Genomic DNA, 56,272 nt, shown 5'->3' with positions numbered 1-56,272 from the left:
GGCCTCGATGTACTTGAGGCCGAGGAAGTAGTTGATCGCCCCGGTGCCGCCGGCGCCGATCGCCTCGGAAACCGCATTGGTGGCGCGGGCTTCGGCTTCCGCCGCGCGTTCGCGCGCCTCGGCGTCGCGGAAGGCGGCTTCGCGGCGGCCCTCGGCCTCCAGGATGGCCGCGGCCTTTTCGCCCTCGGCGCGCTTGATGCTGGCTTCGCGGACACCCTCGGCCTCGAGGATGGTGGCGCGCTTCTCGCGTTCCGCCTTCATCTGCCGGGCCATGGATTGCACCATGTCCTCGGGCGGGGCGATATCCTTCAGTTCGATGCGGGTGACCTTCACGCCCCAGGGCTGGGTCGCCTGGTCGATGATGGCGAGCAGCTTGTCGTTGATCTCGCTCCGCCGCGACAGGACGTCGTCCAGCGCCATGGAGCCCATCACCGAACGGATATTGGTCAGCACCAGGTTGATGATCGCCGCCGTCAGGTTCTGCACCTCATAGGCGGCCTGGGCCGGGTTGATCACCTGATAGAAGGCGACCGCGTCGCAGGTGACGATCGCATTGTCGAGGGTGATGATCTTCTGCGACGGCACGTCGAGCACCACTTCCTGGGTCGTCAACTTGGCACCGATCTGGTCGATCACCGGAAAGATGAAGTTGAGGCCCGGGTTCAGCGTGCGGGTATAGCGGCCGAATCGCTCGAGCGTAAAGGCGTGGCCCTGCGGCACCGTCTTCACCCCCATGAAGACCAGGACCAGCACAAGGACCAAGAGCACCAGGACAAAAACGCCGAAACCTTCCATTTCCCCCTCCATTCCACTACTTCCTGGATGGGCTGGATCGTACCACGGCACGGGGCCGATGGGGGTGAACGGAATCACAAATGCGGATTCTTTGCGTACAGAACGACATGCGCACCCCGCCGGGGCTGGTCGGACAGGCCCTGATCGAGGCGGGCGCCCGGCTGGACGTCATCGCCCCCCACGACGGCTGGTCCAGCCTCGCCCCGGCCGGGGGCACGCCCCTGCCCGGCGGCCCCGGCGCCCATGACGCCCTCCTGGTGCTGGGCGGGCCGATGCATGCCAACAACGACCGGGATTATCCGGCCCTGCCCGCCATTCTCGACCTGATCCGGGCCTTTCACCGCGCGGACCGGCCGGTGCTGGGCCTCTGTCTCGGGGCGCAGCTGATTTCGCGCGCCTTCGGCGCCCGGGTCTACCCCCGCGGCCTGACCGAGATCGGCTTCCTGCCCCTGGACCTGACCGCGGCCGGGCTTGCCGATCCGCTGCTGGCCGGCCTCGCGCCGCGCCAGCACATCATGCAGTGGCACGAGGATACTTTCGACCTCGCCCCCGGCGCCGACCTGCTGATCACCGGCGCCGACGTCCGCCACCAGGCGTTCCGGCTCGGCCGCGCCACCTATGGCTTCCAATGCCATTTCGAAGTCACGGCCGATATCGCCCGCGACTGGCTCTATCGCAATGCCCGCTGGGTGGCCGCGCACCGGCCGGACGTGCTGGCCGGTTTCGAGGACGGGCTGCACCGCCACCTGCCTGCTGCCGCCGCCTTCGCCGCCACGGTCAGCCGGCGGTTCCTTTCTCTTGCGCGCGGATCCCTTGCGCGCGAAGGGTTGGTGGCGGCGCCCGATTGAGGCAGGATGCGTCAGTGACGATGCCTTTTCCCCCAAAGACGCCGCATCGGCGCCGCGTTCTGACAGCGGCCCTCGGCCTTGCCGCCGCCGGCTTCGCGCCCGGCCTGACGCTGGCCGCCCCGGCGCCGCTGCGCCTGCTCGCCCCCGCGGCCTATGGCGATGCGGCCTTGCTGAAAATGCTCGGCGCCGCCGCGAAGACCACGGTCGAAGCCCGGACCCTCCGCGACGACGACGAGGCGCTGGCCCCCCTCCGCCCCCTCGGGCCGGGCGCGACGGCGGCGGAAAAGGCGGCCCGGCCCGGGCTGGTGGTGGCCGCCCACCCCTGGCTGCGCGGCATTCTGTGGCCCGAGGGGGTGGTCGATCCCCTGGCCAAGCAGCCCCCGCCCGCCACGATCGAACTGGCGCCGGGACTGGCGCCGTCCCTGGCGGCGCTGGAAACCGGGATCGAGGGCCGCTACCACCTGGGCCGGGCGGCGCGCTTCGATATCGTTTCGCTGGGCATCGACCGGCGCCGGGTCTCGGCCGATGCGGTGGCCGACCTCGGCCTTGCGATCATCGACGACCCGGCCCTGACCGGGCGCATCGGCCTCGTCGCCGAACCGTCCCTGCTGCTGCCGCTTGCCATGCTTTACGCCGGGCTGAACCCCTTCCGCCTGCAACGGCCGAGCGAATGGCGCCGCTTCGAGGCCGGGCTGCCGCAATTGCTGGACCGGGCCGGCCTCGTCTGCCGTACCCAGGCCGAGGCGGCGGCGGCCCTCGCCGAGGGCAGGATCGACCTCGCCCTGCCGCTCGGCATCGGCGCCTTGGCGCCGGCACGCCTCGGCGGCAATGGCAATCTGACGATCGCGGTCGCCGGCCATGGCCCCCTGGGCGGCAAGGCCGCCTTCTACCGGGTCGAGATGATGGCCGCGACCGCGCCCGCCAAGGCCCTGCCGGCCGCCCGCGCGGTCATCGAGGCCCTGGCGCAGCCCGCGGTGATCGCCGCTCTTGCCCGGGCCGGCGGCCTCGGCCCCGCCGCCGGGCTGACCCTGCCCGCCGCCCGCGATCTCCTGACCCCCGCCGAGCGCGCGGCGCTGGCCTTCGACGACTGGCCGGCCCTGCTGGGGCGCTGCGCCCCCATGGGGCTGGTGCCGGAACGCAGCCGCGCCGATCCCCTGCTGGAAAAGGCCCTGGCCGGCCGGGTCTAGCGCATCGTCAGGCGAAGTGGAAACCGGTTCGCCGTCCGAAGATGCGTAAAATCAAAGCGATAGAGCATGTTCGGAATGACGGTCATTCCGAACATGCTCTAGCTCAATCGAGGCCGCTCACCGTCAACCGCCCATCGGCGATGGCGCAGGTCGTTGGCACCGCGGTCGGCGCCGGGGCGAGCAAGGGGGTCAGGCGCTCGACCGGCGCGGTCGAGGTCAGGCGCAGCTGGCGCCCCTTCTCCGCCTCGGAATAGACGATCACGAGCCCACCGGCGAGGGCGTCCTCGGCGGCGAAGCGCAGGCGCAGGCGGGTGACGTCGCGGTTCTTCTCGTCGATCCCGCGGGAGACCGCGACCACCGGCACCGCCGCCTTGCCGACCCCGGCATGGACCTGTCCGTCCAGGGTGATGCCCAGCTGCGCGAAGGGTTTCGGGCTGTCCTCCGCCCCCTTCAGGTAGAGTTCGACATGGGGCTGGCCGACCCAGGATTTCGCCCCCTGGCCGCCGCTGCCCGCCAGCGGATCGCGCACGTCGATCAGCAGGCTCCGCCCGTCCAGGGCGACGGCGCGCAGTTCCGCGCCCCGGCCCGGGGCGGCGGCGATCCCGTGGATCACGGTGCCGGCGCTGCCGTCGGCGCTGATCGCCACGCCGCAGGTGCCGATGCCCGCATCCGCCGGCACCGGGCCGGCAATGGCCGGCACCGGCACCGCCAGCGCCTTCAGGAAACGCATCTTTTCGGCGATCGGCAGGGCATCGCTTTCGGTCGGGCAGCCGATACCGGCTTCGTTATCGCCGTCGCCGCCGGCGCGATAGCCGAGCACGGTCACCCCGGCGGTGGCGGTATCGATGCTGAGCCGGGTGCCGGTCCAGGCTTCTATATTGCTGTAATTGCAGGAATCGATGCCGGTCACCAGGGCGGGCGACAATTGGTAGTTATGGGTTTCGACCCAGCGCCAGGCGGAACCGCCGCTGCGGATATGGGTCAGGTGGTTGTCCGAGACCATGATCTCGTCGTCCCCGACCCCCGAGGCGCCGTAACCGTCGTTGCAGAAGGCGAGCAGGCGGCGTTCCGGCTTGCCGTCCGCCAGCAGGTGCCATTCGCTGCCGCCGTCGCGATTGCCGTCGGCATCGAGGCAGCCTTCGGCAGGCATGTCGTCGGGCAGCACCGGTTCGCTGAGCCCCAGGCGAAGCTCGATCACCGTCAGCCGGCGGCCCGCCGCGTCCCGCCGCGTCCCGGCCCGCCTCGTAGCGGACCTTGGGCACGCAGGTCAGACGGCCGGCGCAGGGCGCCTCCGCCATCGGCCCCGGGTCCTCGGGCGTGGACAGGGCGCCGGGCATGCCGCCCATGCCGTAGATTTCCTGGCCGAGGGCGGCAACCGGCGCGACAACCGTGGCCAGCGCCAGGACGACAGCGATGCGCATGAAATCACTCCGGCCGGGTGGATTGGCGGATCAGGGCATCCAGGGCGCGCAACTCCTCGTCGAGTGCGGCCTGTTCGGCGGAACGGTCGGGGGCCGCCGGGGCGCGGTCGATCCGCTCCTGGCGGCGGCGGGCATCGGCCAGGCGGGCGCGGGCGGCGTCGAGGTCGGCGGCGCGGGCATTGCGGTTCTGCTCCGCCTGGCGGAGCGAGGCTTCGAGCCGGCGCAATTCCTCGCGCTGGCGGCGGTTGCGGGCTTCGACGGCGGCGACATCGGCGCCGGTCGCCCTGGCATCGGCCGAGGCGGCGGCGGCCCGGGCCTGCATGTCGCGGGCGATCTGTTCCGAACTGCGCGCCTCGGCCTCGCGCTGTTCGATGCGGCGGTCGTAGGTGCCGTCCATCAGGTTGCCCATGCCCGAGAAATAGCCGGCCGAGGCCGGGTCCTGATCGCGGGCGCAGGCCGTCACGGACAGCAGCAGCCCGAGGGCGGTGAAAACGGCCTTCATCGGGTTCCCCTTACGCATCGGGTACCGTGGCCAGGGCACGGGCCAGTTCGTCGCGGCTGCGGGCGATCTCTTCCGCCGAGCGGGCGATATCGGCATTGGACTGGCCCAGGCTGGCGCGGCCCTGGGGCCCGGCATAACCCGAATCGTCGTAGATCTTCTGGCGTACCTCGCCGGCATTGCTCAAGGCTTCGTCCATCAGGCGCAGGTCCTCGTGCATGGCGGCGGTGCGGGCCTTGTAGTCGCGGGCGGAAATCTGGCCGTTGCGATACTGCTGTTCAAGCTGGGCCAGCTTCCGCCGGTTCTCCGCCGCCACCTTGGACGAGGAGGCCGCGATCTGGCGATAGGATGCGGCTTCGTTGCGTGCCGCCTGGATCCGCGCCTCCAGCGCCTGTTCCCGGCTGGCATATTGCTCGTTCTCGCTGGCGATGTAGTAGCCGGAAGCGCCGCCAAGGACGCCGCCCGCGGCCGCGCCGATCGCAGCGCCGCGCCCGGGATTCCTGGAATCGGCCAAAGCGCCGACCAGCGCGCCGAGCAGGGCGCCGGCGACGGCGCCGGTCGCGACGGTTTCATTGAAGCGGTCGGTCTGTTCGCGCAGCGCCGCCTGGGCCGGGGTCAGCGGCTCGTAATAATCGCCGCCGCCGAAGGAATAGGAATTGGAGACGCAGCCGCCAAGGCCGAGCGCGGCGACAAGGACCAGGGTGCCCCCCAGCCTGAGTGCCGTCTTGCGCTGCCGTCGAACCATGGCGACCTCCATCACAACACCCCTTTCCCGAACGCCCCTGGCGATAGAACGGCCGCGGCCCGGCGGGGGTTCCCCGCCTATTCTAGCACCCGGCGGGTTTCCCGCCTATTCCAGCACCAGGCGGGTTTCCCGCCTATTCCAGCAACTGCCGGTACCAACGCCCATCATCCTGCGCCGGTTGTGCCGCATAGGCAGTGACCTGGGCCACAAAAAGCCTGGCGAAACGGGTGAAGCTGGGCAGGTCCCGGGCATCGAATTCCCCGCTCAGCACCGCCAGCGCCGCCTTGAGGCGGGCCGCATCCAGGTCGTCGGCGGTCTGGACCAGGACGTCGCGATAGGCACGTTTCGCAATATCCAGCGCCTGGGCGGTGGCATCGTAGAGGACCTTCCATTCGTCCGCCTCGGCCGGATTGGCGCGCCTGGCCTTTTCCGCCAGTTCCCAGCGCGCCTTCACCGGTTGCAGGCGGCGGTCGAGATCGCGGATGGAGCGGATCATGGTCGCGGCGGCATAGATGGTCGATTTCGCCGAGCGCGCCTCCGCCTCGTCGCGGGCCGTGCGTTCGGCGGCCAGGGCCTGGGTGATGGCCTCGACCGCGCGGCGCATGTCGGGGTCGGTGGCTTCCTCGGCCAGGCGGCGCAGCAGGGCGATCGGGTCGGTCTCCCCGCCCCGGCCGCGCTCGATGGCGATAAAGGCGGCGCGAAGCGCATCGATCCGCGACAGCGAGGCGGAAACCGGCGCCGTCATCACCAGGCGAAAGCCGGTGGTGGGCAGCGCCGTCGCCTTGCCGCTGGCGGCATCGAAGGGCGGAATCTCGACCCGCAGCGAGGCGCGCAGCCGCGCCTCGGCGGTGCGGAAATTGCCGCCCTTGGCGATCTGGCCGCCGGCCTGCCCGTGCAGCCGGGCGACCCGCACCAGCCGATAGGGCTCCAGCACCCATTCGTCGGCATTGCCCAGCATGTCGTGCAGGCCAAGGGGATTGGGCTTCAGCAGGCCGATGGGCCGCAACTGCCCGTCGGCGGAGGCCGGCCCGTCGATCCAGGCATAGGCCGTCACCCCTTCCGGCATCGGGAACAGGCGGGCGCGGAACTCCGCCTCGGAGACGGCGGCGCCGCCGCGCGCGGCATATTCCCATTCGGTCTCGGTCGGCAGGCGCAGGAAGGCCGTGGTCTCGCCCTGGCGGGGCAGGCTGCCCGGCGCCTGGGCCAGCAGCCATTCGGTATAACGCGCGGCAAAGGCGATGCCGTCGAACCACGAGACGTCGACCCGCGGCCGCCGCCCCAGGGGCCCCGGCACCGGGCAGGTCCCGGCCATCACCGCGGCATATTGATCGGCCGTAACCTCGTATTTCCCGATCAGGAAGCGGCGCTTGCCGTCGCGGGCGACGAGGCCGCCGGCCAGATAGTCGCGCCGGCTGTGCTCGGCATAATCGGTCTCGGGATCGGTGGTGCCGACGATCACCTGGCGGTCGTCCAAAGGCCCGGCGGCGGCATCCCCGGTCGGCGTTTCCACCGTGCGGAAGACCATGGCGCCGCCGCAGGGCATGGGCAGCACCTGATCGCCCTCGGCCGGGGCCGGATTGAACGCCTTGGCATCCCACGACGGTTCGGCCGCCGAAGCCGGCGCCGCCAGCAAGGCCAGGGCGGAAACCCCGGCAACCAGCCACCGTTCAGCCATGGCGCACCCCTTCCCCCGGCTCGACCCGGGCCGCCCGGACCCCGGCGAGCGAGGATGCGGCGACCGCGACCGCAAGCGCAAGCCCCGCGACGGCGGCGACCTGCGGGGGATACAGCCGGCACAGCGCCCCGCCCCCCGGCAGACCTTCGGAAAACCGGGCATTGATGACCTCGGCCGCACCGAGGAAGACTACGACCGCAAGCCCGGTCCCAAGGATGGCGATAGCGACACCCTGGAACAGGGGGAAACCCGCCATTCCGCCGGTCGAAAGTCCCATGAAGCGCAGCAGCGACAATTCCCCCCGCTTCCGCGCCACATGGCCGATCAGGCTGGCGCCGAGGCTGAGCGCGAAGCCGGTGCCGCCGATCACCGCGACGATGAGGAAGATCGCCGAAAGATTGCGGTCGAGGCGCAGCACCGTCTCGATCTCGTCCGCCCGGGTCGAGACCGTATAGCCGAGCGCTTCCAGCCGGGCGGCGGCCGGGGCGACCGCCTCGATCCCACCGGCGACCGCGCGGAAGCCGGCGAAGGCGCGCAGCACCAGCGTGTTCGGCCCGTCCCAGCCAAGGCGCGGCACCGGCCGGCCGTCGCGGTAATCCTCAAGTGCTGCAAGCAGATCGACCGAGACGAAGGCCCCCTCCCGCCCGAAGGCGGCGGCGGGGGCGATCCCGGTGACCGTCAGGGTCAGGGCCTTGCCCTCCACCTGCTCGCCCAACCGGCGCTGGACGGCCAGGCGGAATTTGTCGCCGGGGCCGAGCGCCATGCGCCGGGCGGCCGCCGCGCTGAGCACGGCCTCGCCATCGGCCAGCGGGGCCGCCAGGGGCGCGATCAGGGGATCGCCCGGGCCGGTCGCGATCAGTTCGGCGGTCACCGCCTGGCTGCCGTCCGCCCGCGCCAGGGTCGCGGTCGCGGCCAGCTGCCGGGTGCGGCCGACGACGAAGACGAGGCCCGGGACCTGGCGCAGGGCCTCGATCTCGGGCTCGCCCAGGGTGCGGTTGCCGAGGGAGGATATTTCCCGCATGCGGGGGTCTTCCAGCAATTGGGCGCGCATGGTGTCGACGATCCCGGTCTTCAGCCCCAAAAGGACCAGCAGCGGCGCCATGATCGCCGCCAGCGCCACGATGAAGCAGGCGGCCAGGCCGCGCTCGTGCCAGAGGTCGGCCAGGGCGAGGCGCAGGCTCAGCATGGGTGGAACACCGCCCTCGTGCCCTCGGCATCGGCGACCACGGTCGGGACCAGCCGCCCCCCGATACGGCCGTCGAGCCGGTCGAGATCATGGCTGGCGACGACCAGCGCCGCCCCCGCCGCCGCCGCACTTTCGATCAGCAGGTCGAGAATGGCGGCGGCGCGCACCGGATCGACCGAGGCGGTGGGCTCGTCCGCCAGCAGCAGCAGCGGCCGATGCGCGAGCGCCCGGGCAATGGCGACGCGCTGGCGCTGCCCGACCGACAGGGTGGCCGGCTTCCGCGCCAGGAGATCGCCGATGTCGAGGCGCCGGGCCAGTTCCCGGACCAGGGCGCGGTCGGGCCGGCCGCTCAGGCGCTGGGTCAGGGCGATATTGCCCTCGACGTCGAGATAGGGCAGCAGGCCGCCCGCCTGGGGCACATAGCCGACGATGCGGGCGCGCAGGGCCGCCAGCGCCGCCCGCCCGCGCCCGCCCCGGCGCCACAGCGCGGCCAGATCGATCGCCTCCCCCCCGATGCGCAGCACGAAGCGCTCCGCCGCGTCGGGCGCCAGGGCCAGGGCGAGCAGGTCGATCAGCGTGCTCTTGCCGACGCCGGACGGGCCGGTCAGGGCGATGCAGTCGCCGGGCGCCACCGTCAGGCGCTCGACCGCGACCGTATAGTCCCGCCCCTCCGCCCGCCAGCGGCGGGCAAGGCCCGCGACCTCGACGAGGCCCATCAGGGCAGCGCCTCCAGGGGCACCGGGAAATACGTCTCGCCCGCCGCCTGCCCCTCGCCGAAGGCGATCCAGAGGTTGCTGGTCGCGTCGAATTCGCCGTAGAGGCGGAGCTTGGCCTCGATCGTGTCCAGCACCTCGCGCTGGGCGGCGGGGCCCATGGCCAGCCATTCCCGCTCGTCGAGGCCGAGGATCTGGCTGCGGTACGGCAGGTCCTGGAGATATTCGCCAAGCAGGTCGCCGAGATTGCCGACCTGGCGGACCAGGGACGGGTCGCGCGCCGTGGCGGCGGCGGCCGATTGCAATTGCGCGAAGAAATCCTGCGGCGACAGGCGGTTCTTCTCGCCCTGGTCCAGGATCAGGCGCAGCGCCGCGGCAAGGTCGGACAATTGGTTCTTGGTCAGCAGGACGCGGACGTCCAGCGCCGGCAGGGTCGGCTTCGTGGTGTCGCGGTCCGCCGTCCAGGCGCGGAAGACATCGGGTGCCCGCGTGCCCTGCTCGCGCCCGAGGTAAGCCATGCGCATGGCATAGCCGACGATGGCGCCCTGGTCGGCCATGGAACCGGCGGCGGGGGGAGCCGGCGGCGGCGCGGCCGGCGTGGCGGCGGCGACCGTCGCCCGGGCCTGGGCGACCAGCGTATCGACCAATTGGTCGGCCATGCGGCCGAAGGCATCGGGACTGCCGCCGGGCACGGGGTAGTAGAGGCTGCCGGCGCCCGGGAACCGGGTCAGCGGGCGGTATTGCGCCTCGGCCCGGGCATGATCGTTGACGCCGGCCGGGGTCAGCAGGTGCAGGGCGAAGACGGCGATGCCCTTCTGCTGGGCAAGCTGGCTCAATTGCTCTGGGCCGAGGTGGGTGTCGCTGGACGGGTCGTTGGCGGCGCGGCTGCCGGCATCGGTGATCAGGATGATGTAGCGCCCGCCGAAGGGCCCCCAGTCCATCTCGTCCAGGGCCAGCTTGATGCCGGCGAAACTGTCCTCGTAGAAATTGGGGCTGGAAACCCGTGTCGCCTTCATGGTGTCGAGCGCGGCCAGGGTTTCCAGCGGGCGCCGATCCGGGGACAGGGGCGAGAACACTTTGGCGACATATTCGAGTGACGGCGTCACCTTGGTGCTGTCGCGGAAGCCGACGACGCCGAAGCGGATATTGTCGGCGAAGGGCGTGTCCTTCAATTGCTCGTGGATCCGCCGCACCACGTCGCGCGTGCGCTCGATATGGGGCTGCATCGAGACCGAATTGTCGATGACCACCGTGATCCCGACCTTGAAACGGCGCAGCATTTCATCCGGGTCCGGGGGCGGCGGGGCGGCGACCGTGACCGGCGGCTTGTTGGCCGGGACCGACGCGACTTCCAGCAGGCGGACCGGGAAGCCGTCGTCGGTCAGCGCCTGTTCGGCATTGAGGATGGGCAGCAGGTAGAATTGCCGGGCCAGATCGACGAAGGTCGGCGGCTCGATCGCCAGCACCGGGCTGTCCGGCGGCAGGCGGTCGCCGATGGCGGCATCGCGCATCGCCGCCGCCTCCGCCGCCCGCGCGGGGGAGGACATCAGCCGGCCGAGCGCCTCGCGGTCCTTCAGGAACAGCACCCGTTCCCGCGCCGCCGGATTGGCGAAGGCGACCGTCAGGCTCTGCTTCCAGTCGATCACCCGATCGGCGGCGATGAAACCGGCGACATCGCCCCTGGTCGAGGTTCCGACCTCGACGAAATCGCGCCCGCCGACGGATTGGCGGCCATAGACATAGAAGACCGTGAAGGGCGGCACCGGCTTGCCCAGGGCCGCCATGGGATCGCTGACGACCTCCGCCCCCGGCCGGGCCAGGACCCGCTGGTAGAGGGTCTTCTTGCCCTCGATCAGCAAGGGCGCGCGGGCCTCGGCCGGCAGGGCGCCGAGCCCGACGCAGAGACCGGCGAGAACCAGGGCGAGAAGGCGGAACAGGCGCATCGGCGATCTTCCTTGCATCGGCATTTCCCCCCTCACCCCGGCCCTCTCCCCGAAGGGGCGAGGGAGTCGATGCCATTTCCTCCCTCGCCCCTTCGGGGAGAGGGCGGGGGTGAGGGGGAGCGCGCCGCCATCCTCACGGCCAATAGGCGGCAAGCGCCGCCCGCGCCTCGGCATCGCCACCCGCCGCCTTCTGGTCGAGCAGGGTTTTCAGGGCGGCCAGGGCAGTGGCGGCCTCGGGCACGCCCGCCGCCTCGGCCTTGCGGTAGAATTTCGCCGCCTGAGCCGGATTGGCGCGCGAAAACGGCTGGCCGGCGATGAAGGTCGCCGGATCATAGAGCCGGCCGATTTCCAGCATCGCCTCGCCGTGGCCGCGCTCGGCCGCATTTTCCAACAGCAGCAGCATGCCCTGGTAATCGCCGCGGGCGCGGAATTTCAGGGCTTCGTCGTAGATCTGCTGCGGGCTGGTCGCGGACCGGACGATGTCCTGCACGCTGCGCGCCGCCGGCGGCTGCGGATCCGGCAGGGTCGGGTTCTGGGGCGGCGTTTCGGCGACCGGCGGCGTTTGCGGCGGCGTTTCTGGCAGCGTTTCTGGCGGCAGGTCGGTCACCGGCGGCAGGTCGATCGAAGGGGGATTGTCCGGCAGGGCGGGCGGCGTCTCCGCCGGCGCGGTCGCGACCGCCTCCCCCTGGGGGCGGAAATGCCAGGCGGCAGCGCCGATGCCGAGGGCGGCAAGGCACCAGACCACGGGCAGGACCACGGCCAGCACGCGCCCGCCCGCCGGCTTTTCCGGCTGGGATCCCTTGCGTCTCGCCACCTCGTCCGGGTCGGGGCCCAATGGCGGCGGCGGCGGCATGGGGGTGGGCCGCACGGTTTCCGATTCCGGCGGCAGTTGCGGCTGCGGCGCCCGCGCGTGCAGGGGCACCATGATCACCGTCGGCTCCTCGTCCGGCGCCGGGGCGGACGCGGGCGCGGGCGGTTCCACCGGGGCCGGGCGCGGCCGTGCGGAAAAGCGCCGGAATTCGGTCTTGCCCTCGTAGAAGGGCGTGATCATCGGCCAGGCCAGCACCGCCTGGCCGGGGATGCCGTTGACATCGATGGCGACGTGGTCGTCCGAGGTCAGGTGGCGCGTCACCTCCGGCCCCAGGTAGAACTGGATCGCGCCGTCGCGGATCTCATAGCGGTCGGCGGTCACCCTTGCGTCCGCCACCCGCCAGCCCTCGGCCGCGAGATGCGCCGCCTCGTAACCGAGACGGCGGATGCCCAGGGTACCGTCGCCGAGATATTGGCCCTTGCCCTCGACGATGACGATGGCATGCCCGCCCTCGACCTGGGCGACATCCTCGACGATCCGCATGCGTGGGCCCGACATCGCCTGTTCCCGCCTCAGTTCAGGGCCTGGATGATGCCACCCAGCCGCGCGTTGGCCTCGACGTCCACCGCCTCGCCATCCTTGAAGGAGACGTTTTCCTCGGCAAACGCCAGGAATCCGGTGATCCAGTCGACATAGAAAGCCTGGTCATAGGCTGCCGGTTCCTCCGCCAGCTTCGGGTAATTCCCGGCGGGCGGGGTCGGCTGGAAGATCGGCCGCGCCGTCGCCCGGTTCACCGGCCGCGCCGTCACCGGCCGCCGGTCGAAGCCGAGGCGGTTGACATAGGTATTGATCGCGGTTTCCGCCGCCGTCACCGGCTTTGCCACCGCCTCGCCCAGCTTGGCGCGATAGGCGGAAAGGCGCCGCACCTGATCGGCGATCGCGGCGGCAATATCGAGGCGGCGGGCGCCGATCCCCAATTCCTCGACCAATGTCGAGGCGGATTGGGCGTCGAGACCGATGGCATCGCGCAAGGGGCCGTTGCCGGCCAGCGCATGGATCTGTTCCGCCCAATATTCGAGGGCGGCATCGGCGAAGCGTTCCGCCTGGTCGCGCGCCCTGACCGGCAGCGGCTCGTCCGCGGCGGCGGCGGGCGCCGGCCCGTCGCCGAAAAGGGCATCCATCATCGACTGGGCATCGGGCCGGCGGCCGAGGGCGGGGCCGCCGTCCGCCGCCTTGCCCGGCGCCGGCTCCGCCGGCTCGTGGCCCTCGACCCGGTAATAGAGGTCGATCAGGGCATCGGGCTGGACATGCAGGGCCCGCAGCAGGTCGCCGAATTTCTGGTCGCCGGCACAGGCGACCAGCCGGCGCCCGGCATTGCGCGCCGCCGCCCGGCGCCGCTCCAATTCGACCGACAGGTCGCCCGAGACGTAGTAGCGCGCCAGCCGTTCCGCCATGGCCCGGCGCAGCGAGCGCAATTGTTCCTCGATCTGGCGGCGCTTGATCGCCGGGTTGCACACCGGCGCCAGCGAGGCGGCAAGATAGGAGATACCGCCGTCGTTCAGGCGGAAGGCTTCGTCCCAGGCCTTTTCCGGGTCGCGGAAATGGCGCTGCGCCGCCTCGTTCGAGAGGAAATCGGCCTTGGCCTTGGCGATGCGCCCGGCTTCGGAGGCGCGGATGCCCGCCTCCTTGCCCGCCTCGTCGTAATCGAGGATGTGCTTCGCGACGAAATTCGGGTTGCGCAGCCAGAAACTATTGTCGAAGGCGCGCGAGGGCGTCCAGGCGCGCGGCCAGTCATGGGCCTTGCCGAAGAAATCGAGCAGCGAGGCATTCAGCCGCGCCGTCCACCGCCCCTCGGTGGTCGCGGCCTGGCCGGCCTTTTCCTCGAATTCCATGTCGAACTTGGTCAGCACCAGGAAGAGCGCGTTTTCCTGCCGCTCCCGCTCCTCCGGGGTTTCGCCGTGGGTGGCGTCGATCCAGTCCTTCACCATGGCCGGCAGGGTGCGCACCTCCTGGTTCGAGGGACCGATGCACAGCAGCATGGAGGTAAGCTCGCGCTCGGCGCAGTAACGCTCGAAGAGATAGGCGACCTTGCCGCGCAGATAGACCGAGCCGAGCGAGCCCGCCTGGTCGAGAAAGCGGCGCGGATCGGGGAAATTCTCGCGGCTGCGGGCGCCCGGAAAATCCAGCAGGTCGGTGTGATCGAAGAAGGACCAGGGCTGGTCGCGCATGACGATGGTCAGTTCCGCGATCAGGGCCGTGACCTCCGCCCGGGCCAGTTGCGCCTGTCGGCCGTCCCTGGTGACCAGGGTCAGGGGATCGGCGGCGATGCCGTCCTGGCCCAATTGGCCAAGGGCGCGGACATCGATGATCGACTTGTCGCGCGGCAGCAGCGCCTCGATCCCGGCCCAGGCCTCGCCGGCAAAGCCGAGCTTTTCCAGCCCTTGCGCAAGACGCAGATAAAGCGCCGTCAGCTTGGGGATGAAATTCCAGATGGCGCCGAACAGGGCGGCGCGTTCGGCCAGCGGCAGGCGCGGCGCCAGATCGGCCGCCCGCGCCCAATAGGTCGCGGACAGGGCCCGGATGCCCGCCTGCGGCTTGAAGTATTTCTCGAAATATTCCTGGAGATCGTAGACGTCGTCCGCCGTCAGCGTATCCAGCGGCTGCGACGCGGCACGCCCCTCGAGGCCGGCGAAGACTTCGCCCAGCTTCTGCGGGGTCGGCGGCTCCTCCTCCTCCAGGTTGAAGTCGGAGTAGTAGGTGTTGCCGATGATCTTGACCAGATCGGTCTGGGACAGCAGGCGCAGCGCCACCGGCTTGCCCGCCGGCGTCGGCCGCCCCTTCATGGTGAAGCGGGTAACGACGCCGGTGGCTTCCTGGCTGCCCTCGGGGTTGATCTCGGCGACGAAATCGACCACGCGGCCGTCGAACACCGCCATCAGCGGCTCCGTCTCCTTCCGGGCCAGGACCGAGATCAGATAGGATTTGCCGGCCTGGCTCGGCCCGAAGACCGAGGCGCACATCGGCCGCGTCGCCGCCGTCTCCAGCTTCCGCGAGGCGGTGACGAAACGCCTGAAGTCACGGCGGAGCGCCGCCTCGTCCTGGCGCAGCTTGTCGGGATTGCCCTGGAACCAGTCGAGGGCGGCGCTCGCCGCCTCGGTGGTGCGGGCGGCAAGCTGGCGCAGCTTTTCGTTTTCGGCCTGATGATCGATGCTCATGGTTCCGCTCACATCACGCTGAGAACGCCGGTGTCACGCCAATAGCCCTGCGCCGCCTTCAGGGTCTGCAGGCGGAGCGAGACGAGGCTGCGGCGGCTGTTACCCTCCGCGTCCTCGACCTCGGTGATCTTGAATTCCTCCCAGCGTTCCAGGTGCTCGGCATCGACCTCGGCCCGTTCCAGGGTCACCCTGAGGGGCAGGGCGAGGCCGGCGGCGGCGGACGGATTGGTGAATTCGAGGTAATAGAGCGGCGTCGCCGGCCAGCGTTCGAGATCGAGCTGGCGGAAACCGATGAAGATCGGGGCGTAGAAGTTGAGGACGAAACTCTCGCCCCCGCCCTCCCCCGTCTTCGCGTCCAGCGTCGGATCGGCCAGGAAGACGTTGCGGCGCCGGATCTGGCCGGAGATTTCCATCTCGCCGAAGAAACGCGCCGTCGATTTCATGCTCAGCTTCGAGGTGCGCATGAGGAAGGCTTCGAGATGCCCCTCGGCCAGGCCGCACAGCATGGCGCCGACGGCGGCCGCCGTCTTCGGGTCCTCGATCCGGGCGTTCACGTCGCGGAAGGGATACCAGGTGCCGACCGCATATTGGTGCATGGGCACCACCCGGTCCGGCATCACCGGCAGCTTGGCCAGCATCACCTTCATGATCGCCGGCAGGCGCGACGGCCGGCCGGAAAGCAGCAGGATGTCGCAGTCATAGGCATGGATGACCTCGGCAAGATCGGCCAGGGTCTGGCCGATGACGCCCAGCACGGTCGCCTCGATCCCGGCGAGATCGACGGTGACCGCCACCGCCGCCGTCTCGAAACCCCGGGCGCCATGGTCCTCCGCCTCCTTGGCGAAGAAGCGCAGCACCCGCGCCGAGGGCGGCAGGCCCTTGTCCCACAGCTGGTCCAGGCGGCGGATCTCCGCCCCGGCCTGGGGCCCGGCGCCGCCCTGCTCGTATTGGTGCAGCAGGGACAGGCCCGCCGGCTCCAGCACCTGGGTGACGAACTGGCGGCGCAGGTGGCGTTCCAACTCGGTCTCGGAACCGCGATTGCCGGAGAAGAGTTTCTTCAGCATGGCCGCCGGATCGCCGACGCCGGCCCCCGACAGCGCACCGGCGATCGCGGGCAGGATATGGCGCTCGATCACCGCCGCCAGGATGTCGTCGCCGGCGAGCTTGAAGCCCTCGCGGAAATTCTGGGTCGGATTGATCGCCCGCTGGCCCTCGATCGTATAGGTGGTGACGATGAGATCGGTGGTGCCGCCGCCGATATCGATCGAGGCGATGCGCAGCGCCGGATCGGCGCCGTAACCTTCCCGATCCCGCACCCGGCCCTTCAATTCGAAGAAGGCGCCATAATCGCCCCGGAATTTCTGGGTGATCTCGGTATAGAGATAGACCAATTGGGTGCCCGACGCCTCGTCGAGGTTGAGGACGATCACCGGCTCGGGCGGCAGGCGGCCGTCGGCGGCACCCATGGCCATCAGGTCCCAGACCAGTTTCACCGCCCCTTCGGCCCGTCGGCGCATCAGGCGCTGTTCGGCGACCGGCATGGCCGGCGGCATGGTCAGGACGATGCGGCGCAACCGGCGCGGCACGTCGCCGTGGCGCCGGGCCATGCGGATTTCCGGCGCGTTGATCATGGAAATCGCCTGGCAGAGAATTTCCGCCAGCAAAAGACTATAGACCGACGAGCGCGAGAAGCGCGCCCGCACCGCCGGATTGCCGCGCCCCGGCGGCAATTGGCGCAGCACCTCGCCCTCCTCGGTCAGAAGGCCCATGATCGGGCCGGCGACCGGCGGCTCGGTGGTGACGCCGTCCGGCCCGACGCCGTTGAAGCGCCAGCCCTGGGCCAGCGGCCGCGTATCCCACAGATAGCGCTTGGGGCTGGACAGGCCGGTGGTGCCCTCGTTGCCCAGCGCATCGCCGGCCAGGCGCATGGCTTCGGGGCCGATGCGCACCGGGCTCGGCCACCAGAAGGCATTGGCCCGACCCGAGCGGCGCGAGGCCGCGTCCTTGCCGAAGCCCGCCCGGGCGAATTCGACCCGGCTTTCGAACGGCTTGCCGTAGCTCTGCTCCGGATGGGCGAGATCGCGCAGTTCGAGGACATAGGAATCGTTCAGGTCCATGCGCTCGTCCGCATGGTTTTCCATCAGGATGCCGCAGGTCCGGGAATTGCCGATGTCGAGCACGAGATCGACCTCGACCGGGACATGGCGCCCGGCTTCCGACAGCGTGTCGATCAGGCGCACGCGGGGCAGGATCTCGGCGGCATCGACCAGGGCGAGGAAAGTCAGGTAGCGCGCCCAATGCTCGCAGGCATGGGGGAAATCCTCGTCGCGCAGGGGCCGGTTCGGGCGCTGGGCCTGCTTGAACTCGCGGAAGGCTTCGTCCAGCCACTGGTCGACCCAGGCTTCCTCCATGAACCAGGCATTCTTGTCGTCGTCGGCGACCAGGGCGAATTCCTGCTGTTCCACCGCGTCCGACGGGCTGGGCATGACATAGGGCCGCCCGGGCAGGCGGTTGCCGAGCGCGGTATCGAAGGCGAGCGTCACCCGGTGGCTGATGCCGTCGCGGTCCCGCTCCGGCAGTTCGACCACGCGCAGCCGGGCCCAATTGCCCGGGCCCTGGTCGTAGATATCGCGGCCGTCGCCGTCCTTCGCCTTCACCTTCAGGTAGGGCAGCGGCACCCAGCGGCCGAGGAAGGCCTCCAGCCCCTTCCGCCCGTTCAACTCGTAGATTTCTTCAGGGGGAGCGGCGGCGCCGGTCTTCGGGTCGATCATGCGGCCCGTCGCCTCGTCAGCGAGGACGAGGCTGCGCAGCACCACCTGCTGGTCGCCCTGGGGCGAGACCGCGGCGCCCGCCACCGGCTCCTCCCAGAAGGCGCGGGTGACCTTGGGCAGGGCATCGACGTCGAAGCCGAAATCGAGGAACTGCAGGCCGCTGGACGGAACTAGGCTTACCAGCCGGCGGAAGGTGGTCAGGCGTTTCAACATCGTCTCAAAACCATTGGGGGGCCGGGCACGGGCCACCGGGGGCAGTGTAGCCGCAAGGCCCGGCCAAGACACGCTTAAGAGATCGTTTGGAAATCCGGCGGCTGAGAGCCGGCGAGAGATTTTCGTGTCCCGCAAGGAAGCGATCGCGGCCGATATCGTGTGATACGGCCACGATCGCTGACGCCGCGGGGCGCGGAAAGATCCGCCGGATCGACCCGGCCGGGGTTTCCAAATGGTCTCTAAGCATCAGGGCACGGTGAACGTATAGACATGCTTGCGCCGGTTGCCCTGGCCGACCACGCCCTCGAACACCATGTCCGGCTTGCCCTCGCGCCGCAGCGTAACCCGATAGGGCGACTGGCGCGACTGCCGCGCGGTCGGCAGATGGACTTCGATCCGGTACTGGCCCGGCGGCGGATTGTCCAGCCAGACCACATTCTCGACCGGATCCATGATCGCATCCGCCCGTTCGACATTGTGGTCGATGTCCAACTCGCCGCCGCAGGCGCGGGGGAATTTGTAGAAGATCCACTGGCCGTTCGGGCATTGGACATAGATGTCGACGTCGTTGAGATCGTCCCAGGCCAGGATGACCTGCATCTTGCCCTCACGGCCGCCGTCGCGCTCCACCCGCTCCGCATCGCGGTTCGGCTGCTCCGGCGGTGGCGGAGGCGGTGGGGGTGGCGGCGGAGGCGGCGGCGGAGGGGGCGGTGGAGGTGGAGGTGGAGGTGGAGGTGGAGGTGGAGGTGGAGGTGGAGGTGGAGGCGGTGGCGGAGGGGGCGGAGGCGGAGGCGGCTGGCAGGCCAGGCGCTTTTCCGCGATCCGGCGCTCGATATCGGCCAGTTCCCGGCGCAGCACGCCTTCGCGCGCGGCTTCGGCGTCACGCTCGTCGATCAGGGCGATCTCGTCGGGATCGATGCCGCAGACCGGGTCCGGCAGGGTGAAAATGCCGATGATCCGGGGCCAGAACCACCACAGCAAGGTCGCCAGGACCAGCAGCAGGGCGAACAGCGCCGCCAGCCACCAGGGGAACCGCCGGGGCGGCGGGGCGGCGGCGACAACGGCCGGCCCGGCCACCGGCGGCGGCGGGGGCGGCGGTGCGACGCCGCGGCGGAAGCGGGTGAGGACGCCGCGCGCCGCGCTGTCGTCGTCGAGGGCATGGCCCCAGGCGGTCAGCACCGGCTTGCCGTCCAGCACCAGGACATGGTCGATCGAGGGGATTTCCAGGGCCGAGAGCAACATCTGCCCCATCAGCCGGTCCCCGGTCTCGCGCGCGGCCGACAAATGCTCCGCCTTGCGGCGGATGTCGTCGGACAGGGTCGAGAGCCGGTCCTCGATCGCCTGCCGGTCCGCCGGCGGCAATTCGGACAGGCGCCGGGGCGCGCCATCGCCCGAGGCATACCAGTCGATCTGGCCGCGGGCGGGGTCGTAGTTCGGTTCCGCCAGCAGGGCGGCATGGTCCGCGGTCAGGTTGCGCCGCAGGTATTGGACGATCTGGTCGTAGGCGAGGGTGACCGGCTGTCCGCCCGCGCCGAGCGCGTGGACCTCCGTCGAACGGGTGGTCGCGACAAGCTGGCTGGTCATGATCGCGGCCTAGCGGGCGGGCGCGGGCGCGGCCGGCGCCGCGGGCGCAGGCGTCGTTGCAGGGGCTGGCGTTGTGGGTGCAGGCGTCGCGGGGGCGGCGCCCCCCTGCCCGGCCTGGCCGGGCGCGGTCGCCGGCGGGTTGGCCGGCACGCAGAGCCCGGTCAGTTCGGTGAAGCCGACATTCTGGCTTTTCAGGAATTCGATCAGCTTCGAGGTGGCGAGCGCATAATTCACCCGCACCGCCTGGGACGCCTCGACCCGGAGGAAGGTGTTCACCCCGACCACGCGGCCGCAGCGATCGACCAGCGGCCCGCCCGAATTGCCCGGCGAAATGCCGGCGGTATGAACGACGACGGGAACCCCGCCGTCCAATTGCTGGGTGACCGAAACCTCGCCGCTGGTGACGGCCATTTCCGGCACGGCCGAGGCATCGCCCTGTTCCATCAGGCGGCGGAAGGCCTGGTCGCCCTCGATCACGATGCCGGGGAAGCCGGCGGCGACGACATGGTCCAGCTTGGCGATGGTCGTGGTCAGGGACAGGGGCTGGATGTCGGCGGGGGCGCCATCGACGCGCAGCACGGCGAAATCGACCTGCCCCGGCGTCGTCGCATTGGTCGAGGCGATGATGGTCGCGGTCTTGGCCCCGCCCAGTTTCTTCGAGGTGACGAAGACCTGCCCCGTCACCCCGGCGACGACATGGGCATTGGTGACGACGAGGCCGGGCGCCACGAAGAAGCCGGTGCCCATCTCCACCCCCTCGGCGCTGGGGCCGAGGACGAGCACGGTCCCCTGCTCGATCAGGTCCATCAGCGTGCCCTGGAAATTCTGCCCGCCCGGCGGGGTCGGGGTCGCCTCCGGCGGGGGAGCGACGCTTTCGGGCAGGGTCGGCAGCGCACCGAAGGGATTCTCCATGGTGCAGACATTGCCTTCCAGGGTGCGCTGCGCCTCGGCGATCCGCTGTTCGAGGGCGCGGTTGGCCTCGCGCTGCAATTCGATTTCCTGGCGGGCGCGGCCCTCGTCGATCAGGCTGGCCCGGCCTTCCAGTCCGTCCAGCTTTTCGGCGAGGATCGCCCAGCCGAGCCAGAACCCGAGCGCGAGAAAGGCCAGCGCCACGGCAAGCCCGGCCGGGATCAGCCACCAGGGCTTGCCCCGGCGCGGCGGTTCGGCGGGCGACTCGGTCGATGTGGGCGTGGACATGACGGACGTTCCCGAACTGGCTTTGCGGACTGGCGTTCTCGGCGGGGCCGGCGCCGCTCGCGGACGAGGGCGGACCGCGATCAGGCTGAACGCTAACAAACCGGTCCCGCGCTGCCAATGTCGTGGATCACACCTCTGTGCTGTCCGCCTCGTCGCGCATGACGACGAAGATGCCGAGGCGCAGCGTCCGCTCCAGGAATTCGACGATCAGCCGCTCGATCGCCTGGACCGCGGCGACGATGTCGGGCCGCAGGAACAGGCCGGGCTTGAAGATATAGCGGCTGTCCTCGGTTTCCGACAGGAAGCCGGTCTCGACCATGCGCTTCAGCTTGCGGCGCACGGTTTCCCGCGGCAGGCCGGTCTGCTCGGCCACCCAGCGGGCCGAGACGCCCTTCTGGTTCTCGCCCAGGATGACCGCCATGCTGCCCAGCCGGTCGCGGTATTCGGGCGAATGGTACAATTGCTCGACGGCGAAAAGGCCGACCGCATCGCTGATCAGGGCCTGTTCGATATCCCGTTCGTAAACCCGGCTGCGGACGAGATAGATTTCGATGAACAGCCAGGAAAACGACAGCCGGAGCAATTCCCGGCCGTCCGGCCGGCCCCCCTCGGCGATCTGCCGGGGCCGTTCCGGGTCGAGGGGCAGCTTGTCCCGCGTCCCGCCCGGGCCCGCCCGCTCGAGGCCGATATACCCCTCGCGCAGGCAACGGTTCAGGAAACCGGCGGCAAGCGCGCCGATCCCCGCCCCGGCGTCGAGAAAGCGAGGACCGGCCAAGGTGCCGGGGCGCAGGCGGAAGCGGCCCCCCGCCTCCTTGAGCGCGATGCCCCGCTCGACCAGGCGGCAGAGCTTGCGCCGCGCGGTTTCCCACGGCAGGCCCAGGTCGTGGGCGAGCGTGCCCGCGCCGGCCGCCGCCGCTGCCGCCTGCGCGTCCTCCGCCGGGCCCGCGCCGAGAAAGGCCAGGGGGCCGGCCCGCAGGGTCAGCGCTTCCGCCAGACAGACCGTCTCGATGTCGCCATCGAACAGCGGCGTCAGAAACCGGTAGAAATCGCGATGGAATTCGACGAAGGCGCGCATCATCCAGCGATGGCGCTCGACCGCCGGCGCGCAGGCATGGAACCTGCCCTCGGATACCCGTTGATTCGGCAAAATCTCGCTCGTCCCCCCTCGTCGCCGCCGCCGATATCGGGCATTTCCCGCGTTTCCGGCCGCACCGGCCGCCGCCCTTCCCTCGCCCGGATGTTCTCTCTATATTCTCGTCATGCTTACGAACGCCCCCCTCGACTGCGGTCACGCCTTCGTCCTGCCCGACTGGGTGGACTACAACGGCCATATGAACGTCGGCTATTACAACGTCGTCTTCGACCAGGCGCTGGATCGCGCCTTCGATCGCTTCGATTGCGGCAAGGGGTACGTCGAACGCACGAATCACTCGTTCTTCGTCCTTGAAACTCATGTCCATTATTTGCAGGAAGTGAAGCAGGGAGATCGGCTCCATTTCACGTTTCAATTGCTTGCGCATGATGTGAAGCGACTTCATTACTATTGCGAGATGCGCCATGCCGCGGACGGCTACCTGTCCGCGACGTCGGAACAGGTCGCGCTGCATGTCGACCTCGGCCGGCGCGCCGCCGCCGCCATGCCGGATCATCTCCAGGACCTGTTCGGCCGCATGGCGGCGGACCACGGCCGCCTGCCCCGGCCGGCGGCGCTGGGCCGGGTCATGGGGCTGCGCCCGAAGCCCGCGGCCCAGGGCTGAGACGATGAGCGCCGATCCCTTCGACCCCGCCGGCTGGGACGATGCCCCGGCGGCCACCCCCGCCACTGCCGTCCCCGCGGCCCCGCCGCCCTATCTCGACGGGCTGAACCCCGAACAGCGCCAGGCGGTCGAGGCGACGGACGGCCCGGTGCTGGTGCTCGCCGGCGCCGGCACCGGCAAGACCAGGGTGCTGACGACGCGGATCGCCCATCTGCTGCACCTGGGCAAGGCCTGGCCCGGGCAGATCCTGGCGGTCACCTTCACCAACAAGGCGGCGCGCGAGATGCAGCAGCGGGTCGCCGGCATCATCGGCGGCGTCGCCGAAGGGATGAGCTGGCTCGGCACCTTCCATTCGATCGCCGCCCGCATCCTGCGCCGCCACGCCGAACTCGTCGGCCTGCAACCGAATTTCACCATCCTCGACACCGACGATCAGGTCCGCCTGCTGAAGCAGATCCTGGCGGCCGAGGGCATGGACGAGAAGCGGTTCCCCGCGCGCAACCTGGCCGGCCTGATCGACCGCTGGAAGAACCGGGCGCTGACCCCGGAAAAGCTGGGCGCCGACGATGCCCAGAGTTTCGGCGACGGCAAGGGCCGCACGCTCTACGCCGCCTACCAGGAGCGGCTGAAGACCCTGAACGCCGCCGATTTCGGCGACCTGCTGCTGCATGTCATCACCATCTTTCAAAAGCACCCGGACGTGCTGGCGGACTGGCAGCGCCGCTTCAAATACATCCTGGTCGACGAATATCAGGATACCAATGTCGCCCAATACCTGTGGCTACGGCTGCTGGCGCAGCGCTGGCGCAACCTTTGCTGCGTCGGCGACGACGACCAGTCGATCTACGGCTGGCGCGGGGCCGAGGTCGGCAACATCCTGAAATTCGAAAGCGATTTCCCCGGCGCCCTGGTCATCCGGCTGGAACGCAACTACCGCTCCACCGGCCATATTCTCGCCGCCGCCTCGGGCCTGATTGCGGCCAACGAGGGCCGCCTCGGCAAGACCCTGTGGACCGAGGACGACATGGGCGAGAAAGTCCGCGTCATCGGCTATTGGGACGGCGAGGAAGAGGCCCGCGCCAGCGCCGACCTGATCGAGGGCATGCGCGGCCACGGCCGGCGCCTGTCGGAAATGGCGATCCTGGTGCGCGCGGGCCACCAGACCCGCGCCTTCGAGGAACGTTTCGTCACCGTCGGCCTGCCTTACCGCGTGATCGGCGGCCCCCGCTTCTACGAACGCCAGGAAATCCGCGATGCGCTGGCCTATTTCCGGGTCCTGGTCTCGCCCGACGACGATCTCGCCTTCGAGCGGATCGTCAATGTCCCGAAGCGCGGCCTGGGCGATGCCACGGTGCAGCAGCTCCATCTCCTGGCGCGGGAGCGCAACATCTCCCTGCACCATGCCGCCACCCTGATCACCGAGACCGACGAGTTGAAGCCGAAGGCGCGCTCGAGCCTGCGCGACCTGATCGACGGTTTCGGCCGCTGGCGCGCCGCCGGCCGCGACCTGCCGCATCCCGAACTGGCCGAAATGGTGCTGGACGAAAGCGGCTATACCGCCATGTGGCAGGCCGACAAATCGGCCGAGGCGCCGGGCCGCCTGGACAACCTGAAGGAATTGGTCGATGCCCTGGCCGGCTTCGAATCGCTTGCCGCCTTCCTCGACCATGTCGCCCTGGTGATGGAGATCGAGCGCGGCGACGGCAACCAGGACATGGTCACCCTGATGACGCTGCACGGCGCCAAGGGCCTGGAATTCCCCGTCGTCTTCCTGCCCGGCTGGGAGGAGGGCCTGTTCCCCAGCCAGCGCAGCCTGGACGAGAACGGCCTGGCCGGCCTCGAAGAGGAACGCCGCCTCGCCTATGTCGGGATCACCCGGGCGCGGGAGACGGCGATCATCAGCCATGCCGCCAACCGCCGGGTCTATAACCAGTGGCAGAGCGCGATCCCGTCGCGCTTCATCGACGAATTGCCGCGCAACCATGTCGAGGCCGAGGCGCGCCCCGGGCTCTGGGGCGGGACCATGGGCGACCGCGGTTTCGGCAGCCAGCTGCGCGAGGCCGATCTGTTCGGCGACCGCGGCCTCTCCCCCGGCTTCCAGCGCGCGGCGACGGCAAAGCCGGTGCGCCACCTGGACGCCAGCTTCGAGCGCGTGACCGCCAACGAGAATACGGGCGACGATTTCGCCCGCGGCCAGCGGGTGTTCCACCAGAAATTCGGCTATGGCCGGATCACCAATATCGACGGCAACAAGCTGGACATCGCCTTCGACAAGGCAGGTGCCAAAAAGGTCATCGCCAGTTTCGTCTCCAAGGCGTAAACAGGCCCCCCGTCCCCTCCCCCCTCTCCGAGGCTTGACCCATGAATCCCGGCGCCGGCCTGATCGAAGCGCATCTGACCCTGCCGCCCGAGGCGGTGCCGACCTTCGAACTGATGCTGTCGGACCTCGTCGTCGCCCTCACCTCCATGACTTACGACGACGGCGCGACCTGGACCCTGGAGGCACTGCTCGGCCCCGATGGCGACCGGGAGGCGCTGGCGGATGCCCTGGTCCAGGCGGCGGAGATCGCCGGCATCGACCTGCCGCCCATCGAATGGCGCGTGCTGCCCGATGTCGACTGGGTGTCGGAAACCCAGAAGATCCTGTCGCCGCTGTCGATCGGGCGGTTCTGGATCCACGGGCCCGAGGCGCCGGAAACCCCGCCGACCGCCGCCCTGACCCTGGAGATCGAGGCCGGCCTCGCCTTCGGCACCGGCCGCCACGCGACCACGGCCGGCTGCGTGCTGGCGCTCGAACGGCTGGCGAAACGCCGCCGGTTCCGGCGGGTGATCGACGTCGGCGCCGGCTCGGGCATCCTGGCCATGGCGGCGCGGCTTCTGTGGGTGCCGCCGGTGCTGTTCTCGACCGATGTCGATCCGGTCGCGGTGCTCACCGCGCGGGAGAACATGCGGCGGAACGGGCTGTGGAACGCCGCCCGCCACCGCGTCGCCGACGGCGTGATCGAGCGGGAAGTGCAGGCCGCCGCCCCCTTCGACCTGATCATCGCCAATATCCTGGCCGTGCCCCTGACCAAGCTGGCCCGCCAGATCTGCGACGTGCTGGCGCCGGGCGGCGTGATCATCCTCTCCGGCCTTCTGGTCTCGCAGGAGCAATTGGTGCTGGCGGCCTATCGCGCCCGCGGCCTCCATCTCGCCGACCGCATCCGCCGGGACGGCTGGGCGACCCTGGTCCTTGCCCGCTGAAACGGAACCGGCCGCCGATCCTGGGGAGCGGCGGCCGGCTTTCGCGTCTCGTCACAATGTTTCGGCACGCCGTCGGGCGTCCCTGATGCCTCAAGCGGCTTGGGCGTTGCCGGCGGCGTTTTCATTCGCCACCGCGACCACCGTCGCCTGCGCCGGGACCGGCGTTTTGGCATCCCGCCGAACCTTGCCGGCGACGACACCATCGATCAGGCCGCGCTCGATGCCGATATCGGCCAGGAGGCGGTCGTCAAGAGCAGACAATTCGGCACGCAGGCGCTGGCGCGCCACGAAACCCTGCAGCATGCGGGCAACCATCTTCGGAGCCTTGGCGACAAGCATAAGAACCTCCCAGACGAAGATGCCCAGTTCCGCCACCGGCAGGACCCGTGCCGTCACAGCGGCGGGACCGGCGAAGAAACCATCGATGCTGCCGGGCCCGTGACCGACAGGCGAACGGGGCCCAACATGCGAGCGGGACGCCGTTCCGTACACGTAAGCCATGATTGCTTCTCCGTGGGTTGGCGTTACCGTCGTCGTCTATATACGCAGCGCAGCAGTCCCGAGGCAGAGGGGGCGCGGCAGGCGAGATATGCATCGAACGCAAGGGAACAAAATTAACGTCCCACTATATGCATAGCTTCCAGGCAGCCCCCACGAAACCTTCATCCAGAGGCGAAAAAATGAGCACAGCAGAACCGGCGACCGCGCCTCTCTTCGACGGCGATGCCCTGGCCGAACTGGCCGCTTCGCTGCCGCCGCAAGCCGCGGAACGCCTGGGCTTCCGGCTGGCCGCCGCCGCCGCGGGCACGGCGGAGCGGCCGACGGACCTGCTGGCCGTGATCGCCCCCGGGGCGCCGCCGGCGGCCGCCGCCCCGGTCACCGGCCTGGTGCTGGCAGCGCGGCAGAAACTGCTGGCGCCGATCGCCGCCGGGCGGCAGGCCAGCGCGGCGCGACTGGCTGACCTGCGCGCCGCGCTGGCCGCCCGCAACCTGACCGGTTTCCTGGTGCCCCTGGCCGACGAGCACCAGGGGGAATATATCCCGCCCGCGGCCCAGCGCCTGGCCTGGCTGACCGGCTTCGGCGGTTCCGCCGGGCTGGCGGTGGTGCTGGCGGAGCGGGCAGCGATCTTCGTCGACGGCCGCTACACGCTCCAGGTCCGGGATCAGGTCGACACCGCCCTGTTCGAGCCCCATCACCTGATCGATGCGCCGCCGTCGCGCTGGCTCGCCGCCGCGCTGAAGCCGGGGGACCGGCTGGGCTTCGACCCCTGGCTGCATACACAAGGCGGGCTGGCCGCGATCGAGCGCGCCGTCCAGGCGGCGGGCGCGGCCCTGGTCGCCGTCGCCGGGAACCCGATCGACGCGGTCTGGCGCGACCGTCCGCCGGCGCCGCTGTCGCCGATGCAGCCGCACCCGGTCGCGCAGGCGGGCGAACCCCATGAGGCGAAGATCGCCCGCCTTGCCGCCGGCCTTGCCGCCGAGGGGCTGGATGCGGCGGTGATCAGCGCGCCGGACGGCCTGGCCTGGCTGCTGAACGTGCGCGGCCTCGACGTGCCGAACAATCCCCTCAGCCTCGGCTTCGCCATTCTGGAGGCGGGCGGCGAAGGCCGCGTCCGCCTGTTCACCGATCCCGCCAAGGTCACCGTTGCGGCCCACCGCCACCTGGGCAACCGGGTCTCGGTCGAGGCCCCGGCCGACCTCGGCCCCGCACTCGATGCGCTGGGCGCGGCGGGGGCGCGGGTGCGCCTGGATCAGGCGACCGCCGCCCTCTGGCTGCATCACCGGATCGAGGCGGCGGGGGGTACGGCGCTCGCCGGCCTCGACCCCTGCGCCCTGCCCCGGGCGGTGAAGAACCCGGTCGAGATCGCGGGCAGCCGCGCCGCCCATGTCCGCGACGGGGCGGCGATCGTCCGCTTCCTCCAGGCGCTCGACGCCGATCTCGCGGCCGGCGCCGTGCTCGACGAGATCGATGTCGTCGCCCGGCTCCAGGCCGCGCGCGCGCAACATGCCTGGTTCCGCGGCCCCAGCTTCGACACCATCGCCGGCGCCGGGCCGAACGGCGCCATCGTCCATTACCGGGCCACGCCGGAAACCAGCCGCGTGCTCGCGGCCGGCACCCTGCTGCTGCTGGATTCCGGGGCGCAATATCCGGACGGCACCACCGACGTTACCCGGACGCTGGCCCTCGGCACGCCGAGCCCGGAGCATCGCGATCGCTATACCCTGGTCCTCAAGGGCCATCTGGCGCTGGGCGCGGCGCGCTTTCCCGCCGGCACCTCGGGCAGCCAGCTCGACGTGCTGGCCCGCGCGCCCCTGTGGCAGGCCGGGCTCGACTACGACCACGGCACGGGCCATGGGGTCGGCTCGTTCCTGTGTGTGCACGAGGGGCCGCAGCGGATTTCCAAGATGCCGAACACGGTGGCCCTGCAACCGGGCATGATCGTCTCGAACGAGCCCGGTTACTACAAGACCGGCGCCTATGGCATCCGCATCGAGAATCTGATCGCGGTCACCGCCCTGCCCGCCCCCGCGGGCGCCGAGCGGGACATGCTGGGCTTCGAGACCCTGACCCTCGTCCCCTACGACCGCCGCCTGATCGACACCCATCGGCTGTCGGCGGCGGAGATCGCCCTGGTGAACGCCTATCACGCCCGGGTCCTCGGCGCCTTGTCGCCGCTACTGGACGGGGCGGCGCTCGACTGGCTGAAAGCGGCGACCGCCCCAATTTCGCCATAGACCCGCCCGACCCCCGCCCGATCGCGCCGCCATGGTGCCGCCGCGATCAGCAGGGGGGCAGAGATGCGCATGATGTTCCACGACCGCCGCCACGGTTTCGACGACATGCTGGCGGCCCGTGCCCCCGGGGCGGCGCTGTCCGCCTTCCGCCGCCTGCCCCCGCCCAGCCTGTTCCCGGTCGCGGACGGGCTCTATGTCCATGTCTCCTTCGCGAACGAGAGCGGCGAGGCCCTGGCCTCCAACGGCCTCGTCGTGGTCGGGCGCCAGGGCGCGCTGCTGGTCGATACCGCCGCGACCCACGAGGATACGGCCCGGCTGATCGACGCCGTCGACCGCCTGACCAGCGGCGCCCCGCTTCAGGTCTATGTCACCGAAGCCCGGGCCGACCGGCTGGGCGGCCTTGCCGCCGTGCACGAGCGCGGCCTGCGCAGCCTCGGCCATGAAACCACGGTCGCCGCCGCCATGTCCGCCGGCCTGCCCCTGCCCCGGGCCGACTGGCAGGGCGAAGCCATGGCCTTCGAGGTGGGCGAGCGCCTGATCGAAGTCTTCCACCCCGGCGCCGCCCAGACCCGGGCCAATACGCTCGTCTATGTCGAGGATGCGGACTGCCTCTACGGCGGCAGCCTGATCCGGCCCTCCGCCGACCTGCGGTGCCCGGCACAGCCGATCGCGCCCCAACCGCTGCAATCGACGATCGATCGTTTCGGCAGTCCCGGGATCGTGGTCCCCGGCCGGGGCGAACCGTCGGACGGCAGCCTGCTCGCGCTCAACCTCGCCGCCCTGTCGGCATAGGCCGCGCGCCGCCGGTTGCCCGGCCCGCCCGCTTCTGGCACAGTGGCGAATGGGAATGGGGTCTCCCTTGTAACCGCGATGATGCTGATGACTCCTGCAACGGCGCGCCGTCCGGCGCGGGCAGGATATTCATGGGCAATACCGTTTTCGCCGGTTACGTCGTCGTCTTCATCGGCTCGGGAATCGGGGGCATGCTCCGGCATTGCATGGGCAGGCTCTCGCTTCAGGTCCTCGGCCCCGGCTTTCCTTATGGCACATTGCTGATCAATATCGCCGGCTCGGCGGCGATGGGGCTGGTCGTCGGCATGTTCGCCCGCTCGCCCCCGCCCGGCCAGTCCCTGCAATTGTTCCTGACCACCGGCATCATCGGCGGCTTCACCACCTTCTCGGCCTTCTCGCTCGACAGCGTGAACCTGTGGGCGCGCGGCCAGGCCGCCGCCGCCATCGCCTATGCCCTGGCGAGCGTGATCGTTTCCTGCGGCGCCCTGTTCGGCATGCTGCTGCTTACCCGCGCCTGGAGTGACTGATATGGCCCCGTCTTCCCAAACCGAATCCGATCCCGCCCTGCGCCGGGCGGTCGCCGCGGTCGCCCTGCTCAATCTCGCCTATTTCGGCGTCGAATTCGCCGTCGCGCTGGCGATCGGATCGGTTTCCCTCTTCGCCGATTCGGTCGACTTCCTGGAAGACACCCTGGTCAACCTGCTGATCCTCGCCGCCCTGGGCTGGAGCGCCGCGAACCGGGCGCGGGCCGGGATGGCCCTGTCGGCCATTCTGCTCGCCCCGGCGGTGGCGACGCTGTGGACGGCCTGGGACAAGTTCAATGCCCCACTCGCCCCCGATCCGCTGCCCCTGTCGCTGGCCGGCGCGGGGGCGCTGGCGGTCAACCTCTTCTGCGCCGCCCTGCTGACACGCTTCCGGCGCCGGGCGGGCAGCCTGACCCGCGCCGCCTTTCTCTCCGCCCGCAACGATGCCCTGGCCAATCTCGCCATCATCGCTGCCGGGCTGGTCACCGCCTTCCTGTGGCCCTCGGCGTGGCCGGACCTGATCGTGGGCCTTGCCATCGCGGCGATGAACGCGGATGCCGCCCATGAAGTCTGGCAGACCGCCCGGGCGGAACATGCGGCCGCGAAACCGTGACCGGGCTCAGCCGGTCCGCCAGCCGGACGACGGCCATCCGGGTCGGAGAGCGAAAGCCGGCGACCGCGACCCCGGGACCGTCCGCAATCCAGATGCCGGGGCCGAAAGCCGTCAGCAAGGCCGCCCTAACGGGCCCGCGCCGGCCGGGGCGGCAGGCCGAAGGGGACGCCCGGGGCGTGCTTGCCGTTCCGGATGGTGAAGCTGGTCTTCACGCTGGCGACATTGGGCGCCGGGGTCAGTTCGCGGGTCAGGAAGCCCTGGAATTCGGCAAGGTCGCGGGCGACGATCTTCAGGATGAAATCGATTTCGCCGTTCAGCATCCAGCATTCGCGGACCAGCGGCATGTTCCGCACCCGTTCCTCGAAGGCGACGAGGTCCGATTCGGCCTGGCTGGCAAGGCCGACCATGGCGAAGACCGTCACTTCGAAGCCCAGCGCCTCGGCATCGACCTCGGCGTGGTAGCCCTTGATATAGCCCGATTCCTCGAGGGCGCGGACACGACGAAGACAGGGCGGCGCCGAAATCCCGACCTTCCGGGCCAGATCGACATTGGTCATGCGGCCATCGGACTGAAGGTGATCGAGAATCTGCACGTCGATATCGTCGAGCTTAACCTTGGTCATGCGCTCCCCCTGTGGCGGCGCATTATCAGGCCCGGCACGGCGTTGAGAAAGAAAATTTCGCCAATCATGGTGCAAATTCGCGGAAACATCGGCGCAGCGCGGGATTACACGCCATAAACGGTCGCCGTCAAGTTCCGGCGCGAAAGCGCTGCGCCGCCTCTTGGCGCGCCATGCCCGCAACGCATAACATGTCGGGGAAGAGAAACCCCATATGGGCGATTCTCTCAACCCATCGTCTTCGCCCGCCGCGACCGCATGGCGCATCCGGGGGGCGGCGCGATCGAGAACCGCGGAGTATATTGGGAATGTCGGAGCGTCGCCACGCCAAGGTGCTGATCATCGGCTCGGGCCCGGCCGGCTGCACGGCGGCGATCTATGCCGCCCGCGCCTGCCTCGACCCGGTCATGGTGCGCGGCCTGACCCCGGGCGGCCAATTGACCATCACCACCGAGGTCGAGAATTACCCGGGCTTCGCCGAAGCAATCCAGGGCCCCTGGCTGATGGAGCAGATGGAGGCCCAGGCCCGCCACGTCGGCACCACCATCATCGACGACATCATCGCCGAGGTCGATTTCGGCCAGCGCCCCTTCACCCTGACCGGCGATTCGGGCACGGTCTATACCGCCGACACGGTGATCATCGCGACCGGCGCCAGCGCCAAATGGCTGGGCCTGGCGTCGGAACAGAAATTCCAGGGCTTCGGCGTTTCCGCCTGCGCCACCTGCGACGGCTTCTTCTATCGCGGCAAGACGGTGGTCGTCGTCGGCGGCGGCAATACCGCGGTCGAGGAAGCGCTCTACCTGACCAATCACGCCGCCAAGGTGACGCTGGTGCACCGGCGCGGCGAGCTGCGCGCGGACAAGACCAACCAGCGCCGCCTGCTCGCCCATCCCAAGGTCTCGGTGGTGTGGAACAGCGCCGTCGAGGAGATCCTGGGCGGCGAGGATCCGCCGGGCGTGACCGGCGTGCGCCTGCGCAACATCCTGACCGGCGAGGTCACGGAACTGCCGACCGACGGTTTCTTCGTCGCCATCGGCCATTCGCCGGCGACCGAGCTTTTCAAGGGCAAGCTGCCGATGGACGACCAGGGCTATCTGCTGACGGCCCCGGACTCGACCGCGACCAGCATCCCCGGCGTCTTCGCCGCGGGCGACGTCAAGGATCACGTCTATCGCCAGGCGGTGACCGCCGCCGGCATGGGCTGCATGGCTGCCCTGGAGGCGGAACGCTTCCTCGGCCAACACGAAGACGAGCGAGCGGCAGCCGCCGAGTGACGGCGGCAGGGCGTGCGCAGCAGGGGGGCGCGCGATGATGGACTGGGACAAGCTGAGGATTTTCCATGCCGTCGCCGAGGCGGGCAGCTTCACCCATGCGGGCGAAGTGCTGAACCTGTCGCAATCGGCGGTCAGCCGGCAGATCAGCGCCCTTGAGGAAAGCCTGAAGGTATCGCTGTTCCACCGCCATGCGCGCGGCCTGATCCTGACCGAACAGGGCGAACTGCTGTTCAGGACCGCCCATGACGTCTTCGCCAAGCTGGCGATGGCGGAAGCCATGCTGGCGGATTCGAAGGACAAGCCGCGGGGCGAATTGCGCGTCACCACCACGGTCAGCTTCGGCATGCTGTGGCTCACCCCCCGGATCAAGGAATTCGTCGACCTCTATCCCGATATCCGGGTCCACCTGATCCTCGACGACGACGAACTCGACCTCGGCATGCGCGAGGCGGATATCGCCATCCGCTTCCGCGCCCCGGTCCAGGCCGATCTGGTGCAGCGCCGGCTGGTGCAGGTGACCAACCACCTCTATGCCGCGCCCAGCTACCTGAAGCGCTTCGGCGCGCCGAAGAATATCGACGATCTCGACAATCACGCCGTGCTCGCCTATGGCGCGGCCGTGCCCCAGCCGCTGGCCGACGTGAACTGGCTGCTGGCGAAATCGCCCGATCCCCAGAAACCGCGGAAGCCCATCTTCACCGTCAACAATATCTATGCCCTGATGCTGGCGGTTGAATCCGGGCTCGGCATCGCCGCCCTGCCCGACTATGTGGCGCGCGGCAATACCAAGCTGACCCAGGTCCTGCCCGACAGCGCGGGCCCGACCTTCGACACTTATTTCGTCTATCCGGAAGAATTGCGCGATACCAAGCGTATCGCCGTGTTCCGCGACTTCATGCTGCGGAAAGTGGCGGAATGGGGGTTCTGACCCCGGAACCATCGCAGTGCAGCATAATGACAATTTTGTCATATTGTTGATTTGGAACCGGATTTTACCGCCAATCCGGTTCCATGCAAAAAATGCAACAGCCGCCGCTCGCATTAGCAATGGTGACTGAGCGGGTGCAGGACTAAATATTCATCTGACGCCGCTGCCTGGCAGCGGCCTTGGATGCAGGACCACTCCCTCCCCCGGTCCTGTATCCGGTCAGGCGGTTTGCCCCCCATTCCCCTGACCACCTTCACGGTCTTTTGACGTGAAGCCTCCCTGTATGACTTGCCGGGCCTTTGGCCCGGCATTTTTTTGCCTTGCGCGGCCGGATCCGGAGGGCCGGCAGTTATTCCCATTTAATGTTTTAGTCCAAAATGGGAATAAACATTGACCCAATTTAGCGGGATTCTTCAGCGTTTCCGCCACCTGCGCTGCCCCGCGGGAATCCCCACATCCGTTAATTACCCATTTTGGATATTAATACCGTCGATTTTGGTCGGTTGCCGGGTCCACTCTCATCACCACACAACAACACCGCGTTGCCGGCTTTTCCGCAGGAGGCGAGACCATCGATGCAGCCCGACTTCAGTGCCGCAATCTCCCTGACGGTGCAGCAGATCGAGCTGATGCGCCGCGAAATCCAGGCCAGCGTGCTGGACACCATGATGACGGTGAACCAGCGCTTTCTCGATCGTCAGTTGAAGCAGGACGATTTCGCCCTGGCCCATGAGATCGCGCGCGTCCTGAAGGATGGTCTCAGCCTGGCCGAGAATGTGGTTTTCCAGTTACGACAGAACGCGGATGCGCCCGCCCCGGCCCGCGCCGCGAAAGAGGAGTGAAGGCGATGCGCCCCACCTATGTCTACGGCGATTCCCATCCCGCCCTGCTGCCCCAGGCGCAGGACCGGCAGATCGGCGAATTGCTGATGGTGCTGCAGCGCCTGTCGGAAACGGCGGATTTCGGCCTCGTCGACCGCGAGGCCAGCCGCCTGGAACTGGGCGTCAGCAGCCTCGAATTCGAAGCCCTGGTGCGGCGCACGCGCCAGCGCGGCTATATCGATACCCAACTCGCCTATGGCCGCCTGAGCCTGACCCTGCGCGGCCGGGAAAAGCTCTCCGCCCTCTATCGCTGAGGGCGGCGCCTACATATAGAGCGCCTCGCCCTCCAGGCCCCGGTACAGGCCGGCGACCTGTTCGCCATAGCCGTTGAACAGCAGGGTCGGGCGGCGTTCCTCGGTGCCGAGCACGCGCTCATGGGCCTGGGACCAGCGGGGATGCGGCACCGCCGGATTGACATTGGCCCAGAAGCCGTATTCGTCCGGCCCCAGTTCCTGCCAGAAGCTGACCGGGCGCTGGTCGGTCAGGGTGATGCGGACGATCGACTTGATCGACTTGAAACCGTATTTCCACGGCAGGGCCAGGCGCAGCGGCGCGCCGAACTGAGGGGCCGCAGGCTTGCCGTAGACCCCGGTGACCAGGAAGGCGAGGTCGTTCGCCGCCTCCTCGATCGTCAGCCCCTCGACATAGGGCCAGGGGTAGAAAGGCTGGCGCTGGGTGCTGGCCACCGCCGGGTCGTTGAAGGTCTCGAAGCGGACATAGCGCGCTGCCGATTGCGGCTCGACCTTGGCCAGCAGCGCCGCCAGGGGAAAGCCGGTCCAGGGCACGGCCATGGACCAGGCTTCGACGCAGCGGTGGCGGTACAGCCGTTCCTCCAGGCTGACCCTGGCCAGAAGCTCGTCGATGGCGAAAGTCGCCGGCTTCGCCACCAGCCCGTCCACCACCACGGCCCAGGGCCGGGTCTGCAACTTGTCGGCATGGGCCCAGACCTGCTTGTGGGTGCCGAATTCATAGAAATTATTATAGGTCGAGGCCCATTGCTCCTCGGTCAGCGGCCGGTCCAGGGTGAAGGCGGGATTCCGCTTCGCCGGATAGAGAGAGGCCGAGGGATCGGGCGCCGCCCCGGTCGAACCGCTGGCCGCACCTTCGGCGCGGGCCGGGCCGTCCGCCGCATCGCAGGCACCAACCGCGAACAGGGTGCCGGCCGCCGCCAGGGTCATCAGCCGGCGCCGGTCGAGAAAGACCGCTTCGGGCGTCGCCTCGCTGTCCCGAAGCTGGTCCCAGGCCTTGCGGATACGGATCAACATGGCGAACTCCCGCGGTCAAACACCTGCCCGGGGATATTCGCCGGGGCCGGCGGCGATGTTACGGCGCCGGCCCCGAAATGACATCAGCCGAGCAACGAGCGCAGCATCCAGGCATGCTTTTCCGACGCCGCGACCCGGGCCACCATCAGGTCGGCGGAGGCGATGTCGTCCAGCTCGCCGAGGTCGGCCTCGGCCTTGCGCAGGTTGCGCACCAGCTGCTCGTTGGCGGCCAGCAGATCGCGGACCATTTCGTCGGCGGTCAGTTCGGTCGCGGTCTCGGCGATCGAGGACGCCTGGGCGAAACCGGCCAGCGATGCCGGCACCTTCACGCCCAGGGCGCGGATCCGTTCGGCGATCTCGTCGATCGAGCCGTGCAATTCCTCGTATTGGCCTTCGAACAGGATGTGAAGCTGCTGGAAGTCCGGGCCGGTGACGTTCCAATGGGCGTTGTGAGTCTTCAGGTAGACGGTGAACGTGTCGGCAAGCGCCGCACTCAGGATCGCCGCCGCCGTCTTGCGGCTGGCCTCGGCAAGGCCGATGTCGATACCGCGTTCGTTGCTGCCCGTCGCCGCCTTGGGCGCGGCAGACTTGGTCGTCTTTGCCATGATCGATGTCTCCTATCGCCTATCCCATATGGCCCCGCGCGGAGCCGTTTTCAAGGGAAAAACTAGAACGATTCAAAACTAGCCCGGCACGCCCGCCGCATGCAGCACCAGCGCCCCCAGGATGGCCCGATGCACCGGCGTTGCAACCCCAAGCTCGGCCCCGAGGCGGACGATGGCACCCGAGAGGTCCTCGACCTCCAGCGGCCGGTGCCGTTCCAGGTCTTCGAGCATCGAGGATTTCATCAGTGCGGGCACGGCGTCGAGCAGCCGCAGGATGGTCGCGGCCATGTCGTCCGGCAGGGCGACACCCCGGGCCCGGCCGACCGCCACCGCCTCCGCCACCGCATCGCCCAGCAGGGCGCGGGCGACCGCATGCTCGCGGATCGGGCCGATCGCGCTCCGCAGCATGGCGGTGACGCCGGAAAAGGCGGCCAGCATGCAGAATTTCCGCCACAGCACGACATCGACATCATCGCCGAGCACGGTGCCGAAGCCGGCGGCCCGCCCGGCATCGGCGAATTCGGCCGCCAGGGGCGAAACCGCGCCGTCGACCGGCGCGAATTCGATCCGCGTGCTCGGCACCGAAACGCGGATCACGCCCGGCGCCGCGATGACCGCGGAAATATAGGCGGCCCCGCCCAGCACGCGCCGCGCGCCCAGATTGCGGGTGAGGAGATGGGGCGCATCGACGCCGTTCTGCAGCGTCAGCACCAGGGTGTCGGGCCCGAGCAGGGGGCCGATCAGGGCCGCTGCGGCCGCGACGTCATACATCTTCACGGCGAAGACGACGATATCGGCGGGACCGATGCTGGCGGGATCGCGGGTGGCATGGACGGCCGGCAGCAGAAAGCTGCCCGCCGCCCCCTCGACCGCGAGGCCGTTCTTCTGCAAGGCCGCCAGATGGGCACCGCGGGCGACGAAGGCGACATCGTGCCCGGCCTGCGCCAGCCGGGCCCCGAAATAGCCGCCGACGCCGCCGGCGCCGATGACGGCGATTTTCATGCGCCGCTCAGAGAAGCGCGGCGCAGGCGCGCTGGATGCGGGTGCAGGCTTCCGTCAGCACCTCTTCCGAGGTCGCATAGGAGATGCGGAAATAGGGCGACAGGCCGAAGGCCGCGCCCTGCACCACCGCCACGCCCTCGGCTTCGAGGAGATAGGCGGCGAAGTCGCCGTCGCTCTCGATCACCTTGCCGTCCGGGGTCTTCTTGCCGATCACGCCCGCGCAGGACGGATAGACGTAGAAGGCGCCCTCCGGGCTCGGGCACTTCAGGCCCTTCGCCTGGTTCAGCATCGAGACGACGAGATCGCGCCGTTCCTTGAAGCGTTCGGCGCGGGGCGCGATGAAGTCCTGGGGACCGTTCAGCGCCTCGACCGCCGCCGCCTGGCTGATCGAGCAGGGGTTGGAGGTCGACTGGCTCTGGATCTTGGCCATGGCCTTGATCAGGGCGGTGTCGCCCGCGGCATAGCCGATGCGCCAGCCGGTCATCGAATAGGCCTTGGAGACGCCGTTCACCGTCAGCGTGCGGGGATAGAGCGCGGGCTCGATCTCCGCCGGGGTGACGAACTCGAAGCCGTCGAAGGTGATGTGCTCGTACATGTCGTCGGTCAGGACCCAGACCTGCGGGTGCTTCACCAGCACCTCGGTCAGGGGCTTCAGGTCGTCATGGGCATAGGCGGCGCCGGTCGGGTTCGAGGGCGAGTTCAGGATGATCCACTTGGTCTTGTCCGTGATCGCCGCTTCGAGCTGTTCCGGCGTCACCTTGAAGCCCGAATCCAGCGTCGTCTCGATGAAGACCGGCGTACCGCCCGCGAGCAGCACGATATCCGGATAGGACACCCAATAGGGCGCCGGGATGATGACCTCGTCCCCCGGGTTCAGGGTGGCCATCATGGCGTTGTAGATGACCTGCTTGCCGCCCGAGGCGACATGGACCTGGTCCGGCGTGTAATCGAGGCCGTTCTCGCGCTTGAACTTGGCGGCGATCGCCTTCTTCAGCGCGGGCGTGCCGTCCGGCGCGGTATATTTGGTGTCGTTGGTCTCGATCGCCCGGATGCCGGCGGCCTTGATGTTGTCCGGCGTCGGGAAGTCCGGCTCGCCGGCGCCGAGGCCGATGACGTCGCGCCCGGCCGCCTTCAGCTCGGCCGCCTTCTGGGTCACCGCGATGGTCGGCGACGGCTTGATGCGCGCGAGGGACGAAGCGATGAAGGCCATGATGACGGTACCGATCGTTGGATGGTGTGAAGCCGGCGAACCCTAGCCCCGCCCCGCCCCGGCATCAAGTGCCGAGGCGACGCAGGCCCCCTGCCCCCCGATTTCCAAGCGGTGATCAGAACTCGAAGGTGGTCGCGAGCCAGAGGCGGCGGCCCTCCTGGTTGTTGTTGTAGAGGTTGTCGTAGGCGATGGCGCCGGCCGTGCTGCTGACATAGGGACGGTATTCGAGGAAATCCTCGTCCAGCAGGTTGTAGATCGTGGCGCTGACCTTCAGCCCGTCCATCACCTGGTAGCTGCCGCCCAGGTGGAACAGGTGATAGGCCTTGTGGTCGCCGAAGGCTTCATAGGCGAAGTTGCGGGTGCCGCTGGTGCGGCGGAAGCGTTCGCTGCGGTATTCGCCGCGCAGCCACAGGCCCAGGCTTTCCGTCGCCTGCCAGTTCACCGTGCCGTTCACCATGTGCTTCGGCGTGCTGTTCAGCGGCCAGCCGGCGTTGGTGCCGCTCTTCTGTTCGGTTTCCGTATAGGTGTAATTGGCGGTGACCGACCAGTCCTCGAGGAAGGAGAAGCGGCCGGCGATCTCGATCCCGCGGGTTTCCGCCTCGTCGACATTCACCGCCTTCGAGAAGGTGGGGGCGGCGGTTTCCCAGCCCGGCCCGATGTCGACGCAGCCGGCCGAAGCCACGACCCGGCAATTGTCAACGGTGACGCTGGACAGCTTGTCCTCGAACTTGTTGTGGAACAGGGTCACATTGGCGTTGAAGTTCGAGAAATTGTCGTAATAGACGCCGATCTCGCTGCTGGTGCTGGTTTCGGGCTTCAGGTTCGGGTTGCCGATCAGGGGGATGCGCCCCTGGCCGCCGAAACCGTTGATGCCGTCGGCGAGATCCTCGAGGTCAGGGGCCTTGAAGCCCTGGCTGACGCCGCCCTTCACGGTCCAATTGTCCAGCGGGTTCCAGACCAGATAGGCGCGCGGGCTGGTGTGGCCGCCGAACTTGTCGTGATCGTCGTGGCGGATGCCGAGGGTGAGGCTCAGCCCTTCGAACAGGCGCCACTCGTCCTCGGCGAAGACCGAGCGGATTTCATGGGTGAAGGGTGCCAGCACCACGCCGTCGATCATCTTGGCGTCCCAATACTGGCCGCCCAGGGTCAGGTAATGGTTGCCCAGCTCGAACAGGAACTTGCCGTCGGCGATCGTATTGTCGCCCCTCAGTTCGCGCGGGCCGCCGGGGGTGATGCCGGGGGTGGTCATGCGCGAGGGGATCAGGCGGCCGATCGTCTCGGTCTCGTTGCGGGTGAGGCTGAGCTCCAGCCGGCCGAACGAGAAGCTGCCGTGGTAGAAGGCCGAGAACTGGTCCCTTTCGTAGCGCTGTTCCTCGGTATAGCCGCCGGCAGCGCCCAGCGTGCCGAGCTGGCCCTGGCTGTTGTCGTAGCGCTGGCGGTTGACCTCGTATTCCATGCCGATGTCGTGGCCCTCCATCGGCGTGAACAGGATGCGGCCGCCGAGATTGTAGATATCGGATTCGACCGGGTTGCGCCCCATGCTGGGAATGACCGTGGCGCCATTCGCCTGGACATAGGAAATATCGGAGGCGTCGCGCTCGAAATAGCGCCCGCGCAGGGTCAGGCCCAGCTTGCCGTCGATCAGGGGGCCGGTGAGATAGGCTTCGGTCGCCCGGCTGCCGCCGAACTGGCTGTGTTCCTGAAGCGTGGTTTCCGCCGACAGCGAACCGCCCCACGTCTGGCCGGTCTTCTTCGTGATGATGTTGATGACGCCGCCCATGGCGTCGGAGCCATAGAGCGTGGACATCGGGCCGCGGATGATCTCGATCCGCTCGATCGAGGTGACCGGCGGCAGGAAGCTGCTCCTGGTCTCGCCGAAGCCGTTGGGGGTCACGTCGCCCGCCGCATTCTGGCGGCGGCCGTCGACCAGGATCAGCGTATAGGCGCTGCCCATGCCGCGGATGCTGATGTTCAGGCCGCCGGTCTTGCCCGCGCTGTCGCCGACGTCGACCCCCTCGACCTCTGCCAGCGCGTCGGCCAGGCTGGAAATCCGCTTGCTCTGCAATTCCTCGGCGGAAATCACCGTGATGCTGGCGGGGGCCTCGGTCAGCTTCTGCTCGAAGCCGGACGCGGAAACCACCACCGTGGGCAATTCCTCGGCCGTCACCTCCTCGGCCCGGACCCCCGGCGCCGCAACCATGAGCACAAGCCCGACCGCCGTCGCGCAACCGCGCGCTTCCTTCACCGCCTTCATCGTGAACCCCCTGCACTACGGAAAATACAATCCCGCGTGCAGGTCCCTGCCGATGCTGGCCCCCGGCACGCGAGTGCCCGGACGCTCGGCGATATTGATAGTCATTATCAATATCGAATATTTCCCGATCAGCGGGGATTGAACATCCCCCGGCGAACGTATCGCGCGGGCCGGCAATGCATCGCCCGGCGAAAGCCATGCGCGACAGACAGGCCGGCTGCCGCCTCGGTTATGGCATTGCGGGCGCCGCCGCCCTATAAGGAACATATGGCGAATATGACCGATGGCCCGAGCGTGGCCGAGATCGCGGCCTGGGTGCCGCACCGTCCCGACCGGCCCGAGAAATCGGAAGGCGGCCGGCGCTTCCGCCTCGTCTCGGATTACCAGCCCGCGGGCGACCAGCCGGCCGCGATCGCGGAATTGCTCGAAGGGGTCAACAACGACGAGCACAATCAGGTGCTGCTCGGCGTCACCGGCTCGGGCAAGACCTTCACCATCGCCCATCTGATCGAACGGACCCAGCGCCCGACCCTGATTCTGGCCCAGAACAAGACGCTGGCGGCACAATTATACGGCGAGATGAAATCCTTCTTCCCCGACAATGCGGTGGAATATTTCGTCTCCTATTACGATTACTACACGCCCGAGGCCTATGTCCCGCGGACGGACACCTATATCGAGAAGGAAGCCTCGATCAACGCGCAGATCGACCGGATGCGCCACTCGGCCACCCGCGCCCTGCTGGAACGCGACGACGTCATCATCGTCGCCTCCGTGTCCTGCATCTACGGCATCGGCTCGGTCGAGACCTATTCGGCCATGACCCTCAGCCTGAAGGCCGGCGAGACGGTGGACCGGGCGGAACTGCTGCGCCAATTGGTCGGGCTGCAATACCGGCGGAACGACGCCGCCTTCCAGCGCGGCACCTTCCGGGTGCGCGGCGACAGTATCGAGGTCTTCCCCGCCCACTACGAGGACCGGGCCTGGCGCATCTCCCTGTTCGGCGACGAGATCGACGGCATCGCCGAATTCGATCCCCTGACCGGCGAGAAGACGGCCCCCCTCGACTTCGTCAAGGTCTATGCCAACAGCCACTATGTGACCCCCCGCCCGACCCTGCACCAGGCCGTCAAGCAGATCCGGGTCGAGATGCAGCACAGGCTTGAGCAATTGCGCGGCGACGGCAGGCTCCTCGAGGCCGAGCGCCTGGAGCAGCGCTGCACCTTCGACATCGAGATGCTGGAGGCGACGGGCGCCTGCGCCGGCATCGAGAATTATTCCCGCTACCTCACCGGGCGCCGCCCGGGCGAGCCGCCGCCGACCCTGTTCGAATATCTGCCCGACAATGCCCTGGTCGTCGTCGACGAGAGCCATGTCACCGTCGGCCAGCTGGGCGGCATGGAGCGGGGCGACAACAAGCGGAAATCGACCCTGGCCGAATACGGCTTCCGCCTGCCGTCGTGCATCGACAACCGGCCGCTGAAATTCTCGGAATGGAACGCCATGCGACCGCAGACGATCTTCGTCTCGGCGACGCCGGGCAAGTGGGAACTGGAACAGACCGGCGGCGTCTTCACCGAGCAGGTGATCCGGCCGACCGGCCTGATCGACCCCGAATGTTACATCCGCCCGGTGGCCAAGCAGGTCGACGACCTGATCGCCGAATGCCGCGCCGTCACCGCCAAGGGCAACCGCGTGCTGGTCACCACCCTGACCAAGCGCATGGCCGAGGACCTGACCGAATACCTGCACGAAGCGGGCCTCAAGGTCCGCTACATGCATTCCGACATCGAGACCCTGGAACGGATCGAGATCCTGCGCGACCTCCGGCTCGGCACTTTCGACATCCTGGTCGGCATCAACCTGCTGCGCGAGGGCCTGGACATCCCCGAATGCGCCCTGGTCGCCATCCTGGACGCCGACAAGGAAGGCTTCCTGCGCTCCGAGACCTCACTGGTCCAGACCATCGGGCGGGCCGCGCGCAATGTCGACGGCCGCGCCATCCTCTATGCCGACAAGATCACCGACAGCATGCGCCGCGCCCTCGAAGAGACCGAGCGGCGCCGGGCGAAGCAAAGGGCATATAACGAAGCCCATGGCATCACGCCGGAATCGGTGCGGAAGTCGATCGGCGACATTCTCGAATCGGTCTACGAGACCGACAGCCTGAAGGTCGACCTGGCGGATACGGGGCATATGGTCGGCAACAACCTGAAGACCCATCTGGCCGATCTCGACAAGCGCATGCGCGCCGCCGCCGCCGACCTCGAATTCGAGGAAGCGGCAAGGCTGCGCGACGAGATCCGCCGCCTCGAAGCCTCGGAGCTTGAAATCGCCCAAAATCCGACAGCCCATCCGGCCGCCCGGCCCGGCGGCCCGGCGCGCGGCCGCTCCAGCGGCGGCCGCCCCGGCGTCCGCACCCCGAAAAAGAAGCCGAGCCGCCGCTGAGCGGTCGCTCCCCTCCCCCATGATCCCAGTCGCAAGGCCTCTCGTTCCATGACCAAGAGTTTCGTCACCCCCGTCGGCTTCGCCGACGCCCGCCAGGGTCTTGCCCATCTCTTCGTGCGCGGCCTGACCGTCGAGGCCCAGATCGGCGTCTGGGCCCATGAGAAGGGCCGGCGCCAGATCGTCCGCCTCGACCTCGATCTCGCGGTGGACGACCCGCGTTCCGCCGGCGACGATCACGCCAAGGTCGTGTGCTACGAATGGGCATCGAACGAGGTGCGGGCGGTGATCGCCTCGGGTCACTTCAACCTGGTGGAACGGCTGGCGGAAGAGACCGCGGAGCGTCTCCTCCGTAACCCGCAGATACACGCCGTTCGCATCCGCGTCGAAAAGCCCGGCGCCATTCGCGGGGCCGAGGCCGCGGGCATCGAAATCGTCCGCCTGAACACCAGGACGCCGGAGGTTCTGCCCTGAAACTGCCACAAATGGCGGCAGGCAAGGGCCGGTTGCGCGAATTTGTACACAGGCGCGGCTAGCAACCCAGGCCACCTGCCGTCAAGCAGAAAAATCGTTAATAGACTCCGCCGATTCGCCGCTTCCGAGGTTAAGTCATTGATTTCATTGACACGACCCTACCCTGCTCAAATATTGAGCAAGGACGCTCAAGGCCAGGGAAGCTGCGGGGGTACGGCATTGACTCGGGAGTTGCCAACAGGGTTTTCCACAGGAATCGTGGAAAGTGTCAGGACGATGTCGAAGCCATGTCAGTTTCCTCTGCCGCTTTATGCGCCAGCCCAGGGAATCCGCGGCTTTCGAGACTGTCACAATAGCTGCCTTGCGCTGCAACGGATCTCATTTCGCCATTGCAGCATGAATGCTGTGCATGTCCCGCATGGCGCGGGTGTCGAATCGAACCGCACCGGGTCTAACCGATGATCACCGCCGAATCCGATTCCCCGATTGGGGACGAGGAGCCCTTCCCGCCCGAGACGCCGCCCGCGGGCGACGCCGACCGCCGGGGCCGGCTGCTGATCCGCGGCCACCTGCCGACCCTGGGCCACGGCCCCGGCGTCTACCGCATGCTGGACGCGCGCGGCGACCTGCTCTATGTCGGCAAGGCGCGTAACTTAAAGCGTCGCGTGGCGCAATATGCGAACGGCGCCCATCCCTCGAACCGCATCGCCCGCATGGTCGCCGAGACGGCGGCGCTCGAAGTCGTCGTAACCCATACCGAGGCGGAAGCCCTCCTCCTCGAAGCCAATATGATCAAGCGGCTCAAGCCGCGTTACAACGTGCTGCTGCGGGACGACAAGTCGTTCCCCTATATCGTCATCGCCAAGGGCGGCGAATGGGCGCGGCTGGGCAAGCACCGCGGCGCCCGCAACGAGAAGGGCAGCTATTTCGGCCCCTTCGCCTCGGCCGGCGCGGTCACCCGCACGCTGAACGACCTGCAGCGGGTGTTCCAGCTCCGCTCCTGCGCCGATTCGATGTTCAACAGCCGCAGCCGGCCCTGCCTGCTCTATCAGATCAAGCGCTGCGCCGGGCCCTGCGTCGGCCTGATCGAGCGGGCGGACTACGACCGCCTGGTCGAACAGGCGGAGGAATTCCTCAGCGGCCGCAGCCAGGCGATCCAGCGCGAATTGTCGGCCCGCATGTCGGAAGCGGCGGAAGCGCTGGACTACGAACGCGCGGCGATCTTCCGCGACCGCATCCGCGCCCTGACCGCGATCCAGGCCCATCAGGACATCAATACCGACGCGGTGACCGAGGCCGACATCGTCGCCCTGCATATCGAGGGCGGGCAGGCCTGCGTGCAGGTCTTCTTCTTCCGCGCCGGGCAGAACTGGGGCAACCGCGCCTATTTCCCGCGCATCGACAAGTCGGACGAGGCCCCCGCCATCCGCGCCGCCTTCATCGCGCAATTCTACGACGAGCGCCCGGCCCCCCGCCTGGTCCTGGTCGACGGGCCGGTCGACGACCACGCCCTGCTGACCGAAGCCCTGTCCGCCGCCGCCGAGCGCCGGATCGAGATCGCGGAACCGAAGCGCGGCACCAAGCTCGACCTCGTCGAACATGCGAGAACCAACGCCCGCGAGGCCCTGGGCCGCCGGCTGGCGGAAACCTCGTCGCAGGGCAAGCTGCTGGCCGCGGTGGCCGAGACCTTCGATCTCGACGCCACGCCGGCGCGGATCGAGGTCTACGACAACAGCCATGTCCAGGGCACCAATGCGGTCGGCGGCATGATCGTGGCCGGCCCCGAAGGGTTCCACAAGAACGCCTACCGCAAGTTCAACATCAAGGGCGAGGACCTGACCCCCGGCGACGATTTCGGCATGATGCGCGAAGTCCTGACCCGGCGCTTCAAGCGCCTGATCGCCGAGAACCCGGAGCGGGACGAGCACGGCGCCGCCTGGCCCGACCTCGTGCTGATCGACGGCGGCGCCGGGCAGCTGAACGCCGCCCTCGCCGTCCTCACGGATCTCGGGATCGAGGATGTCGCCATGGTCGGCATCGCCAAGGGGCCCGACAGGAATACCGGGCGCGAGCGCTTCTTCATGCCCGGGCGGGCCGAATTCTCGCTCGAGCCGCGTTCGCCCGTGCTCTATTTCCTGCAACGGCTGCGCGACGAGGCCCATCGCTTCGCCATCGGCACCCACCGGGCGAAGCGGGGCAAGGAGGCGGTGCGTTCGGTCCTCGACGAGATCGCCGGCATCGGCCCCAGCCGGAAGAAGGCGCTGCTGCATCATTTCGGCTCGGCCAAGGCGGCGGCGAGCGCGGGACTGGCCGATCTCGAAAAAGTACCGGGGATCTCGAAAACCGTCGCAAAGCTCGTTTATGATCATTTTCATGAAAAAGGCTGACGCGGCTCTCCCATGATCACCAATCTTCCCAACCTGCTGACCCTGTTCCGGATCGTGGTCATTCCGCTGATGGTCGCGGCGTTCTTCCTCGATTTCCCCGTGGCCAACTGGCTCAGCTTCGGCCTCTATGCCGCCGCCTGCGTCACCGATTATTTCGACGGCTGGCTGGCGCGGGCGTGGAATCAGGTCTCGCCGCTCGGCCGCTTCCTCGATCCCATCGCCGACAAGCTGCTGATCGCCGCCGCCCTCCTGATGCTGGTGGCGCGCGACCATATCACCGGCGTCGCCATCATCGCCGCCGTCATCATCATGTGCCGCGAGATGCTGGTCTCGGGCCTGCGCGAATTCCTGGCGGAACTGCGCGTCGGCGTGCCGGTCTCGAAACTCGCCAAATGGAAGACCACGGTGCAGATGCTGGCGCTCGGCTTCCTGATGGTGGGCAAGGCCTCCCCCGCCGCCATCCCGAGCGAGGATATCGGCCTCTGGGGCCTGTGGATCGCCGCCCTGCTGACCGTGATCACCGGCTTCGACTATCTCCGCGCCGGCCTGAAGCATATGACCGGAAAGACCGCCTGAGATGCAGATCCTCTATTTCGCCTGGGTGCGCGAACAGGTCGGCACCGCCGCCGAGGACCTGGACCTGGATCCGCCGGGGGCCGCCACGGTGGGTGCGCTGATCGACCTGCTCCGCGCGCGGAGCCCGCGCCATGCCCAGGCCCTGGCCGACCGCGGGCGCCTGCGCATCGCCGTCAACCAGGATTTCGCCACCGACGAGACGCCGGTCCGCCCGGGCGACGAAATCGCCATCTTCCCGCCCGTCACCGGCGGCTGAGGGAGTTTTCCCTCAGCTCAGCTCAGCAGGTCCCGCAGCCGGAACCACATCATCGCCGCCATCAGCAGCGGCGTGCGCAGCAGCCTGCCGCCCGGGAAGGGCGCATGGGGCAGGCGGGCGAAGACGTCGAAGCGGCCGGCGTCGCCCGCCACCGCCTCGGCCAGCAGGCGGCCGGCCAGATTGGTCAGGGCGATGCCATGGCCGGAGAAGCCCTGGGCATACCAGAGATTGTCGCCGATGCGGCCGAAGTCCGGCAGGCGGTTGACCGTGATATCGACCAAGCCGCCCCAGAAGTAATCGACCTTCACGCCCTTCAGTTCGGGGAAGGTGCGCGCCATCTTGGCCCGCATCACCATGGCCTCGTGCGGGCCGGTCCGCCCGGAATAGGAGGCGCCGCCGCCGAACAGCATCCGGTGGTCGGCGGAGCGGCGGAAATAGTCGAGGACGAAATTGCTGTCCGAGACGCAAGGATTGCTGGGCATCAGGCGCGCCGCCGTGTCCGCCCCCAGGGGCTCGGTCGCGATGATGAAGGTGGCGACCGGCATGATGGTGCGGGCAAGGCGCGGCCGCAGGCGCCCGACATAGGCATTGACCGCCAGGACGACATGGCCGCAGTCGACGATGCCGTCGGCGGTGCGGACCTGCGGGCGGGTGCCCTCGCGGATCTCGATCACGCGGGATTGCTCGTGCAGGGCGACGCCCGCCGCGGCCTCGGCGAGGCCGAGGGCGTAGTTCAGCGGGTGCAGGTGGCCGCAGCCCTCGTCCAGCACGCCGCCGTGAAAGCGGTCGGAGACGACATGGCCGGCCAGCGCCGCGCGGTCGAGCACGGTCATCTGCCGATAGCCGTATTTCGCCGCCATCATCGCCGCATCCTCGGCCATGGCGGCGAAATGGGAGGGCTTGGTGGCGGCATGGACGAAGCCGGGCTGCCAGTCGCAGGCGATGCCGTGGCGGGCGATGCGCTGGCGGACGATCTCCGTCGCCTCGACCGTCATGTCCCAGAGGGCGCGGGCCGCGGTCTCGCCCGCCAGGCGCTCGATCGCGGCGACGCCGGGGTTGAGGCCGTTCAGCATCTGGCCGCCGTTCCGGCCGGAGGCGCCGAAGCCGATCCGCTCCGCCTCGAGCAGGGTCACGCGGAAGCCCCGCTCGGCCAGTTCGAGCGCCGCCGCAAGCCCGGTGAAGCCGCCGCCGATCACGCAGACGTCGGTCGTGACCTGGCCGGCCAGGGCCGGGCGCCGGGGCGCCGGGTTTCGGCTGGCCACGTAATAGGAGGGTTCGTATCCTGTCATGGCGCCAAGCTCGCCGGGGCATCCCGTCCCGTCAAGCCCGCGCGGGTGGAGAGCAGCCATGTCGGCACTGGACTGGGGTTTTCGGATCGACGACGCGTTTCACGCGCAATTCCTGATCGACGACGAGGAGCCGCGCCCGGGGGTCGAATTCGTCGTCGGCCTGAGCCGCGGCGCGCTGGACCTGAACGTCCTGGTGCGCTGCATGTTCGCCGACGACGTCAGCCCGGCGACCCTGGCCGACCACCGCTATCAGGCGCAGACGGCGATCGGTTTCCTGGCCGATCAGCTTGTCGAGGGCTGGTCCCCCGAAGGTGGGGAGGAATTCACGATAGTCATCGCCGATCCGGCGGATTCGCATTGACCCCCCGCCCCCGCGCGCATTGACTTGAGGGGGCGGAACATCGTGCAATCGGGGCAGAGGCCGACGCCCCGAGGAAAGAAAGACCGACTTGACCGAGCACACAACGGTTCGCTTCCCGTACTTCTTCGTCACCGTGCCCGCGCCCTGCCCCTACCTGCCGGGCCGCATGGAGAGGAAGGTGTTCACGCGCCTCAACGGCGACGATCCGGTCGGTCTCAACGATGCCCTCACCCATGCCGGCTTCCGGCGCAGCCAGGGCATCGCCTATAAGCCCGCCTGCGACGGCTGCCAGGCCTGCGTCTCGGTCCGGGTGCCGGTGGCGGCCTTCCGCTTCTCGCGCAATGCCCGGCGCATCATGGCCCGGAACGATGATCTGGTGATGACCGAGTCGCCGGCTTTGGCGACGGAAGAACAATTCGCCCTGCTGCGCCATTATCTCGAGGCGCGCCACCCCGGCGGCGGCATGGTGGAGATGGACGCCCTCGACTATGCCGCCATGATCGAGGACAGCCCGATCCAGACCCATGTCGCCGAATACCGGATGCCGGGCGGGCGGCTGGTCTCGGCCTGCCTGATCGACCGGCTGGCCGACGGCCTGTCCCTGGTCTATTCCTTCTTCGATCCCGACGACGAGACCCGTTCGCTGGGCACCAATCTGGTGCTCCGCCAGATCGAGCGGGCGGCGCAGCTCGGCCTGCCCTATGTCTACCTCGGTTATTGGATCGAGGGTTGCCGCAAGATGGTCTATAAGGCGCGCTATCAACCGCTGGAGGGCCTGGGGCCCGAAGGCTGGAAACCCTTGGCCATCAAGACGACGGACAGCGCGCTCTGATGCTTTCTTGCCTTATCGGCCCGGCCCTGCGCCGGCAGGCCGCCTTGCCATGACCGGGGGACCGGACACGGATCGGCGCCGCTTCCTGGCCGGCGCCGTGCTGGGCGGGACCGCGGTCGCGGCCGGCGCCCCCCTGGCCGCGGCCAGGGCGCAGACGCCGCCGACGCCGGGGCTGAAGCCGTCCCCGCCGCTCCCGTCCGACACGGCACAGGCCGCCCTGCCGGCCGCCCCGGCCGTCCTGCCCGAACGCATCGAATGGCGCATGGCCACCGCCTGGCCCAAGGGCCTGGCCGGCGCCGGCAAGGCGGCGGAACGCCTGGCCCAGCGCATCACCGACATGTCGGGCGGGCGCCTGACGGTGAAGGTCCACGGCGCCGGCGAACTGGCCCCGGCCCTGGACGGTTTCGCCGCCGTCGCCGACGGCCGCGCCGACATGGCCCATGATCTTGCCGCCTATCACATGGCCCGGCACCGCCAGGCCGCCTTCTTCACCGCCGTGCCCTTCGGCCTGACGGCGAACGAGCACGCGGCCTGGGTGCTCTACGGCGGCGGCCAGGGGCTTTGGGACGAGATCTATGCCCCCTTCGGGGTGAAGGCGTTCCTGGCCGGGACCTCGGGCACCCAGATGCTCGGCTGGTTCCGCAAGGAGATCCGCTCCGGCGAGGATCTGCGCGGCCTGAAGATGCGCAGTTCCGGCCTCGGCGCGGAGGTTCTCGCCCGCCTCGGCGTCGCCACCGCCAGCCTGCCGGCGGGGGAAATCCTCCAGGCCCTGCAAAGCCGCAGCCTGGACGCGGCCGATTGGGCCGGGCCTTACAGCGACCTCGCCCTCGGCCTGAACCAGCAGGCGGACTATTACTACGGCCCCAGTTTCCACGATCCCGCGGGCGCCCTCGAACTCCTGGTCTCGAAGGAGAAATTCGAGGCCCTGCCGGCCGACCTGAAGGCGGTGGTCGCCGCCGCCGCCCAGGCCGCCTGCGACGATCTCTGGGCCGAATGCGCGCTGCGGAACGGCGAGGCGCTGGCCACCCTGATCGCCAAGGGCACCAAGGTCGCCCGGGTCTCGAACGAGGTGATGATCGCGCTCGGCAATGCCTCCGGCGAACTCCTGGCCGAGGAGCGGGAGAAGGCGGACGCCACCGGCCGGAAGATCTTCGAATCCTACCTGAAGGCGCGCAACACCCTGACCGCCTATACCAGGATCGGCGAACAGGCCGTCGCCAATGCCCGCGCCCTGGCCTTCAAATACATCGAGTGACGGCGATCACACCTAAATCGGCGACAAGGTGCTTGACCGCGGCGCGCGGCCGCGTTCCCTTGTCATCATGCTGAGGGGTAGATCTGTCATCGCGCTGGCGGCCTTGTGTGCCGTCGCGGCCTGTGCCGAGTTGGGCGAGACTCCGGCGCCGTCGTATCATGCTGCGCCCGCCTCTGCCGCACCCGCCGTGCCGCCGGTGATGCCGAGCCGACGCCCGGTGCCGAAAGCCGTCGCCCCGGTTACCGAGCCGGCCGCGCTGGCCCCGGCGGTGCCGCCGCCCGCCGTCATCGGCACCGCGGAGGTCGTCGCCCCGGTGGCGCCGGCCTCGCCCGCCCCGGCCGAGATCGCGGTGGGCAGCCCGCCGCCGGCGGCCACCGCCGCCACCGTAGATACGGGCGCGACCCTGGCGAGGCCGCCGGACAAGGCGCTGCGCCTCGCGCTGCGCGCCCCCAGCCGCCTGCCGAGCCAAGGCAGCGGCACCCTAGCCCTGCCGATCGAGGCCCGCCTCAGCAACATCAGCGCGGCCATCGCCCGCCTCAGCGCGCCCACGCCCTGCGATGTCGCGACCTGGCAGATCCTCGATCCCCGGGGCAGCGTGATCCTGGCCAAGGAAGCCGACCTCTGCGCCCAAGTGGTGGCGGAATCGACCCTGAAGCCGGGCGAGACCCTGATCAGCCGCGACCGCATCGACATTCCGGGCGCCCTGCTCGCCAGCGGGCGCTATCGCCTGCGCTATGCCTTCTGGGGCGCGGTGGCCGAGGCCGACATCACCATCCAATAGGCGTCGTCACGCCACCTGCCGGAAATAGCGGCTGGGCGGCTCGCCCAATTGCCGCCGGAACATGGTGGTGAAGGCGGCGACGCTGTCATAGCCGAGATCCATGGCGACGGTGGTCACCGCCTCCCCCTCGCCGAGGCGCGGCAGGGCGGCGAAGATGCAGGCGCGCTGGCGCCATTGCGCGAAACTGAGGCCGGTCGCTCGCCGGAAGGCGCGGGTGAAGCTGCGCCGGCTCATGTTCAGGCGGTGGCACCAGCCGTCGATCGTGGCATGGGGATCCGGCGCCTGGGCGAAATCGTGGCAGGCCTGATAGAGCGGCCCGCCCGCCGGCATGGGCAGGCTGTAGGGCAGCGGCGGCAATTCGCGCAATTCGTGCAGCAGCAGGTTCATGATCAGCGCCGCCCGCCCCTCGGCGTCATATTCGACCGGGAGGTCCACCGCCTCCAGGATCAGGGCGCGCATCAGGGGCGTGATCCGCACCACCCGGCACTCCTCCAGCAGGCCGTCGATCGCGTCCGGCTCGATGAACAGGCTGCGGGTGCCGAGCGGCATGCCGGTCGAGCGCATGGAATGGGTCACCCAGGGCGGGATCCAGACCGCGCGGTCCGGCGGCACCAGCCAGGTGCCCGCCTCGGTGCCGACCAGCATCACGCCCGAGGTGGCATAGAGCAGCTGCGCCCGCCGGTGCCGGTGCGGCGCCTTCTCGTAGCCGGCAGGATAATCGTTGCCGACCGCCAGCACCGCCCGGGGCACGGCTTCATATTCTGCAACGCTGACATTCCGGACCATGGCCCACTCGCGAAATTGATCGACCCGCCTGCGATGGTAGGTCACGCGCCAGACAATAGTATCGCTGACTGGAGAGCACGGCCACAGCAACGGCCGGGAGAACGACATGAGCGACACGACCCTGAATCCGGCCGGGCGCGAGCCGTCGGCAGCGGGCGCCACCTTGATGGTGCTGCTGGCGATCAGCTTCTGCCATATGGTGAACGACCTGCTGCAATCGCTGCTGCCGGCGATCTATCCCATGCTGAAGGATAATTTCGCCCTGACCTTCAGCCAGATCGGCCTCGTCACCTTCACTTACCAGATGACCGGCTCGATCCTTCAGCCGGTGGTCGGCATCGTCACCGACAAATATCCGAAGCCCTATTCGCTGGTGGTCGGCATGGGCCTGACCATGGGCGGCCTCGTGCTGATCTCCCAGGCCTGGAGCTATAGCGCCGTGCTGGCGGGCGCCGCCCTGCTCGGCACCGGCTCGTCGATCTTCCACCCCGAAGCCTCGCGCATCGCCCGTCTCTCCTCGGGCGGCCGGCACGGCTTCGCCCAGTCCCTGTTCCAGGTCGGCGGCAATGCCGGTTCCGCGATCGGCCCCCTGCTGGCCGCCTTCGTCATCCTGCCGAACGGGCAGAGCGCGGTCGCCTGGTTCGCCGGCGTCGCCCTGGTGGGGATGAGCGTGCTGTGGCAGATCGGCACCTGGTACGGCCCGCGCCGCGCCCTGGGGGGCAAGCCGAAGCGCGCCTCGGTCGACGGCGTCACCCTTGGCCGCGGCCAGGTCGCGGGTGCCATGGCCGTGCTGATCGTGCTCATGTTCTCGAAGTTCATCTATATGTCGAGCTTCCAGAGCTATTACACCTTCTTCCTGATCCACCGTTTCGGCCTCGGCATCGAGGAGGCGCAGCTCCGCCTCTTCGTCTTCCTCGGCGCGGTCGCGGTCGGCACCATCGCGGGCGGCCCGATCGGCGACCGCATCGGCCGGAAATACGTCATCTGGGGCTCGATCCTGGGGGTGCTGCCCTTCACCCTGGCCCTGCCCTACGCCAGCCTGTTCTGGACCGGCGTGCTGTCGGTGATCGTCGGCCTGGTGCTGTCGTCCGCCTTCTCGGCCATCGTCGTCTATGGCCAGGAATTGATGCCGGGGCGGGTGGGCATGGTGGCCGGGCTGTTCTTCGGCTTCGCCTTCGGCCTCGGCGGCCTCGGCGCCGCCGTGCTCGGCCGGATCGCGGATGCGACCAGTATCGAATATGTCTATACGCTCTGTTCCTACCTGCCGGCCCTCGGGATCCTGACGGTCTTCCTGCCGACCCTGAAGGAAAGGCGCTGAGCGGCGGTCAGGGAGCGGCGGTCAGGGAAACGTGGTGGTGATGGTCATCGAGCGCTTCAGGGTCTTGGTGACCGGCGTCTTCTCGATGATCTCGGCCAGCCGGGCGCGCTGGTCGGCGTCGAGGGGCGCGCCCAGGGACACCTGGCGCCGGATCGTCTCCACCCCCGCCTCGTCGCGGGCGAAGGTGGCGACGACCTCGATCCGGCCGAGCTCCCAGCCCTTCCGCGCCGCATAGAGGCGCAGCGTCGCCGACGAACAGGCGCCGAGCGACGCCAGCAGCAATTCATAGGGCGCGGGCGCCCGGTCGGTGCCGCCGTTGCCCTGCGGCTCGTCGGCGGTCAGGTGGTGCTGGCGGCAGGTGATGTCCTGGAACACGCCTTCGGTGCTGACGGTCGTTGCCTTGGCCATGATCCCCCCTCAGGCCGCCCATTGGCCGGCGGCAATGGCGATGAAGATAACGAAGCCGAGCCGGCTGTTCGACTTGAAGCGGGCCAGGCATTCGGGGCTGTCATCGAAATCGGTCGTCGCCGCCTGCCACCCGAGATGCAGCGCCGCCGCCCCGAGCCCGAGCCAGAACGGCCAGCCCAGCCCGGCCAGCGCCCCTGCGGCGCCGGTCAGCGCGACCATGCCGCCATAGACCAGCCACAGGAACGGCCGGGTCCGGTCGCCGAGGCGCAACGCCGTCGACTTCACGCCGACGACGGCATCGTCCTCCTTGTCCTGATGGGCATAGATCGTGTCGTAGCCGAGCGTCCACAGGATGCCGGCGAGATAGAGCAGCACCGCCGGCCAGCCGAGATCGCCCCTGACCGCCGACCAGCCGACCAGCGCCCCCCAGTTGAAGGCGATGCCAAGCACGGCCTGCGGCCAATGGGTGATCCGCTTCATGAAGGGATAAACCGCGACCGGCAGCAGCGAGGCGATGCCGAGCCAGACCGTGAACATGTTCAGCGACAACAGCACCAGCAGCCCCGCCAGCGCCTGCGCCGCGAGAAAGGCGAAGGCCGCCCTCACCCCGATGGCGCCGGAGGGCAGCGGCCGGCCCCGGGTGCGCGCGACCCGGGCGTCGATATCCCGGTCGGCGATGTCGTTCAAGGTGCAGCCGGCGCCGCGCATCACCGCCGCCCCGACGAAGAACAGCAGCAGCAGGCGCCAGTCCGGCAGCGCGCCCGCCGGCGCGGCCAGGGCCGCCGACCACCAGCACGGCAGCATCAGGAGCCAGATGCCGATCGGCCGGTCGGCCCGGGCAAGGCGGAGGTAGGGCCGGAGCACCGCCGGCATATGATCGACCCAGGTGACCGGGGCGGCGTCAGCGGGCCGGGCTTCGCCCTGGGGCGTGGGCTGGGCTTCGCCCTGGGGAAACGGCGTGGTGGGCATGTTCATTCCCCTGTGCTAACCGGAAAGCCGCATCGTCTCAAGGAGCAGAAAGCCGAAATGTCCGAGCGCCCGCGCCATCGCCTGTTCGTCGACGCCGATCTCGCCCCCGGCATCGCCGTCGCCCTCGACGACGGGCAGGCGCATTATCTGACCCATGTGCTGCGTCTTGGTGACGGCGACAAGGTGGCCGTCTTCAACGGCCGCGACGGCGAATGGTGCGCCGGCCTCGCCCGCCAGGGCAAGAAGGGCGCGGCGCTGATCCCCGCCGAGTCCCTGGCGCCCCAGCCGGTCGAGGCCGACACGAGCCTGGTCTTCGCGCCGATCCGCGGCGCCAAGGTCGAATTCGTCGCCGAAAAGGCGACCGAACTCGGCGCCACCCGCCTGATCCCCGCCGTCACCCGGCGCACCGTGATCGACCGCGCCAATGCCCAGCGCATGCGCGCCAATGCGGTCGAGGCCGCCGAGCAATGCGGCCGCCTCGCCGTGCCCGCGATCGAGGACATCCGCAAGCTGGACCAGATCTTGGGCGCCTGGAACCCGGCGGTGCCCCTGTTCTTCTGCGACGAGGCGGGCGATGCCCCTCACCTGCTCGATGCCGCCCGGGATATCGGCGCGGGGCCGGCGGCCCTGCTGATCGGGCCCGAGGGCGGCTTCGATCCGGTCGAGCGGGTGCTGCTGCGGCGCCTGCCCTTCGTCCGCCCGTCCGGCCTCGGCCCCCGCATCCTGCGCGCCGAAACCGCGGCGATCGCCGGCCTTGCCCTGCTGCAGGCGGCGCGGGAGCGCTGATCAGCCCCTTTTCACATGCCGGACCTGCATGGGCCGGCGCTGGACAGCGCCTTCTCCTTTCGGCTAGTCAATGTGCCGGTCATCAGGGGAGGTGAGACATGTCGGGTATACAAACGGCCGGCGCGCCGATCGAAAACCGGCAGCAGCTCGTCGACTGGATGGCCGGCGGGGGCAAGCCCAAGGCGGAGTGGCGGATCGGCACCGAGCACGAGAAATTCGGCTTCCGCCTCGACGATCTCGGCCCCGTCCCTTATGACGGCGACCGCGGCATCCGCGCCATGCTGGAGGGCCTGCGCCGCTTCGGCTGGGCCCCGGTCCTCGAGGGCGACCACATCATCGCGCTGGAGGCCAACGGCGCCTCCATCAGCCTGGAGCCCGGCGGCCAGTTCGAATTGTCCGGCGCGCCCCTGCAAACCATCCACGAGACCTGCGGCGAAGTGGCGACCCACCTCGAACAGGTGCAGACCGTCGCCCGCGAACTCGGCCTCGGCTTCATCGGCCTCGGCTTCGCGCCGACCTGGAAGCGGGAAGAGGTGCCGGTGATGCCCAAGGGGCGCTACGACATCATGCGCGCCTATATGCCGAAGAAGGGCAATCTCGGCCTCGACATGATGCTGCGCACCTCGACCGTGCAGGTGAACCTCGATTTCGCCTCCGAGGCGGATATGGTCGCCAAGCTGCGGGTGGCGCTGGCCTTGCAGCCGGTCGCGACCGCGCTGTTCGCCAATTCCCCCTTCACCGAGGGCAGGCCCAACGGCTTCCAGTCCTACCGCGCCCATATCTGGTCGGATACCGACCCGGACCGCACCGGCCTGCTGCCCTTCGCCTTCGAGGACGGTT

General features: G+C 69.0%; 50 protein-coding genes and 1 riboswitch (2 of these 51 cut by a window edge). Of the genes, 25 read left to right on the top strand and 25 right to left on the bottom strand.

All coding sequences use genetic code 11. The features are described 5' to 3' along the window. Nucleotides 1–795, bottom strand: partial view of an SPFH domain-containing protein gene (locus tag DKG75_RS15740; RefSeq protein WP_243746547.1) — the 5' portion only. It extends 156 nt beyond the left edge of the window; only the first 795 of its 951 coding nucleotides appear in the window; its start codon is at nucleotides 793–795; its stop codon lies off the left edge, out of view. 80 nt (nucleotides 796–875) lie between these two features. Here DKG75_RS15740 and DKG75_RS15735 point away from each other — a divergent pair, with 80 nt between their 5' ends. Both DKG75_RS15735 and DKG75_RS15730 read left to right on the top strand, forming a co-directional pair. Next, nucleotides 876–1,643: a type 1 glutamine amidotransferase gene (locus tag DKG75_RS15735; RefSeq protein ID WP_109922085.1), complete on the top strand. Its 768-nt coding sequence runs from the start codon at nucleotides 876–878 to the stop codon at nucleotides 1,641–1,643. Between the two features lie 20 nt (nucleotides 1,644–1,663). After that, the gene (locus DKG75_RS15730) at nucleotides 1,664–2,830 is read left to right on the top strand and encodes an extracellular solute-binding protein (RefSeq protein ID WP_109922084.1); all 1,167 of its coding nucleotides are present in this window, start codon (nucleotides 1,664–1,666) and stop codon (nucleotides 2,828–2,830) included. A gap of 103 nt (nucleotides 2,831–2,933) precedes the next feature. Here the strand turns inward: DKG75_RS15730 and DKG75_RS15725 are convergent, their stop codons facing one another. The 13 genes from DKG75_RS15725 to DKG75_RS15660 all read right to left on the bottom strand — a co-directional run bounded on the left by DKG75_RS15725 (nucleotide 2,934) and on the right by DKG75_RS15660 (nucleotide 21,950). Next, nucleotides 2,934–4,028, bottom strand: a complete 1,095-nt coding sequence (locus DKG75_RS15725) for a hypothetical protein (protein ID WP_109922083.1) — start codon at nucleotides 4,026–4,028, stop codon at nucleotides 2,934–2,936. Between the two features lie 227 nt (nucleotides 4,029–4,255). Next, nucleotides 4,256–4,753 (bottom strand): hypothetical protein, encoded by a 498-nt coding sequence (locus DKG75_RS23045; protein ID WP_166646500.1) that lies wholly within the window; start codon nucleotides 4,751–4,753, stop codon nucleotides 4,256–4,258. Nucleotides 4,754–4,763: 10 nt separating this feature from the next. Beyond that, nucleotides 4,764–5,495 (bottom strand): YMGG-like glycine zipper-containing protein, encoded by a 732-nt coding sequence (locus DKG75_RS15715; RefSeq protein WP_208112088.1) that lies wholly within the window; start codon nucleotides 5,493–5,495, stop codon nucleotides 4,764–4,766. A 133-nt stretch (nucleotides 5,496–5,628) separates the two neighbouring features. Next, nucleotides 5,629–7,170: a formylglycine-generating enzyme family protein gene (locus DKG75_RS15710; protein WP_109922079.1), complete on the bottom strand. Its 1,542-nt coding sequence runs from the start codon at nucleotides 7,168–7,170 to the stop codon at nucleotides 5,629–5,631. Further along, entirely contained in the window at nucleotides 7,163–8,356 is a 1,194-nt protein-coding gene (locus DKG75_RS15705; RefSeq protein ID WP_109922077.1) for an ABC transporter permease, read from the bottom strand. Before DKG75_RS15705 ends, DKG75_RS15710 begins: the two co-directional genes overlap by 8 nt. Continuing rightward, nucleotides 8,350–9,072, bottom strand: coding sequence for an ATP-binding cassette domain-containing protein (locus tag DKG75_RS15700; RefSeq protein WP_109922076.1), 723 nt, complete (start codon nucleotides 9,070–9,072; stop codon nucleotides 8,350–8,352). The genes DKG75_RS15705 and DKG75_RS15700 overlap by 7 nt, the downstream gene beginning before the upstream one ends. Next, the gene (locus tag DKG75_RS15695; RefSeq protein ID WP_166646501.1) at nucleotides 9,072–11,012 is read right to left on the bottom strand and encodes a vWA domain-containing protein; all 1,941 of its coding nucleotides are present in this window, start codon (nucleotides 11,010–11,012) and stop codon (nucleotides 9,072–9,074) included. Before DKG75_RS15695 ends, DKG75_RS15700 begins: the two co-directional genes overlap by 1 nt. Nucleotides 11,013–11,145: 133 nt before the next feature. Beyond that, nucleotides 11,146–12,381 carry an SEL1-like repeat protein gene (locus DKG75_RS15690; protein WP_133636987.1) on the bottom strand — a complete coding sequence of 412 codons (1,236 nt, stop codon included), beginning with the start codon at nucleotides 12,379–12,381 and terminating at the stop codon, nucleotides 11,146–11,148. 14 nt (nucleotides 12,382–12,395) lie between these two features. Further along, nucleotides 12,396–15,038, bottom strand: coding sequence for a virulence factor SrfC family protein (locus DKG75_RS15685; RefSeq protein ID WP_109922071.1), 2,643 nt, complete (start codon nucleotides 15,036–15,038; stop codon nucleotides 12,396–12,398). A gap of 8 nt (nucleotides 15,039–15,046) precedes the next feature. Further along, nucleotides 15,047–18,022 (bottom strand): virulence factor SrfB, encoded by a 2,976-nt coding sequence (locus DKG75_RS15680; RefSeq protein ID WP_109922070.1) that lies wholly within the window; start codon nucleotides 18,020–18,022, stop codon nucleotides 15,047–15,049. A 246-nt stretch (nucleotides 18,023–18,268) separates the two neighbouring features. Next, nucleotides 18,269–19,606 carry a hypothetical protein gene (locus DKG75_RS23265; protein WP_208112089.1) on the bottom strand — a complete coding sequence of 446 codons (1,338 nt, stop codon included), beginning with the start codon at nucleotides 19,604–19,606 and terminating at the stop codon, nucleotides 18,269–18,271. A 9-nt stretch (nucleotides 19,607–19,615) separates the two neighbouring features. Next, complete coding sequence (locus tag DKG75_RS15665; RefSeq protein ID WP_109922067.1) at nucleotides 19,616–20,803, bottom strand: S1 family peptidase; 1,188 nt, start codon at nucleotides 20,801–20,803, stop codon at nucleotides 19,616–19,618. Between the two features lie 127 nt (nucleotides 20,804–20,930). Further along, entirely contained in the window at nucleotides 20,931–21,950 is a 1,020-nt protein-coding gene (locus tag DKG75_RS15660) for an IclR family transcriptional regulator (protein WP_133636989.1), read from the bottom strand. 112 nt (nucleotides 21,951–22,062) lie between these two features. Between DKG75_RS15660 and DKG75_RS15655 the strand changes: the two genes are divergently transcribed. Genes DKG75_RS15655 through DKG75_RS15645 form a run of 3 tightly spaced genes read left to right on the top strand, consistent with a single transcriptional unit; the run spans nucleotide 22,063 to nucleotide 25,803 of the window. Next, entirely contained in the window at nucleotides 22,063–22,560 is a 498-nt protein-coding gene (locus tag DKG75_RS15655) for a thioesterase family protein (RefSeq protein WP_109922063.1), read from the top strand. A 4-nt stretch (nucleotides 22,561–22,564) separates the two neighbouring features. Further along, nucleotides 22,565–24,880 carry an ATP-dependent helicase gene (locus DKG75_RS15650; protein ID WP_109922062.1) on the top strand — a complete coding sequence of 772 codons (2,316 nt, stop codon included), beginning with the start codon at nucleotides 22,565–22,567 and terminating at the stop codon, nucleotides 24,878–24,880. A gap of 41 nt (nucleotides 24,881–24,921) precedes the next feature. Continuing rightward, the gene (locus DKG75_RS15645) at nucleotides 24,922–25,803 is read left to right on the top strand and encodes a 50S ribosomal protein L11 methyltransferase (protein WP_109922061.1); all 882 of its coding nucleotides are present in this window, start codon (nucleotides 24,922–24,924) and stop codon (nucleotides 25,801–25,803) included. Nucleotides 25,804–25,893: 90 nt separating this feature from the next. Here the strand turns inward: DKG75_RS15645 and DKG75_RS23595 are convergent, their stop codons facing one another. Then, nucleotides 25,894–26,304: a DUF1127 domain-containing protein gene (locus tag DKG75_RS23595; protein WP_243746548.1), complete on the bottom strand. Its 411-nt coding sequence runs from the start codon at nucleotides 26,302–26,304 to the stop codon at nucleotides 25,894–25,896. Between the two features lie 179 nt (nucleotides 26,305–26,483). Between DKG75_RS23595 and DKG75_RS15635 the strand changes: the two genes are divergently transcribed. The 4 genes from DKG75_RS15635 to DKG75_RS15620 all read left to right on the top strand — a co-directional run bounded on the left by DKG75_RS15635 (nucleotide 26,484) and on the right by DKG75_RS15620 (nucleotide 30,467). Then, entirely contained in the window at nucleotides 26,484–28,538 is a 2,055-nt protein-coding gene (locus DKG75_RS15635) for an aminopeptidase P family protein (protein ID WP_109922060.1), read from the top strand. Nucleotides 28,539–28,601: 63 nt separating this feature from the next. After that, on the top strand, nucleotides 28,602–29,330 hold the full coding sequence (locus DKG75_RS15630) for an MBL fold metallo-hydrolase (protein ID WP_109922059.1): 729 nt from the start codon (nucleotides 28,602–28,604) through the stop codon (nucleotides 29,328–29,330). Between the two features lie 42 nt (nucleotides 29,331–29,372). After that, nucleotides 29,373–29,434, top strand: a riboswitch (Fluoride riboswitch). 27 nt (nucleotides 29,435–29,461) lie between these two features. Continuing rightward, nucleotides 29,462–29,857: a fluoride efflux transporter CrcB gene (gene crcB, locus DKG75_RS15625; protein WP_109922058.1), complete on the top strand. Its 396-nt coding sequence runs from the start codon at nucleotides 29,462–29,464 to the stop codon at nucleotides 29,855–29,857. A 1-nt stretch (nucleotide 29,858) separates the two neighbouring features. Next, on the top strand, nucleotides 29,859–30,467 hold the full coding sequence (locus tag DKG75_RS15620) for a cation efflux transmembrane domain-containing protein (RefSeq protein ID WP_109922057.1): 609 nt from the start codon (nucleotides 29,859–29,861) through the stop codon (nucleotides 30,465–30,467). 125 nt (nucleotides 30,468–30,592) lie between these two features. On the opposite strand, the gene DKG75_RS15615 is transcribed toward DKG75_RS15620, so the two are convergent. After that, nucleotides 30,593–31,090 carry an Lrp/AsnC family transcriptional regulator gene (locus DKG75_RS15615; protein WP_109922056.1) on the bottom strand — a complete coding sequence of 166 codons (498 nt, stop codon included), beginning with the start codon at nucleotides 31,088–31,090 and terminating at the stop codon, nucleotides 30,593–30,595. A gap of 305 nt (nucleotides 31,091–31,395) precedes the next feature. On the opposite strand from DKG75_RS15615, the gene trxB reads away from it, so the two are divergent. The 4 genes from trxB (at nucleotide 31,396) to DKG75_RS15595 (ending at nucleotide 34,427) form a co-directional block, all read left to right on the top strand. Next, on the top strand, nucleotides 31,396–32,364 hold the full coding sequence (trxB, locus tag DKG75_RS15610) for a thioredoxin-disulfide reductase (RefSeq protein WP_109922055.1): 969 nt from the start codon (nucleotides 31,396–31,398) through the stop codon (nucleotides 32,362–32,364). A 37-nt stretch (nucleotides 32,365–32,401) separates the two neighbouring features. Continuing rightward, the gene (locus DKG75_RS15605) at nucleotides 32,402–33,292 is read left to right on the top strand and encodes a LysR family transcriptional regulator (protein ID WP_109922054.1); all 891 of its coding nucleotides are present in this window, start codon (nucleotides 32,402–32,404) and stop codon (nucleotides 33,290–33,292) included. A 575-nt stretch (nucleotides 33,293–33,867) separates the two neighbouring features. Beyond that, nucleotides 33,868–34,134, top strand: a complete 267-nt coding sequence (locus DKG75_RS15600) for a hypothetical protein (protein WP_109922053.1) — start codon at nucleotides 33,868–33,870, stop codon at nucleotides 34,132–34,134. A gap of 5 nt (nucleotides 34,135–34,139) precedes the next feature. Next, the gene (locus tag DKG75_RS15595; RefSeq protein ID WP_133636991.1) at nucleotides 34,140–34,427 is read left to right on the top strand and encodes a hypothetical protein; all 288 of its coding nucleotides are present in this window, start codon (nucleotides 34,140–34,142) and stop codon (nucleotides 34,425–34,427) included. A 9-nt stretch (nucleotides 34,428–34,436) separates the two neighbouring features. On the opposite strand, the gene msrP is transcribed toward DKG75_RS15595, so the two are convergent. The 5 genes from msrP to DKG75_RS15570 form a co-directional block, all read right to left on the bottom strand. Further along, nucleotides 34,437–35,438 carry a protein-methionine-sulfoxide reductase catalytic subunit MsrP gene (gene msrP, locus DKG75_RS15590; RefSeq protein WP_109922051.1) on the bottom strand — a complete coding sequence of 334 codons (1,002 nt, stop codon included), beginning with the start codon at nucleotides 35,436–35,438 and terminating at the stop codon, nucleotides 34,437–34,439. Between the two features lie 83 nt (nucleotides 35,439–35,521). Then, nucleotides 35,522–36,043 (bottom strand): Dps family protein, encoded by a 522-nt coding sequence (locus DKG75_RS15585; RefSeq protein ID WP_109922050.1) that lies wholly within the window; start codon nucleotides 36,041–36,043, stop codon nucleotides 35,522–35,524. Nucleotides 36,044–36,121: 78 nt separating this feature from the next. Further along, nucleotides 36,122–37,045: a 2-dehydropantoate 2-reductase gene (locus tag DKG75_RS15580; RefSeq protein WP_109922049.1), complete on the bottom strand. Its 924-nt coding sequence runs from the start codon at nucleotides 37,043–37,045 to the stop codon at nucleotides 36,122–36,124. 7 nt (nucleotides 37,046–37,052) lie between these two features. Beyond that, entirely contained in the window at nucleotides 37,053–38,255 is a 1,203-nt protein-coding gene (locus tag DKG75_RS15575) for a pyridoxal phosphate-dependent aminotransferase (RefSeq protein ID WP_109922048.1), read from the bottom strand. Between the two features lie 115 nt (nucleotides 38,256–38,370). Continuing rightward, nucleotides 38,371–40,509: a TonB-dependent receptor domain-containing protein gene (locus tag DKG75_RS15570; protein WP_208112090.1), complete on the bottom strand. Its 2,139-nt coding sequence runs from the start codon at nucleotides 40,507–40,509 to the stop codon at nucleotides 38,371–38,373. Between the two features lie 276 nt (nucleotides 40,510–40,785). Here DKG75_RS15570 and uvrB point away from each other — a divergent pair, with 276 nt between their 5' ends. From uvrB to moaD, 5 genes are all read left to right on the top strand, one after another. Then, complete coding sequence (gene uvrB / locus DKG75_RS15565; RefSeq protein WP_208112099.1) at nucleotides 40,786–42,957, top strand: excinuclease ABC subunit UvrB; 2,172 nt, start codon at nucleotides 40,786–40,788, stop codon at nucleotides 42,955–42,957. A 48-nt stretch (nucleotides 42,958–43,005) separates the two neighbouring features. After that, a complete protein-coding gene (gene folB, locus DKG75_RS15560) occupies nucleotides 43,006–43,428 on the top strand; it encodes a dihydroneopterin aldolase (protein WP_109922046.1) in 423 nt (140 codons plus the stop codon). 458 nt (nucleotides 43,429–43,886) lie between these two features. Then, entirely contained in the window at nucleotides 43,887–45,815 is a 1,929-nt protein-coding gene (gene uvrC, locus DKG75_RS15555; protein WP_109922045.1) for an excinuclease ABC subunit UvrC, read from the top strand. A gap of 12 nt (nucleotides 45,816–45,827) precedes the next feature. Continuing rightward, nucleotides 45,828–46,391 (top strand): CDP-diacylglycerol--glycerol-3-phosphate 3-phosphatidyltransferase, encoded by a 564-nt coding sequence (gene pgsA, locus DKG75_RS15550; RefSeq protein WP_109922044.1) that lies wholly within the window; start codon nucleotides 45,828–45,830, stop codon nucleotides 46,389–46,391. A gap of 1 nt (nucleotide 46,392) precedes the next feature. Then, a complete protein-coding gene (moaD, locus tag DKG75_RS15545; RefSeq protein WP_109922043.1) occupies nucleotides 46,393–46,647 on the top strand; it encodes a molybdopterin converting factor subunit 1 in 255 nt (84 codons plus the stop codon). Between the two features lie 17 nt (nucleotides 46,648–46,664). Here the strand turns inward: moaD and DKG75_RS15540 are convergent, their stop codons facing one another. Then, a complete protein-coding gene (locus DKG75_RS15540; protein WP_109922042.1) occupies nucleotides 46,665–47,936 on the bottom strand; it encodes an NAD(P)/FAD-dependent oxidoreductase in 1,272 nt (423 codons plus the stop codon). A 58-nt stretch (nucleotides 47,937–47,994) separates the two neighbouring features. Between DKG75_RS15540 and DKG75_RS15535 the strand changes: the two genes are divergently transcribed. From DKG75_RS15535 to DKG75_RS15520, 4 genes are all read left to right on the top strand, one after another. Beyond that, entirely contained in the window at nucleotides 47,995–48,297 is a 303-nt protein-coding gene (locus DKG75_RS15535) for a hypothetical protein (RefSeq protein WP_109922041.1), read from the top strand. A gap of 88 nt (nucleotides 48,298–48,385) precedes the next feature. Then, nucleotides 48,386–49,129, top strand: a complete 744-nt coding sequence (locus tag DKG75_RS15530) for an arginyltransferase (protein ID WP_109922040.1) — start codon at nucleotides 48,386–48,388, stop codon at nucleotides 49,127–49,129. 49 nt (nucleotides 49,130–49,178) lie between these two features. Beyond that, nucleotides 49,179–50,384, top strand: a complete 1,206-nt coding sequence (locus DKG75_RS15525) for a TRAP transporter substrate-binding protein (protein ID WP_109922039.1) — start codon at nucleotides 49,179–49,181, stop codon at nucleotides 50,382–50,384. Nucleotides 50,385–50,601: 217 nt separating this feature from the next. Continuing rightward, nucleotides 50,602–51,165, top strand: a complete 564-nt coding sequence (locus DKG75_RS15520) for a hypothetical protein (protein WP_109922038.1) — start codon at nucleotides 50,602–50,604, stop codon at nucleotides 51,163–51,165. 6 nt (nucleotides 51,166–51,171) lie between these two features. Here DKG75_RS15520 and DKG75_RS15515 read toward each other — a convergent pair whose 3' ends face one another. Further along, nucleotides 51,172–51,951: an AraC family transcriptional regulator gene (locus DKG75_RS15515; protein ID WP_109922037.1), complete on the bottom strand. Its 780-nt coding sequence runs from the start codon at nucleotides 51,949–51,951 to the stop codon at nucleotides 51,172–51,174. A gap of 106 nt (nucleotides 51,952–52,057) precedes the next feature. On the opposite strand from DKG75_RS15515, the gene DKG75_RS15510 reads away from it, so the two are divergent. Beyond that, nucleotides 52,058–53,269 (top strand): MFS transporter, encoded by a 1,212-nt coding sequence (locus DKG75_RS15510; protein ID WP_109922036.1) that lies wholly within the window; start codon nucleotides 52,058–52,060, stop codon nucleotides 53,267–53,269. A gap of 21 nt (nucleotides 53,270–53,290) precedes the next feature. Here the strand turns inward: DKG75_RS15510 and DKG75_RS15505 are convergent, their stop codons facing one another. Together DKG75_RS15505 and ubiA are read right to left on the bottom strand one after the other, a co-directional pair. Further along, the gene (locus DKG75_RS15505) at nucleotides 53,291–53,677 is read right to left on the bottom strand and encodes an OsmC family protein (protein WP_109922035.1); all 387 of its coding nucleotides are present in this window, start codon (nucleotides 53,675–53,677) and stop codon (nucleotides 53,291–53,293) included. A 9-nt stretch (nucleotides 53,678–53,686) separates the two neighbouring features. After that, a complete protein-coding gene (gene ubiA, locus DKG75_RS15500) occupies nucleotides 53,687–54,550 on the bottom strand; it encodes a 4-hydroxybenzoate octaprenyltransferase (protein ID WP_243746554.1) in 864 nt (287 codons plus the stop codon). 153 nt (nucleotides 54,551–54,703) lie between these two features. Between ubiA and DKG75_RS15495 the strand changes: the two genes are divergently transcribed. Together DKG75_RS15495 and DKG75_RS15490 are read left to right on the top strand one after the other, a co-directional pair. Then, nucleotides 54,704–55,432: a 16S rRNA (uracil(1498)-N(3))-methyltransferase gene (locus DKG75_RS15495; RefSeq protein WP_109922033.1), complete on the top strand. Its 729-nt coding sequence runs from the start codon at nucleotides 54,704–54,706 to the stop codon at nucleotides 55,430–55,432. Between the two features lie 98 nt (nucleotides 55,433–55,530). Beyond that, nucleotides 55,531–56,272, top strand: partial view of a glutamate--cysteine ligase gene (locus tag DKG75_RS15490; protein WP_109922032.1) — the 5' portion only. Its footprint extends 620 nt past the window's final position; only the first 742 of its 1,362 coding nucleotides appear in the window; the start codon lies at nucleotides 55,531–55,533; the stop codon falls past the right edge of the window.

The organism is Zavarzinia compransoris (genome assembly GCF_003173055.1).
Taxonomy (GTDB): domain Bacteria; phylum Pseudomonadota; class Alphaproteobacteria; order Zavarziniales; family Zavarziniaceae; genus Zavarzinia; species Zavarzinia compransoris.
The sequence above is the reverse complement of the archived record's forward strand: the minus strand, read 5'-3'. Positions and strand labels throughout refer to the sequence as shown.

Coding starts and splice junctions, on each gene's coding strand:
- DKG75_RS15735 (WP_109922085.1), top strand. CDS start 876: ATGCGGATTCTTTGCGTACAGAACGACATGCGCACCCCGCCGGGGCTG.
- DKG75_RS15730 (WP_109922084.1), top strand. CDS start 1,664: ATGCCTTTTCCCCCAAAGACGCCGCATCGGCGCCGCGTTCTGACAGCG.
- DKG75_RS23045 (WP_166646500.1), bottom strand. CDS start 4,753: ATGAAGGCCGTTTTCACCGCCCTCGGGCTGCTGCTGTCCGTGACGGCC.
- DKG75_RS15715 (WP_208112088.1), bottom strand. CDS start 5,495: ATGGTTCGACGGCAGCGCAAGACGGCACTCAGGCTGGGGGGCACCCTG.
- DKG75_RS15710 (WP_109922079.1), bottom strand. CDS start 7,170: ATGGCTGAACGGTGGCTGGTTGCCGGGGTTTCCGCCCTGGCCTTGCTG.
- DKG75_RS15705 (WP_109922077.1), bottom strand. CDS start 8,356: ATGCTGAGCCTGCGCCTCGCCCTGGCCGACCTCTGGCACGAGCGCGGC.
- DKG75_RS15700 (WP_109922076.1), bottom strand. CDS start 9,072: ATGGGCCTCGTCGAGGTCGCGGGCCTTGCCCGCCGCTGGCGGGCGGAG.
- DKG75_RS15695 (WP_166646501.1), bottom strand. CDS start 11,012: ATGCGCCTGTTCCGCCTTCTCGCCCTGGTTCTCGCCGGTCTCTGCGTC.
- DKG75_RS15690 (WP_133636987.1), bottom strand. CDS start 12,381: ATGTCGGGCCCACGCATGCGGATCGTCGAGGATGTCGCCCAGGTCGAG.
- DKG75_RS15685 (WP_109922071.1), bottom strand. CDS start 15,038: ATGAGCATCGATCATCAGGCCGAAAACGAAAAGCTGCGCCAGCTTGCC.
- DKG75_RS15680 (WP_109922070.1), bottom strand. CDS start 18,022: ATGTTGAAACGCCTGACCACCTTCCGCCGGCTGGTAAGCCTAGTTCCG.
- DKG75_RS23265 (WP_208112089.1), bottom strand. CDS start 19,606: ATGACCAGCCAGCTTGTCGCGACCACCCGTTCGACGGAGGTCCACGCG.
- DKG75_RS15665 (WP_109922067.1), bottom strand. CDS start 20,803: ATGTCCACGCCCACATCGACCGAGTCGCCCGCCGAACCGCCGCGCCGG.
- DKG75_RS15655 (WP_109922063.1), top strand. CDS start 22,063: ATGCTTACGAACGCCCCCCTCGACTGCGGTCACGCCTTCGTCCTGCCC.
- DKG75_RS15650 (WP_109922062.1), top strand. CDS start 22,565: ATGAGCGCCGATCCCTTCGACCCCGCCGGCTGGGACGATGCCCCGGCG.
- DKG75_RS15645 (WP_109922061.1), top strand. CDS start 24,922: ATGAATCCCGGCGCCGGCCTGATCGAAGCGCATCTGACCCTGCCGCCC.
- DKG75_RS23595 (WP_243746548.1), bottom strand. CDS start 26,304: ATGGCTTACGTGTACGGAACGGCGTCCCGCTCGCATGTTGGGCCCCGT.
- DKG75_RS15635 (WP_109922060.1), top strand. CDS start 26,484: ATGAGCACAGCAGAACCGGCGACCGCGCCTCTCTTCGACGGCGATGCC.
- DKG75_RS15630 (WP_109922059.1), top strand. CDS start 28,602: ATGCGCATGATGTTCCACGACCGCCGCCACGGTTTCGACGACATGCTG.
- crcB (WP_109922058.1), top strand. CDS start 29,462: ATGGGCAATACCGTTTTCGCCGGTTACGTCGTCGTCTTCATCGGCTCG.
- DKG75_RS15620 (WP_109922057.1), top strand. CDS start 29,859: ATGGCCCCGTCTTCCCAAACCGAATCCGATCCCGCCCTGCGCCGGGCG.
- DKG75_RS15615 (WP_109922056.1), bottom strand. CDS start 31,090: ATGACCAAGGTTAAGCTCGACGATATCGACGTGCAGATTCTCGATCAC.
- trxB (WP_109922055.1), top strand. CDS start 31,396: ATGTCGGAGCGTCGCCACGCCAAGGTGCTGATCATCGGCTCGGGCCCG.
- DKG75_RS15605 (WP_109922054.1), top strand. CDS start 32,402: ATGGACTGGGACAAGCTGAGGATTTTCCATGCCGTCGCCGAGGCGGGC.
- DKG75_RS15600 (WP_109922053.1), top strand. CDS start 33,868: ATGCAGCCCGACTTCAGTGCCGCAATCTCCCTGACGGTGCAGCAGATC.
- DKG75_RS15595 (WP_133636991.1), top strand. CDS start 34,140: ATGCGCCCCACCTATGTCTACGGCGATTCCCATCCCGCCCTGCTGCCC.
- msrP (WP_109922051.1), bottom strand. CDS start 35,438: ATGTTGATCCGTATCCGCAAGGCCTGGGACCAGCTTCGGGACAGCGAG.
- DKG75_RS15585 (WP_109922050.1), bottom strand. CDS start 36,043: ATGGCAAAGACGACCAAGTCTGCCGCGCCCAAGGCGGCGACGGGCAGC.
- DKG75_RS15580 (WP_109922049.1), bottom strand. CDS start 37,045: ATGAAAATCGCCGTCATCGGCGCCGGCGGCGTCGGCGGCTATTTCGGG.
- DKG75_RS15575 (WP_109922048.1), bottom strand. CDS start 38,255: ATGGCCTTCATCGCTTCGTCCCTCGCGCGCATCAAGCCGTCGCCGACC.
- DKG75_RS15570 (WP_208112090.1), bottom strand. CDS start 40,509: ATGAAGGCGGTGAAGGAAGCGCGCGGTTGCGCGACGGCGGTCGGGCTT.
- uvrB (WP_208112099.1), top strand. CDS start 40,786: ATGACCGATGGCCCGAGCGTGGCCGAGATCGCGGCCTGGGTGCCGCAC.
- folB (WP_109922046.1), top strand. CDS start 43,006: ATGACCAAGAGTTTCGTCACCCCCGTCGGCTTCGCCGACGCCCGCCAG.
- uvrC (WP_109922045.1), top strand. CDS start 43,887: ATGATCACCGCCGAATCCGATTCCCCGATTGGGGACGAGGAGCCCTTC.
- pgsA (WP_109922044.1), top strand. CDS start 45,828: ATGATCACCAATCTTCCCAACCTGCTGACCCTGTTCCGGATCGTGGTC.
- moaD (WP_109922043.1), top strand. CDS start 46,393: ATGCAGATCCTCTATTTCGCCTGGGTGCGCGAACAGGTCGGCACCGCC.
- DKG75_RS15540 (WP_109922042.1), bottom strand. CDS start 47,936: ATGACAGGATACGAACCCTCCTATTACGTGGCCAGCCGAAACCCGGCG.
- DKG75_RS15535 (WP_109922041.1), top strand. CDS start 47,995: ATGTCGGCACTGGACTGGGGTTTTCGGATCGACGACGCGTTTCACGCG.
- DKG75_RS15525 (WP_109922039.1), top strand. CDS start 49,179: ATGACCGGGGGACCGGACACGGATCGGCGCCGCTTCCTGGCCGGCGCC.
- DKG75_RS15515 (WP_109922037.1), bottom strand. CDS start 51,951: ATGGTCCGGAATGTCAGCGTTGCAGAATATGAAGCCGTGCCCCGGGCG.
- DKG75_RS15510 (WP_109922036.1), top strand. CDS start 52,058: ATGAGCGACACGACCCTGAATCCGGCCGGGCGCGAGCCGTCGGCAGCG.
- DKG75_RS15505 (WP_109922035.1), bottom strand. CDS start 53,677: ATGGCCAAGGCAACGACCGTCAGCACCGAAGGCGTGTTCCAGGACATC.
- ubiA (WP_243746554.1), bottom strand. CDS start 54,550: ATGCCGGCGGTGCTCCGGCCCTACCTCCGCCTTGCCCGGGCCGACCGG.
- DKG75_RS15495 (WP_109922033.1), top strand. CDS start 54,704: ATGTCCGAGCGCCCGCGCCATCGCCTGTTCGTCGACGCCGATCTCGCC.